This is a genomic window from Bacteroides sp. AF39-16AC (genome assembly GCF_003602735.1).
Classification (GTDB): domain Bacteria; phylum Bacteroidota; class Bacteroidia; order Bacteroidales; family Bacteroidaceae; genus Bacteroides; species Bacteroides uniformis.
Map to the genome: position 1 here is coordinate 1 of NZ_QTLN01000011.1, position 57,671 is coordinate 57,671.

Annotated in this window: 47 protein-coding genes and 2 pseudogenes (1 of these 49 running past the window's edge); 34 read left to right on the forward strand and 15 right to left on the reverse strand. The window is 48.4% G+C overall.

Going from position 1 to position 57,671, the window contains the following annotated elements; translation table 11 throughout:
- Nucleotides 1-529: 529 nt before the first annotated feature.
- The 18 genes and pseudogenes from DW039_RS10700 to DW039_RS10780 form a co-directional block, all read left to right on the forward strand.
- Nucleotides 530-625, forward strand: a pseudogene (locus tag DW039_RS10700) (sugar transferase); the annotation flags it as partial.
- Nucleotide 626: 1 nt separating this feature from the next.
- A complete protein-coding gene (locus DW039_RS10705; protein ID WP_118936621.1) occupies nt 627-1,214 on the forward strand; it encodes an MBL fold metallo-hydrolase in 588 nt (195 codons plus the stop codon).
- Nucleotides 1,215-1,320: 106 nt separating this feature from the next.
- Nucleotides 1,321-2,571: a DegT/DnrJ/EryC1/StrS aminotransferase family protein gene (locus DW039_RS10710; protein WP_120381934.1), complete on the forward strand. Its 1,251-nt coding sequence runs from the start codon at nt 1,321-1,323 to the stop codon at nt 2,569-2,571.
- A gap of 55 nt (nt 2,572-2,626) precedes the next feature.
- A pseudogene (locus DW039_RS21260) lies at nt 2,627-2,965 on the forward strand (UDP-GlcNAc--UDP-phosphate GlcNAc-1-phosphate transferase); the annotation flags it as partial.
- Between the two features lie 69 nt (nt 2,966-3,034).
- Complete coding sequence (locus DW039_RS10720) at nt 3,035-3,292, forward strand: hypothetical protein (protein WP_035448265.1); 258 nt, start codon at nt 3,035-3,037, stop codon at nt 3,290-3,292.
- The gene (locus DW039_RS10725) at nt 3,289-3,699 is read left to right on the forward strand and encodes a PIN domain-containing protein (protein ID WP_035448267.1); all 411 of its coding nucleotides are present in this window, start codon (nt 3,289-3,291) and stop codon (nt 3,697-3,699) included. Before DW039_RS10720 ends, DW039_RS10725 begins: the two co-directional genes overlap by 4 nt.
- Nucleotides 3,700-3,884: 185 nt before the next feature.
- Nucleotides 3,885-4,385 (forward strand): HU family DNA-binding protein, encoded by a 501-nt coding sequence (locus DW039_RS10730; protein ID WP_016273556.1) that lies wholly within the window; start codon nt 3,885-3,887, stop codon nt 4,383-4,385.
- A gap of 32 nt (nt 4,386-4,417) precedes the next feature.
- Nucleotides 4,418-4,513, forward strand: coding sequence for a smalltalk protein (locus DW039_RS20920; protein WP_005828262.1), 96 nt, complete (start codon nt 4,418-4,420; stop codon nt 4,511-4,513).
- A gap of 153 nt (nt 4,514-4,666) precedes the next feature.
- Nucleotides 4,667-7,129: a phenylalanine--tRNA ligase subunit beta gene (gene pheT, locus DW039_RS10735; protein WP_120381935.1), complete on the forward strand. Its 2,463-nt coding sequence runs from the start codon at nt 4,667-4,669 to the stop codon at nt 7,127-7,129.
- Nucleotides 7,130-7,174: 45 nt separating this feature from the next.
- Nucleotides 7,175-7,912: a YebC/PmpR family DNA-binding transcriptional regulator gene (locus DW039_RS10740; RefSeq protein ID WP_005828265.1), complete on the forward strand. Its 738-nt coding sequence runs from the start codon at nt 7,175-7,177 to the stop codon at nt 7,910-7,912.
- Nucleotides 7,912-8,157 carry a TIGR03905 family TSCPD domain-containing protein gene (locus tag DW039_RS10745; protein ID WP_005836420.1) on the forward strand — a complete coding sequence of 82 codons (246 nt, stop codon included), beginning with the start codon at nt 7,912-7,914 and terminating at the stop codon, nt 8,155-8,157. The genes DW039_RS10740 and DW039_RS10745 overlap by 1 nt, the downstream gene beginning before the upstream one ends.
- Before the next feature lie 126 nt (nt 8,158-8,283).
- Nucleotides 8,284-9,549: an Nramp family divalent metal transporter gene (locus tag DW039_RS10750; protein ID WP_057259189.1), complete on the forward strand. Its 1,266-nt coding sequence runs from the start codon at nt 8,284-8,286 to the stop codon at nt 9,547-9,549.
- A 29-nt stretch (nt 9,550-9,578) separates the two neighbouring features.
- Entirely contained in the window at nt 9,579-10,343 is a 765-nt protein-coding gene (locus DW039_RS10755; protein WP_120381936.1) for an exodeoxyribonuclease III, read from the forward strand.
- The gene (locus DW039_RS10760) at nt 10,343-10,813 is read left to right on the forward strand and encodes a C-GCAxxG-C-C family protein (protein ID WP_034532774.1); all 471 of its coding nucleotides are present in this window, start codon (nt 10,343-10,345) and stop codon (nt 10,811-10,813) included. The genes DW039_RS10755 and DW039_RS10760 overlap by 1 nt, the downstream gene beginning before the upstream one ends.
- 151 nt (nt 10,814-10,964) lie before the next feature.
- Nucleotides 10,965-11,165: a winged helix-turn-helix domain-containing protein gene (locus DW039_RS10765; protein WP_005828272.1), complete on the forward strand. Its 201-nt coding sequence runs from the start codon at nt 10,965-10,967 to the stop codon at nt 11,163-11,165.
- Between the two features lie 123 nt (nt 11,166-11,288).
- Entirely contained in the window at nt 11,289-13,070 is a 1,782-nt protein-coding gene (gene lepA, locus DW039_RS10770) for a translation elongation factor 4 (RefSeq protein ID WP_005828274.1), read from the forward strand.
- 39 nt (nt 13,071-13,109) lie between these two features.
- A complete protein-coding gene (gene nhaA / locus DW039_RS10775) occupies nt 13,110-14,429 on the forward strand; it encodes a Na+/H+ antiporter NhaA (protein ID WP_005828276.1) in 1,320 nt (439 codons plus the stop codon).
- Between the two features lie 192 nt (nt 14,430-14,621).
- Entirely contained in the window at nt 14,622-16,898 is a 2,277-nt protein-coding gene (locus DW039_RS10780) for a PAS domain-containing sensor histidine kinase (protein WP_120381957.1), read from the forward strand.
- 261 nt (nt 16,899-17,159) lie between these two features.
- Here DW039_RS10780 and DW039_RS10785 read toward each other — a convergent pair whose 3' ends face one another.
- The 5 genes from DW039_RS10785 to DW039_RS10805 all read right to left on the reverse strand — a co-directional run bounded on the left by DW039_RS10785 (nt 17,160) and on the right by DW039_RS10805 (nt 24,565).
- On the reverse strand, nt 17,160-18,245 hold the full coding sequence (locus DW039_RS10785) for an endonuclease/exonuclease/phosphatase family protein (RefSeq protein ID WP_119979736.1): 1,086 nt from the start codon (nt 18,243-18,245) through the stop codon (nt 17,160-17,162).
- A gap of 9 nt (nt 18,246-18,254) precedes the next feature.
- Nucleotides 18,255-19,211 (reverse strand): D-2-hydroxyacid dehydrogenase, encoded by a 957-nt coding sequence (locus DW039_RS10790; protein WP_005828282.1) that lies wholly within the window; start codon nt 19,209-19,211, stop codon nt 18,255-18,257.
- A 90-nt stretch (nt 19,212-19,301) separates the two neighbouring features.
- On the reverse strand, nt 19,302-20,573 hold the full coding sequence (locus tag DW039_RS10795; protein WP_005828284.1) for a replication-associated recombination protein A: 1,272 nt from the start codon (nt 20,571-20,573) through the stop codon (nt 19,302-19,304).
- Between the two features lie 12 nt (nt 20,574-20,585).
- A complete protein-coding gene (locus DW039_RS10800; RefSeq protein ID WP_057253355.1) occupies nt 20,586-23,171 on the reverse strand; it encodes a DUF5686 and carboxypeptidase-like regulatory domain-containing protein in 2,586 nt (861 codons plus the stop codon).
- 299 nt (nt 23,172-23,470) lie between these two features.
- Nucleotides 23,471-24,565 (reverse strand): UDP-N-acetyl glucosamine 2-epimerase, encoded by a 1,095-nt coding sequence (locus DW039_RS10805; protein ID WP_022401058.1) that lies wholly within the window; start codon nt 24,563-24,565, stop codon nt 23,471-23,473.
- Between the two features lie 152 nt (nt 24,566-24,717).
- On the opposite strand from DW039_RS10805, the gene DW039_RS10810 reads away from it, so the two are divergent.
- Nucleotides 24,718-25,344 carry a trimeric intracellular cation channel family protein gene (locus tag DW039_RS10810; RefSeq protein WP_005836440.1) on the forward strand — a complete coding sequence of 209 codons (627 nt, stop codon included), beginning with the start codon at nt 24,718-24,720 and terminating at the stop codon, nt 25,342-25,344.
- A 188-nt stretch (nt 25,345-25,532) separates the two neighbouring features.
- Here DW039_RS10810 and DW039_RS10815 read toward each other — a convergent pair whose 3' ends face one another.
- The gene (locus tag DW039_RS10815; protein ID WP_005836442.1) at nt 25,533-28,436 is read right to left on the reverse strand and encodes a pitrilysin family protein; all 2,904 of its coding nucleotides are present in this window, start codon (nt 28,434-28,436) and stop codon (nt 25,533-25,535) included.
- A gap of 272 nt (nt 28,437-28,708) precedes the next feature.
- On the opposite strand from DW039_RS10815, the gene DW039_RS10820 reads away from it, so the two are divergent.
- Both DW039_RS10820 and DW039_RS10825 read left to right on the forward strand, forming a co-directional pair.
- Nucleotides 28,709-29,212: an RNA polymerase sigma factor gene (locus DW039_RS10820; protein WP_005828302.1), complete on the forward strand. Its 504-nt coding sequence runs from the start codon at nt 28,709-28,711 to the stop codon at nt 29,210-29,212.
- 144 nt (nt 29,213-29,356) lie between these two features.
- On the forward strand, nt 29,357-31,132 hold the full coding sequence (locus tag DW039_RS10825) for a biotin/lipoyl-binding protein (protein WP_025835515.1): 1,776 nt from the start codon (nt 29,357-29,359) through the stop codon (nt 31,130-31,132).
- A gap of 23 nt (nt 31,133-31,155) precedes the next feature.
- Here the strand turns inward: DW039_RS10825 and DW039_RS10830 are convergent, their stop codons facing one another.
- The 3 genes from DW039_RS10830 to DW039_RS10840 form a co-directional block, all read right to left on the reverse strand.
- Entirely contained in the window at nt 31,156-33,846 is a 2,691-nt protein-coding gene (locus DW039_RS10830; protein ID WP_120381937.1) for an ATP-binding protein, read from the reverse strand.
- Nucleotides 33,847-33,862: 16 nt separating this feature from the next.
- Nucleotides 33,863-35,053: a glycosyltransferase family 2 protein gene (locus DW039_RS10835; RefSeq protein WP_005836447.1), complete on the reverse strand. Its 1,191-nt coding sequence runs from the start codon at nt 35,051-35,053 to the stop codon at nt 33,863-33,865.
- Between the two features lie 247 nt (nt 35,054-35,300).
- The gene (locus tag DW039_RS10840) at nt 35,301-36,503 is read right to left on the reverse strand and encodes a BamA/TamA family outer membrane protein (RefSeq protein WP_005828308.1); all 1,203 of its coding nucleotides are present in this window, start codon (nt 36,501-36,503) and stop codon (nt 35,301-35,303) included.
- A 159-nt stretch (nt 36,504-36,662) separates the two neighbouring features.
- On the opposite strand from DW039_RS10840, the gene DW039_RS10845 reads away from it, so the two are divergent.
- The 7 genes from DW039_RS10845 (at nt 36,663) to nqrF (ending at nt 44,228) form a co-directional block, all read left to right on the forward strand.
- Nucleotides 36,663-38,063: a C1 family peptidase gene (locus tag DW039_RS10845; protein WP_022401052.1), complete on the forward strand. Its 1,401-nt coding sequence runs from the start codon at nt 36,663-36,665 to the stop codon at nt 38,061-38,063.
- A gap of 213 nt (nt 38,064-38,276) precedes the next feature.
- Entirely contained in the window at nt 38,277-39,626 is a 1,350-nt protein-coding gene (locus DW039_RS10850; RefSeq protein ID WP_005828312.1) for a Na(+)-translocating NADH-quinone reductase subunit A, read from the forward strand.
- 53 nt (nt 39,627-39,679) lie between these two features.
- On the forward strand, nt 39,680-40,849 hold the full coding sequence (locus DW039_RS10855; RefSeq protein WP_005828314.1) for an NADH:ubiquinone reductase (Na(+)-transporting) subunit B: 1,170 nt from the start codon (nt 39,680-39,682) through the stop codon (nt 40,847-40,849).
- A gap of 14 nt (nt 40,850-40,863) precedes the next feature.
- Entirely contained in the window at nt 40,864-41,553 is a 690-nt protein-coding gene (locus DW039_RS10860) for a Na(+)-translocating NADH-quinone reductase subunit C (protein ID WP_005828316.1), read from the forward strand.
- Between the two features lie 4 nt (nt 41,554-41,557).
- A complete protein-coding gene (locus tag DW039_RS10865; RefSeq protein WP_120381938.1) occupies nt 41,558-42,196 on the forward strand; it encodes an NADH:ubiquinone reductase (Na(+)-transporting) subunit D in 639 nt (212 codons plus the stop codon).
- Nucleotides 42,197-42,309: 113 nt separating this feature from the next.
- Nucleotides 42,310-42,936, forward strand: a complete 627-nt coding sequence (nqrE, locus tag DW039_RS10870) for an NADH:ubiquinone reductase (Na(+)-transporting) subunit E (protein WP_005828321.1) — start codon at nt 42,310-42,312, stop codon at nt 42,934-42,936.
- 17 nt (nt 42,937-42,953) lie between these two features.
- Nucleotides 42,954-44,228, forward strand: a complete 1,275-nt coding sequence (gene nqrF, locus DW039_RS10875) for an NADH:ubiquinone reductase (Na(+)-transporting) subunit F (protein ID WP_016272690.1) — start codon at nt 42,954-42,956, stop codon at nt 44,226-44,228.
- Between the two features lie 265 nt (nt 44,229-44,493).
- Here nqrF and DW039_RS10880 read toward each other — a convergent pair whose 3' ends face one another.
- The 5 genes from DW039_RS10880 to DW039_RS10900 form a co-directional block, all read right to left on the reverse strand.
- Nucleotides 44,494-45,726, reverse strand: a complete 1,233-nt coding sequence (locus tag DW039_RS10880) for a DNA recombination protein RmuC (RefSeq protein ID WP_120381939.1) — start codon at nt 45,724-45,726, stop codon at nt 44,494-44,496.
- A gap of 21 nt (nt 45,727-45,747) precedes the next feature.
- The gene (map, locus tag DW039_RS10885; RefSeq protein WP_120381940.1) at nt 45,748-46,602 is read right to left on the reverse strand and encodes a type I methionyl aminopeptidase; all 855 of its coding nucleotides are present in this window, start codon (nt 46,600-46,602) and stop codon (nt 45,748-45,750) included.
- Between the two features lie 101 nt (nt 46,603-46,703).
- Entirely contained in the window at nt 46,704-50,126 is a 3,423-nt protein-coding gene (locus DW039_RS10890) for an AAA family ATPase (RefSeq protein WP_120381941.1), read from the reverse strand.
- A gap of 15 nt (nt 50,127-50,141) precedes the next feature.
- The gene (locus DW039_RS10895; protein WP_005836462.1) at nt 50,142-51,353 is read right to left on the reverse strand and encodes an exonuclease SbcCD subunit D C-terminal domain-containing protein; all 1,212 of its coding nucleotides are present in this window, start codon (nt 51,351-51,353) and stop codon (nt 50,142-50,144) included.
- A 27-nt stretch (nt 51,354-51,380) separates the two neighbouring features.
- Nucleotides 51,381-52,010, reverse strand: a complete 630-nt coding sequence (locus DW039_RS10900) for an HU family DNA-binding protein (RefSeq protein ID WP_120381942.1) — start codon at nt 52,008-52,010, stop codon at nt 51,381-51,383.
- Nucleotides 52,011-52,280: 270 nt separating this feature from the next.
- On the opposite strand from DW039_RS10900, the gene DW039_RS10910 reads away from it, so the two are divergent.
- The 6 genes from DW039_RS10910 to DW039_RS10935 all read left to right on the forward strand — a co-directional run bounded on the left by DW039_RS10910 (nt 52,281) and on the right by DW039_RS10935 (nt 56,806).
- Nucleotides 52,281-53,363 (forward strand): hypothetical protein, encoded by a 1,083-nt coding sequence (locus DW039_RS10910; RefSeq protein WP_120381943.1) that lies wholly within the window; start codon nt 52,281-52,283, stop codon nt 53,361-53,363.
- 93 nt (nt 53,364-53,456) lie between these two features.
- Nucleotides 53,457-53,786 (forward strand): PAS domain-containing protein, encoded by a 330-nt coding sequence (locus DW039_RS10915; protein ID WP_035448305.1) that lies wholly within the window; start codon nt 53,457-53,459, stop codon nt 53,784-53,786.
- Between the two features lie 16 nt (nt 53,787-53,802).
- The gene (locus tag DW039_RS10920; RefSeq protein WP_120381958.1) at nt 53,803-54,672 is read left to right on the forward strand and encodes an aldose 1-epimerase family protein; all 870 of its coding nucleotides are present in this window, start codon (nt 53,803-53,805) and stop codon (nt 54,670-54,672) included.
- A gap of 104 nt (nt 54,673-54,776) precedes the next feature.
- Complete coding sequence (gene araJ, locus DW039_RS10925; protein WP_120381944.1) at nt 54,777-55,919, forward strand: MFS transporter AraJ; 1,143 nt, start codon at nt 54,777-54,779, stop codon at nt 55,917-55,919.
- A gap of 57 nt (nt 55,920-55,976) precedes the next feature.
- Complete coding sequence (locus tag DW039_RS10930; RefSeq protein ID WP_117703950.1) at nt 55,977-56,396, forward strand: hypothetical protein; 420 nt, start codon at nt 55,977-55,979, stop codon at nt 56,394-56,396.
- 5 nt (nt 56,397-56,401) lie between these two features.
- On the forward strand, nt 56,402-56,806 hold the full coding sequence (locus DW039_RS10935; RefSeq protein WP_117878188.1) for a hypothetical protein: 405 nt from the start codon (nt 56,402-56,404) through the stop codon (nt 56,804-56,806).
- Between the two features lie 65 nt (nt 56,807-56,871).
- On the opposite strand, the gene DW039_RS10940 is transcribed toward DW039_RS10935, so the two are convergent.
- Nucleotides 56,872-57,671, reverse strand: the 3' portion of a protein-coding gene (locus tag DW039_RS10940) for an RluA family pseudouridine synthase (protein WP_120381945.1). 112 nt of this gene lie beyond the right edge of the window; 800 of the gene's 912 nt are visible here — the last part of the coding sequence; the start codon falls outside the window, past its right edge; it ends in the stop codon at nt 56,872-56,874.

The following is a 57,671-nucleotide window of genomic DNA, read 5'->3' on the forward strand; positions in this document are numbered from 1 at the left end:
GGGCACTGAAAAGTGCCCTTTCGAAGGGGGATGCCCTAAATTGAGTGCTTACAGTTGGAATGTAAATGTGCTGGAGAAGTAATGTCGCATGTGAAGTGCTTTGTTTGTTAATATGTAGCGAAAAGATGTGAAGGGTTATGAAGAAGCTCTTCACCTTTGACGAAAGTTCCAAATATGTTGTGGTGGCTTCGGTAGACAGGATAATTGACGATGGAATTTTAAATGGAGTGGGTATCTTTGAGAGATTGTTCCAACTTTTAGGTATATAGTGACATCTATTAGCATCATTGTTGAGAAGAATATTCTCATCAGCGATGTGCGGATAAGGATACCTTCAACTTTCATCAAGTTCTCTATGAGCAGTGCAGAGTAGCAGGCATTTACCGAAGCCTATCTATTCTTGCTACATAGATTTATCGCCTACGGTTTGAAATTAAGCGAAGTAAATATTCAATTTAGAGTTATTAAATAAAAAGAGGCTCTTTGAAAGTTCTTTACTTTAGTATCAAATGGAGGTCTTGTTTTATGGAGAATTATTTTACTGACCATAAAGAAAGTGTTCGTTAGGGAAGGGATCAATAAGGAAGGTAATGCTACCACTGAGGCTTTCAACGGTCATAACTGAAATGAACATCCATCAGATTGTCAATTCTGTTTTCACCTCCAATGCTTATATACTGTCTGTTGAGGGGAAAGATAGGCATGTATTGATAGATATTGGGGATATTGCTCCTATAAAGCAGTGTGTTCAGGAAAAGTGCGGAACGGTACAAGCCTTGTTTCTGACTCATACTCATTACGACCATATTTATGGTATAAAAGATTTATTACGATTGTATCCTGATTGCACAGTTTACACTTCCTCTTTCGGCAAGGAGGCTTTAGGTTCGGATAAACTTAATTTTTCCCGTTATCACAATGATCCTGTAATATGGATGGGAGATAATGTGACGGTTTTACATGAGAATGATAAAGTGGAAATATTTCCGGGAATTTTCGTGGAAGTGTTTGAAACTCCCGGACATGATAAAAGCTGCCTTACCTATAAAGTCGAGAACAATGTTTTCTCGGGTGATTCATATATCCCGGGTGTTAAAGTCATTGCCTCATTCCCTAATAGCGATAGGGAAGATGCACGGATCTCGAAAGAACGTATCATGGAATTAACAAAGGATTGCAGTCTGTATCCCGGTCATGGAAACATTTATGAGTAAATTATTCCGATATCTGGAAAGGATTTATAAAGCCGTTTCCTTTCTTTTTATTCCCCACTATGTGAGGAATCCGGAGTCTGATCATTAAATAATCACATATATATTTATGGATAAAACTATTTATCTCTGCCTTGCCCATATGAGCGAGGAGGGTATTGAACAGAAATATGTAAAAGAAGCCTTCGATACGAACTGGGTGGTTCCTCTTGGTCCTAATGTGAATGCTTTTGAAGAGGATTTGAAACGTTTTGTAGGCGAAGGTAAGGAAGTGGTGGCACTTTCGGCCGGTACGGCGGCAGTACATTTGGCTCTGTTGGCTTGTGGAGTGGGACAGGGTGACGAAGTGATTGTACAAAGCTTCACATTCTGTGCGTCTTCGCATCCGGTCACTTATCTGGGGGCTGTTCCGGTATTTGTGGATTCTGAGAAAGAAACTTGGAACATGTCTCCGGAACTGTTGGAAGAAGCCATCAAGGACCGCATTGCCAAGACTGGAAAAAAGCCAAAAGCTATTGTTCCTGTGGCATTGTACGGCATGCCCTATGACTGTACACGTATCATGGAGATAGCCGATAGGTATACTATTCCAGTGGTGGAAGATGCTGCCGAAGGTTTTGGCTCCCGTTTTAAGGGACAGGTACTGGGGACGTTTGGCAAGTTCGGGGTGCTGAGCTTTAACGGTAACAAGATGATTACTACCAGTGGCGGTGGTGCGTTGATTTGTAAAGATGCCGAAAGCAAGAATCAAATCATGTGGTATGCCACGCAGGCTCGTGAGGCTTATCCTTATTACCAGCACGAGGCGATAGGGTATAACTATCGCATGAGCAATATATGTGCAGGTATTGGTCGTGGTCAAATGACCGTTGCCGATAAGCATATTGCACATCACCGACATGTGCAGGCTCTCTATAAGGAACTGCTTAAGGATGTGGAGGGGGTATTGCTGCATGAAGCTCCTTCGGCTGATTATGACTCTAATTTCTGGCTTTGTACAATCACTCTGGACTCTTCACTTCGCATCAAAGGGCAGGAAAATGCTTATAAGGATGTTATCAGGACTGCCGTAGGTGGTGCTGCAGGTGTGATTCATGCCGTAGATTGTGCTACAACAGATTGCCAGCCCAACGAGAATGTGGAGGCTTTGCGTGCTTTTATGCTTGGCAAAAAAATAGAGGCACGTCCGGTTTGGAAACCGATGCACAAGCAGCCGGTCTATAAGGATGCTCCGGCTTATATCAATGGGGTATCCGAAGCTATTTTTAAAATTGGTATGTGCCTTCCTGCCGGGCCGTGGGTGACTGATGAAGATGTATATTATATCGTGGAGTGTATAAAAGAGGCCATAGTAAAATAATAGATGAAAATACAGCTTTTTAACTACGACCTTGACAACGCTGTCGGTTGCCAATACGTTTGTCAATGCGGATTTCATCTATACCGTTGTCTGTTCCGTTCTAGTCTTCTGCTTCTTCAATTTCTGCAAGCGTGCCAAATATTCACCGCCTGATGCTTCATGAGAATATCGGACTACCGCATCGCAAACATCTTATCAGATTATGGCGAATGAGCTGAAGATTCCCCATGTCATAGTATCTTTGACCTATATGGCAGTACAGGCAATCATCATCGTAGGATATATAATGTGTTTGGATTCAGGTTACTGGTATCTGCTATGTACCATCCTCTTGTTAAGTCTTATTTATGTCTGTTTCATGAAGAGGTATTTTGGATTACATCAATCAATTTGAAATAAGCTTTCCTTTTCTTGATGATTGTAGGAATTAATATTATCTTTGTCATTGAAAGGAGAAAGTAATATGGATACTTCTATTAATTTGTCAGATAATTATTTGGATAAATTATTGTCACTAAGTGATGAGATGAAATTGCGCATTATAAATAAACTGTCGGAAAGTTTATTAAATAATGGCAGTAGGCGGCATGTACATGTTGGAAAAGTGAAGACTGAGAAAAATGATTTTGTGTTGCCCAAGGATATTCAGGAATTAATAGGTATAGCTTCGGGGATAGAAGATGCAGAAGATGAACGTCTTAATTATCTATTGAACAAATGATAAAAGCTTTTATTGATACAAATGTCTTAATAGACTTGTTATTGGAAAGAGACGGATGTCAAGATGCTGCCACTATTCTGTTGTGTCAAAAAGAGCAGAAATGTTCTTTGTTTTTGTCATCATTGACTATGGCAAATATTGCATATATTCTTAGAAAGAAATTTAAAGGAATAGCACTATATAATGCTTTAAATAAACTGAAGACATTCTTTTCTGTTGTTAGTTTGACAGCTGATAATGTTGAATCGGCTCTAATGTTACAAGCTACTGACTTTGAAGATGCATTGCAATATTTTTCTGCAGCCAATATACAAGCTGATGTTATTGTGACAAGGAATGAAAAGGATTTTTATTTTTCACAAATAAGTATTACGTCTCCTAAATCTTTTCTTGAAAGCATATCTTGATTAAGTTGGCTTACTTGAACTGATAACTTGTAAATCAATACTTTATGAACTTATCTCAGAAAACAGCTTCAGCGAGGCTGTTTTCTTTGTTTACAGGCAAATATATCCTCACCTTTGCATTGTTGAACAACAAAACGAGATGAAAAACCATGTTGAATTAAAAATGTAAAAAGGAGAAAGAAAGTATGCCTTTATTTTATTATGCAAGACAGTCGTCTCTGGCGACGAAAGAGGGTGCCAAACTTTGGCATCTGAGTTTGAAGAAAGTGGGAAGAGCCGTAGATGCACAACAATTGGCTGAGGTGATTGCCGAGAAGTCTTCCCTGACTCCGGGTGACGTACATAATGTAATCCGTAACCTGATGACGGTAATGAGGAGCCAGTTGCTGAACAGCCGTACGGTGCGTCTGGATGGCCTGGGCACATTCACCATGAAGGCCCGTACGCGAGGTAAGGGAGTGGCAAAATCTGAAGACGTGAATCCCAATCAGGTGACTGCTCTACGCTGCCAGTTTACTCCGGAATACACGCGCCCGGCTGCTATCGGCACTACGCGTGCCCTGCTCCAGGGTGTGGAGTTTGAGAAATGGACGGGAGTGGTGACTGACGGTAAGGATGATGCCGGTGATGGTGGTAATTCCGGTGGCGGTTCCGACGGTGACCAGGGAGAGAACCCGTTAGGATAAGATGTATTTACTAATTTTGAAAGATTAAGACTATGAAAAAGAACGTTTGGGACAAAATTTTGAAGGTAGTGATAGCTGTTGCTTCCGCCATATTGGGAGCTTTAGGCGCCAATGCAATGAATGTATAAATTGTAGATTCATGTAGTAATATTAGGGGAAAGGCGGTGAAGGAAAAGCACTTCATCGCCTTTTTGTTATTTTCTTCATTTATAATTCCCTGCCAACCAAAAAATCTTATTACCTTTGCAGGTCACTTTTGGAAACAATAAAAATGTAATGATATGAATATCTCTTATAATTGGTTGAAAGAGTATGTCGATTTCGATTTGACACCGGATGAAGTTGCTGCGGCACTGACCTCCATCGGACTGGAAACGGGAAGTGTGGAAGAGGTGCAAACCATTAAAGGCGGACTGGAAGGACTGGTCATCGGCGAAGTGCTGACATGCGAAGCTCATCCTAACTCAGACCATATGCACGTCACTACGGTGAACCTGGGACAAGGTGAACCCGTGCAGATTGTATGCGGCGCTCCGAATGTAGCTGCCGGACAGAAAGTGGTAGTAGCCACGTTGGGTACAAAACTGTATGACGGTGACGAATGCTTTACCATCAAGAAATCAAAACTTCGTGGCGTGGAATCTGTCGGCATGATTTGTGCTGAGGATGAAATCGGTATCGGTACGGACCACGCAGGCATCATCGTACTGCCGGAGACAGCTGTTCCGGGTACGCTTGCCAAGGACTACTATAACATCAAGAGCGATTACGTACTGGAAGTGGACATCACTCCCAACCGTGCCGATGCTTGCTCACATTATGGGGTGGCACGCGACTTGTATGCCTACTTGATACAGAACGGTAAACCGGCTACTTTAAAGAAACCTTTGATAGACGCTTTTGCGGTAGAAAATCACGACTTGGATATTAAAGTAACTGTAGAGAACAGCGAGGCATGTCCCCGATATGCCGGCGTTACGGTGAAAGGGGTTACAGTGAAAGAAAGCCCCGAATGGTTGCAGAACAAGTTGCGTATTATCGGCCTGCGTCCTATCAATAATGTGGTGGATATTACCAACTATATCGTCCATGCTTTCGGCCAGCCGTTGCACTGCTTCGATGCAGATAAGATTAAAGGCAGTGAGGTGATTGTAAAGACCATGCCGGAAGGTACTCCGTTTGTAACTCTTGATGGCGTGGAGCGTAAATTGAACGAACGCGACTTGATGATTTGCAACAAGGAAGAGGCGATGTGTATTGCCGGTGTATTCGGCGGTCTGGATTCCGGTTCTACGGAAACCACCAAGGATGTGTTCCTTGAAAGTGCTTACTTCCATCCCACATGGGTGCGCAAGACAGCCCGTCGTCATGGATTGAACACAGATGCTTCTTTCCGTTTTGAAAGAGGTATTGACCCGAATGCCACTATTTACTGCCTGAAGCTGGCTGCTTTGATGGTAAAGGAACTTGCCGGAGGTACCATTTCTTCTGAAATAAAAGATGTGTGCGCCGCTCCTGCCAAGGATTTCCGTGTGGAACTTGCCTATGAGAAGGTGAACTCACTGATTGGTAAAGTTATTCCGGTGGATACCATCAAGAGCATCGTGACAAGTCTGGAAATGAAGATTGTAGACGAGACAGCCGAAGGGCTTACACTGGATGTTCCTCCTTACCGTGTGGACGTGCAGCGCGATTGCGATGTAATAGAGGATATTCTGCGTATCTACGGATATAATAATGTGGAGATTCCGACTACCTTGAAGTCTTGTCTGACTACCAAGGGTGAATATGATAAATCCAACAAACTGCAAAACCTGGTTGCCGAGCAGCTGGTGGGCTGTGGTTTCAATGAGATTCTGAACAACTCGTTGACGCGTGCCGCTTACTATGACAACTTGGAGTCTTATCCGTCGAAGAATCTGGTAATGTTGCTGAATCCGTTGAGTGCAGACTTGAATGCCATGCGTCAGACACTGCTTTTCGGTGGATTGGAAAGCATCTCGCACAACGCCAACCGTAAGAATGCAGACCTGAAATTCTTTGAATTCGGTAATTGTTATCACTTCAACGAAGAAAAGAAGAATCCGGAGAAAGTGCTTGCCGCTTATTCCGAAGACTATCATCTTGGTTTGTGGGTGACTGGCAAGAGGGTGACCAACTCATGGGCTCATCCGGATGAGAACAGCTCGGTATATGAGCTGAAGGCATACGTTGAGAATGTCTTTGCCAGATTGGGGCTGCACATGCATGATTTGGTTGTCGGCAATCTGACTGATGACATCTATGCTGCCGGTTTATCCGTACAGACAAGGGGGGGAAAGCGGTTGGCTACTTTCGGTATTGTAACAAAGAAGCTGCTGAAGGCATTCGATATTGACAACGAGGTTTACTATGCCGATTTCAACTGGAAAGAATTGTTGAAGGCCATCCGCAATGTGAAGGTGAGCTATACGGAAATCTCCAAGTTCCCTGCCGTGAAACGCGACTTGGCATTACTGCTCGACAAGAAAGTGCAGTTTGCGGAAATTGAGAAGATTGCCTACGAGACGGAGAAAAAGCTGCTGAAGGAGGTTTCTCTCTTCGACGTTTACGAGGGTAAGAATCTGGAAGCCGGTAAGAAGAGTTACGCGGTGAGCTTCCTGCTGCAGGATGAGAATGCCACGTTGAACGATAAGCAGATTGACAAGATTATGTCCAAACTAGTGAAGAACCTGGAGGACAAATTGAATGCCAAGCTGCGTTGATTCATTATTCAGAATTTATAATTCATAATTTAAAATACAGTTCCAATGGGAAGAGCGTTTGAATATAGAAAAGCTGCCAAATTGAAAAGATGGGGTCACATGGCAAAGACCTTTACAAGACTGGGTAAACAAATTGCTATTGCGGTGAAGGCCGGCGGTCCGGAGCCGGAAAACAACCCGACACTGCGTTCGGTTATCGCTACTTGTAAGCGTGAAAACATGCCGAAGGATAATATTGAACGTGCTATCAAGAATGCGATGGGTAAGGACCAGAGCGACTATAAGGGTATGACTTATGAAGGATACGGTCCTCACGGTGTAGCTGTTTTTGTGGATACACTGACCGATAACACTACCCGTACAGTAGCCGATGTGCGTTCCGTGTTCAACAAGTTCGGCGGTAACTTGGGAACAATGGGTTCACTGGCTTTCTTGTTTGACCACAAGTGTGTGTTCACTTTCAAGAAGAAAGACGGTATCGATATGGAGGAACTCATTCTTGACTTGATAGACTATGACGTAGAGGAAGACTACGAAGAGGATGAAGAAGAAGGTACTATCACTATTTATGGTGATCCGAAAAGCTATGCAGCTATCCAGAAACATTTGGAAGAGTGCGGTTTTGAAGATGTCGGCGGTGAGTTTACCTATATCCCGAACGATATGAAGGATGTGACTCCCGAGCAACGCGAAACCATCGACAAAATGATAGAGCGTCTCGAAGAGTTTGATGATGTACAGACGGTTTATACTAACATGAAACCGGAAGAAGGCGGAGAATAATGACATATACATACAAGACGCAAGGTACGTGTAGCAGTAACATCGAACTGAATGTGGAAGATGGTATTGTGAAAGAAGTGGCATTTTGGGGTGGATGTAATGGAAACCTGCAAGGACTTTCACGTTTGGTGAAAGGCATGCCGGTAGATGCGGTGATTGCCCGTTTGGAAGGAATTCGCTGCGGAAGACGTTCCACTTCCTGCCCCGACCAATTGTGCAAGGCATTGCACGAGATGGGGTATTGAGCCTACTGCCTGAAAGAATGGATGAGAGCCCCTGACATTGAAAGATGCCAGGGGCTTTTTTTGAACCTAACATGGAGGTATTTGTTATTATTTGAGTATTTTTACGCTCTTAATTGAACAGACACAATGAAGAATATTTTTAAAGACTTGAAACGGAGAGACCACAAACGCTATCTGGGCGGTCTGGACGTTTTTAAATATATAGGTCCCGGACTGCTGGTGACTGTGGGCTTTATTGACCCGGGGAACTGGGCATCTAATTTTGCGGCAGGGTCTGAATTTGGCTATTCATTGCTGTGGGTCGTGACTTTATCCACTATCATGCTGATTGTATTGCAGCATAATGTGGCGCATCTTGGCATTGTAACCGGCTTGTGCTTGTCCGAAGCCGCTACCAAATATACTCCTTCCTGGGTGTCGCGTCCCATATTGGGTACAGCAGTGCTGGCTTCCATCTCGACTTCGCTGGCAGAGATATTGGGAGGTGCCATCGCTTTGCAGATGCTGTTTGACATTCCCATCATATGGGGCTCTGTCTTGACTACCGTATTTGTAGTCGTCATGCTTTTCACTAATTCCTACAAGAAGATAGAACGTTCCATCATTGCTTTTGTTTCGGTCATCGGGCTCTCCTTTATCTATGAGCTGTTTCTGGTGAAGATAGATTGGCCGCTGGCCGCACAAGGGTGGGTGACACCTTCGTTCCCGCATGGGAGCATGCTGATTATCATGAGTGTGCTCGGTGCGGTGGTGATGCCGCATAATCTGTTTCTGCACTCGGAAGTGATACAGAGCCATGAATATAATAAGAAAGATGATGCGTCCATCCGCAAGGTGTTGAAATATGAATTGTTCGACACGCTGTTCTCTATGATTGTGGGATGGGCTATCAACAGTGCCATGATACTGCTGGCTGCGGCAACTTTCTTTAAAAGCGGTATTCAGGTGGAAGAGTTGCAGCAGGCCAAATCCTTGCTGGAGCCGTTGCTGGGGAACAGTGCTGCCGTGGTTTTTGCATTGGCATTACTGATGGCGGGTATATCTTCCACGATAACCAGCGGTATGGCGGCAGGTTCTATCTTTGCCGGTATTTTCGGAGAATCCTATCATATCAAAGACAGTCACTCGCAGGTGGGTGTGATTCTGTCATTGGGTATTGCACTGCTGCTGATTTTCTTTATCGGAGACCCGTTCAAAGGACTGCTGATTTCACAGATGATACTGAGCATCCAGCTGCCGTTTACGGTTTTCCTGCAAGTGGGACTGACTTCTTCACGCAAAGTGATGGGGCAGTATGTAAACAGCAAATGGAGTACATTTGTACTTTATGCCATTGCTGCGGTGGTCACTGTGCTGAATATCATGCTGCTGGTATCCGAGTTGACATCTTGAATAATTCATTTCTAAGAAATCAAATAAGTATGAAGATTATTACATATAACGTAAATGGGCTACGGGCTGCCGTGACAAAAGGTTTTCCCGAGTGGCTGGCACAAGAGCAGCCGGATGTGCTTTGTTTGCAGGAAACAAAGCTGCAACTGGAACAGTATCCGGCAGAGGCGCTGGATGCTTTGGGGTATAAGCATTACCTATATTCTGCACAGAAGAAGGGGTATAGCGGAGTCGCTATTTTGAGCAAGCAAGAACCGGACCATGTGGAGTACGGCATGGGCATTGAAGAATATGATAACGAAGGGCGCTTTATCCGTGCCGACTTCGGTGATGTGTCCGTTGTGAGTGTTTATCATCCTTCCGGTACCAGCGGTGACGAACGCCAGGCCTTCAAGATGGTCTGGTTGGAGAAATTCCAGGAATATGTATTGGAGCTGGAACGTACGCGTCCTAAACTCATTCTTTGCGGCGATTATAATATCTGCCATGAGGCAATAGACATTCACGACCCTATCAGGAATGCCACCAACAGTGGCTTCCTGCCTGAAGAGCGGGAGTGGATGACGCGCTTTCTCAATGCGGGATTCATAGATTCCTTCCGTTGGCTTCATCCCGACAAGCAGGAATATACGTGGTGGAGCTATCGCTTTAATTCACGTGCCAAGAACAAAGGGTGGCGCATTGATTATTGCATGGTGAGTGAACCGGTGCGCCCGATGTTGAAGGAGGCGAGAATATTGGGTGACGTTGTTCATTCGGACCATTGTCCGATGTTGTTGGAAATTACAGAATAATGATGATGGAAACAAAAGACAGAATCGAAAAAGCTGTGGAGCTTTTCAAGAGTGGCTATAACTGTTCGCAATCGGTAGTGGGAGCTTTTGCAGATATGTATGGCTTTACAGAAGAGCAGGCTTTCCGGATGTCCGCCTCTTTTGGTGGTGGCATAGGTCGTATGAGGCAGACATGCGGTGCTGCATGCGGCATGTTCCTATTGGCCGGATTGGAAAAAGGAGCTGTGGAAGGCAAGGACCGTGAAGGTAAGGCGGCAAACTATGCGTTGGTGCAGGAGCTGGCTGCTGAATTCAAGAAACGAAATGGCTCTTTGATATGTGCTGAATTGTTGGGGTTGAGAAAACCGGAAGGTTCGTCCGTTCCGGAAGCCCGTACCGAGCAGTATTATGCTAAACGCCCGTGTGCCAGGATGGTAGAGGTAGCTGCCCAAATTTGGACCGAATACCTGGAAAAAACGTCCTCAAAGTAAGAAAAAAGAACTTTTTTACTCCTTAGTAAGAAAAAAAAGTGCCTAATAACGTGTTGTATAACATAAATATACCTATCTTTGCAGCGATATAAAAACACCGACATCTCTATCTTTGGAGATGAGGATAACGTTTAACTAAAAGCAAATAGAAATGTTAAAAGAAAAAGCTGGTAATGTTGCAGGACAGATTTGGACTGCACTGAATGGCACAGATGGCTTGACTCACAAGCAAATCAAGAAAGCAACTAAACTGATCGACAAGGACTTCTTCCTGGGATTGGGCTGGTTGTTAAGAGAAGACAAGGTTTCTACTTCTGAAGTGGAAGGCGAATTGTTTGTAAAGCTGAACTAAGCGAGGAATTGATTGGAATGTTATAAAAAGATGCGTTGGTACATGAATATGTTATCAACGCATTTTTTTTATTTGCTCTGTTTTCACTATCTTTGCGCACCCATTAATAGATAGTTATTGACAATGAAGAATATACGAAATTTTTGCATTATTGCCCATATCGACCACGGTAAATCAACCTTGGCAGACCGTCTGCTGGAATTTACCAATACTATACAAGTAACTAACGGACAGATGCTGGATGACATGGACCTTGAGAAGGAAAGAGGTATCACCATCAAGAGCCATGCCATACAAATGGAGTATACCTATAAAGGTGAAAAGTATATTCTGAACTTGATAGACACTCCGGGACACGTGGACTTCTCGTACGAGGTGTCACGTTCCATCGCCGCTTGTGAAGGAGCCTTGCTTATTGTAGATGCTTCGCAAGGAGTGCAGGCGCAGACCATTTCAAACCTCTATATGGCGATTGAGCATGATTTGGAGATTATCCCCGTCATCAACAAATGTGACATGGCAAGCGCCATGCCCGAGGAAGTGGAGGACGAAATCGTTGAACTGTTGGGCTGCAAGCGTGATGAGATTATCCGTGCTTCCGGCAAAACAGGCATGGGAGTGGAAGAGATTCTGGCTGCGGTCATTGAGCGTATCCCTCATCCGGAGGGTGACGAGGAAGCTCCGTTGCAGGCGTTGATTTTCGATTCTGTCTTCAATTCTTTCCGTGGTATCATTGCATATTTCAAGATAGTGAACGGTGTGATTCGTAAAGGGGATAAAGTGAAATTCTTCAATACAGGCAAGGAATATGATGCGGATGAAATCGGAGTGCTCAAAATGGAAATGATGCCACGTCCGGAGTTGCGTACGGGGGATGTGGGCTATATCATCTCGGGTATCAAAACCTCTAAGGAAGTGAAAGTAGGTGATACGATTACGCATATTGCCCGTCCTTGCGAAGAGGCCATCGCCGGTTTTGAGGAGGTGAAGCCGATGGTTTTTGCCGGTGTGTACCCCATCGAGGCAGAAGATTTCGAGGACTTGCGTTCTTCTTTGGAGAAGTTGCAGTTGAATGATGCTTCGCTGACTTTCCAGCCTGAGTCTTCATTAGCTTTGGGCTTTGGTTTCCGTTGCGGTTTCCTTGGGCTGCTCCATATGGAGATTGTGCAGGAACGCCTTGACCGTGAATTTGACATGAACGTTATCACCACCGTGCCCAACGTTTCCTACAATATCTATGACAAGCAGGGAAATATGACTGAAGTGCATAACCCCGGCAGCATGCCCGACCCTACTATGATAGACCGTATTGAGGAGCCCTATATCCGTGCCTCGGTGATTACCACCACTGATTACATCGGCCCTATCATGACTCTTTGTCTGGGCAAGCGTGGCGAGCTGGTGAAGCAGGAATATATTTCAGGTAACCGTGTAGAAATATACTATGATATGCCTCTTGGCGAAATAGTTATCGATTTCTATGATAAATTGAAGAGTATCTCTAAGGGATATGCCTCTTTTGACTATCATCCCAACGGTTTTCGTCCTTCCAAACTGGTGAAGCTGGATATTTTGCTGAACGGTGAGCCGGTGGATGCTCTTTCTACCTTGACACACTTTGACAATGCCTACGAATTGGGACGCCGGATGTGCGAGAAGTTGAAAGACCTGATTCCGAGACAGCAGTTCGATATCGCCATTCAGGCTGCTATCGGTGCCAAGATTATTTCCCGGGAAACGATTAAGGCTGTGCGTAAGGACGTAACGGCCAAATGTTATGGAGGTGACGTGAGCCGTAAACGAAAATTGCTTGAGAAACAGAAGAGAGGTAAGAAGCGTATGAAACAGATTGGTAATGTGGAGGTACCTCAGAAAGCGTTCCTGGCAGTCTTGAAGCTGGATTGATGTCAAAAGGATGAAATCTTAAATCAAATATACTTCTTTATGATTATTTTACGTACTGTGAAAAACTTCTCGTCGCTGAATATAGCGGCGAGCATCTTGCTGTTTTTGATGGCTATTTTGGCGGCCGTTATTGCTAATTCGCCGATGGCTCCGTTGTATCAGGGCTTTCTTTTGCAGGAACTGCATCTGCGCATCGGAGACTTTAATTTGTTCTCCCATGGCGGTCATCCGTTGAAAATGATTGAGTTTATAAACGACTGCTTGATGACTGTTTTCTTTCTGGCTGTGGGGTTGGAGATAAAGCGGGAACTGCTGGTGGGTGAACTTTCTTCCTTTCGTAAGGCCTCTTTACCCTTTGTAGCGGCATGTGGCGGTATGCTGGTGCCGGTCATTGTCTATTCACTTTTGGTCGTTCAGGGTACTCCGGAAACGCGCGGTATGGCTATACCGATGGCTACGGATATTGCTTTTTCATTGGGTGTACTCAGTCTGCTGGGTAAACGGGTGCCTTTGAGTCTGAAAATTTTCCTGACGGCATTTGCAGTGGTCGATGATATTGGCGGCATTCTGGTTATTGCCATTTTCTATAGTTCCGAAGTGGCATACGGATATCTTATTGTAGCTGCTGTCCTTTATTTCTTCCTTTACTATATGGGGAAATTCGGTATGACACAGAAGATATTCTTCCTGCTTATCGGGGTAATTATTTGGTATTTGTTCCTTCAGTCGGGCATTCACAGCACTATTTCCGGAGTGATACTGGCCTTTGTAATACCGGCCCGTCCCCGTTTGGATGCCGGGAAATACATTAAACGCATCCGCGACATTATCGGTGATTTTCCGGTTACCAAATCAGATAATATTATATTGACCAATGAGCAGATTGCCACTCTAAAACAAGTGGAGCGCGCTTCTGATCATGTAATTAGTCCTTTGCAATCCCTGGAAGACAATTTGCATGGTGCGGTAAACTTTGTGATACTGCCGCTCTTTGCCTTTGCCAATGCCGGTGTGGTGTTCAGTGGAGGCGGTGGCGTTGTTGGAGCTGTTAGTATAGCGGTGGCTGCAGGATTGCTTCTTGGCAAGTTTATCGGTATTTTTCTGTTTACCTGGCTGGCGGTCAAGAGTGGTTTGTCCTCAATGCCTCCGGGAATGAATTGGAGAAGTGTTGCCGGAGTATCCTTGTTGGGGGGTATTGGCTTTACGGTATCTTTATTTATTGCCAACCTTTCTTTTGCAGGAGAATATCCGGATCTGCTGAACCAGGCGAAGTTTGGTGTATTGCTGGGAACGATTGTTGCCGGTATGTTGGGATATATGGTACTGAATGCGGTGTTGCCGAAGGTTAAGAACAAATAGATCTCCACTTTGGAATACTGGACGAAGAATCGGTTCTTTAGGGATATTCGGTAAATCCTCTGAAAGATAAGTTGGGATGTGTCAATGATTTAAGAAAACGTATTCTTTGTTACAGAAACAGAAGAAATAGTCCATTATTCTTAAAAAACATTCGTATCTTTGCTGATACAAGTCGAAAAGGACCTTCCGGATATGAAGCACATAAAGGCAGTTGCCGGATACATATTGATTCTTTCTCTCTGCCTCGTGTGTGCACACCCTGCCCATGCGGAGACACGGCGTATTGCGCTGATACACTCTTTCGAGCCGGGCTATCCGCCTGCTGCGAAGGCTCTGGAACTGTTGCAAAAAGAGTTCAGCCTTCTCGGCTTGGACTGCGATGTACGCGAATACTATCTGGACTGCGACCGCTACATGGAGGAGGCAGAAAACCTCCGTATGGCCGGTTTCGTGGACGACCTCTCTGCCTGGGGAGCCGAGTTGATAGCCGTGCTCGACGACCAGGCTGCCTATGCGCTGATGGCATGCAGACACCCGTTGGCGCATGAAATACCCGTTGTGTTCAGCGGTGTGAACTATCCCAACATATCTCTGCTCCTGCAATACCCCAACATCACGGGCTATGCCGACACGCCCGATTACTTGCGTACCATACGCATGATAGAGAGTATCATGGGAAAGTCGCGCATCTGCCTGATGAACGGACAAGTGTTTCTGGACCGCAAGATATGGCATGCGTTGAATGAGCAGTGTCGTGGGCAGGGGTTCGCCATCGTGACCTCTACCGAGGGTGCTTACTTTGCCGGTTCCTCCTATCACCGTGTGCGCGAGAGGGAGACTATCAGCCCTATACTGAAACGGCAGAACATAGACGTGTTGCTGGACACCACGAAGATTGTGCGCATGACGAGCGACTCCATAGCGATACGCCATCTGATGTGGCTGGGACGCGGCGACAATACGTTGCTGCTCTACACCAAGCGAGACTATACCACCAAGCGTGTGGGCATGCTCTTCGACAATCCCACGTTTCAGACCATCAACGAGGGCTTCGGCTTTGCCGACTACTTGCTGGGAGGATATTTCACTCCACTGGAAAGCCAGATAAGATACATGGCGACCGGTATCAAGGAACGCCTCGAAGGGCGGATGCCCCGGCAGCAGGTGACGGAATGCGCCAAGCAGTACGTGCTGAACTGGCATGTGCTGCAGAAGTATGGCATCCCGCTCGAGAGCATTCCGGCAGAGTACACTGTGATGTATATCCCTTTTTCGGAGCGCTACCGCTATCCTATACTTATCGGTTCCATCTTGGGCGCAGTCTTCGTGCTGACGGTGATAGTCTTGCTCTCCTTCAGCCTGCTGCGCGAACGCAGGCGCAAGCGTGAGGCATTGCGAAACCTCCTCTACGAGCATGAGACCCTCTGCCTGGCCATCGAAGGAAATTCTACCTACGCCTGGCGACTGGAGGGAGATTCCGTGTCCTGCGACTCGCAGTTTTGCGAGCTTATTCATCATCGCCCCGGCAGTCTTCTGCTCGATGAAATCACTCCCTACATCCATCCCGACGACTTACCCGCCTTCCGCAAGAACATAGCGGCAAGGCATGAACGCACGCACCACAAGGGGCAGTATCGCTGTAACTTCACCGGTGAGTTCCAGTGGTGGGAGTTCAGCTACAATACCATCCACACCCCCGGACACGCACCCATCATAGCCGGATTGCTGCAGAATATCCAGGAACTGAAAGACCACGAGCAGGAGCTGATAGAATCCCGCGAGCTGGCGGAGCAGGCCGAGCTGAAACAGTCGTTCCTCAACAACATGAGCCATGAAATCCGCACTCCGCTTAATGCCATTGTCGGCTTCTCGGACATGCTGGCTAACGAGCCGGAGTTCTCCGACGAAGAGCGGCAGGAGTTTGTGGACATTATCAACACCAATACCAAACTGCTGCTGAAACTGGTGGGCGATGTGCTGGAACTGTCGCGCATCGAGTCGGGTAATCTCTCGTTCACCTTTCAGCGGGAGAGTGTGCGCCGGCTGCTCGATGACGTCTATCAGACGCATAGCCTGCTTATCCGGCCGCCGTTGCAGTTCCTCAAGGATTTCCCTCCCGAAGATGTGCAGGTGAATGTAGATCCCATGCGACTGACACAGGTACTCACCAACTTCCTGAACAATGCCAACAAGTTTACGAAAGGAGGCAGCATCCGGCTGGGGTATTGCTGTCCGTCCGGCATGAGCGAGGTACATCTTTATGTGGAAGACACCGGCATAGGCATTCCGCACAGCGAGCAGAAGATGATTTTCGAGCGTTTCTACAAGCGCAGCGAGTTTTCCCAAGGCGTCGGGCTGGGCTTGTCCATCTGTGTGCTCATTGTCGAAAAGATGGGAGGACGCATCGAACTCCAGTCCGAGGAAGGCCGTGGAAGCCGTTTCACAGTGGTACTGCCTTGTATTGAATAAATCCTGATAACTCCCTCTGCCTCCCTTCATCTTCCTTCTCCCTCCTTTCAATGAAAAAGACCATGCAAGTTCTTAAAATTTGTAATCGTAATGTAATGGCTTTATATATAATTTTGCGTACTATTGCCTTTATTTTGAGACATATAACGTTTTAAGGAGCTAATTTAAAAGAGATTATGTTAAAGAAAGTGGGGGCATACTGACGGTGCTGCTGGTACGGGATTTCCGGGACAACCCTTATTGTTTTTGGCTTTCTTTACTTTATTGTATTTCAACCTCCATAATCACTGGATTGTGGTCGCTGCACAAATCCAGGTCCGGAGAGTAGTATGCAATACCCTTCAGGCTGGGGGAGTGGAAGATGTAGTCAATACGCAACATGCGTTTGGCATAGCGGTAGGTGTACATGTATCCGTTTCCGGCAGTGCGGAATCCGTCTTTGAGGGTTTTCCTCAAATGATGGTAGGTGTAGGAGGAAGGTATTGAGTTGAAGTCGCCGCATAGCAGCACGGGATAGGGGCTGGTCTTGGCGTAGTGGCTGATGACGTAAGTCTGCGTGGCCCGCTTCATGAAGTTTTCGTGCAGGGTGCCTGCGGCATCTTTGGCTGCCTGGACTTCGCGGCGGGTGTCGTCGGTGGCCAGCTCGCGTTCCCACTTCCTGCGCTTCTGGCTAACGCTGGTGGTCTGCAGGTGGTTGTTTATCAGACGTATGGTATCCGTACCCATCACTACATCGCACATCATGCTACAGTTGGAGCTGTGCTGGTAAGTGATGAAACGGTGGTTCGCCAATGGATAGCGGCTGAATACGGCGATAGGCAGTACGCCCTTGACGGAGTCTTCAGAAGGGATGAGCGCGTGTGACCAATGCGAGAGTACGCGCCGTATGCTGTCTGTGGGGAAGTCACTGTTGTCTCCGAACTCCTGGAAGCACAGCACATCCACGCCCTCCTGCTGCATGTACCGGGCTATCTCCTTGCAGGAATAACCGGTAATCTCACCTCCAAAGTTGTGTATGTTGTAGGTGGCTATCTTCAGATACTTGCCTGCCGGGGTCTTGTCTTTCGGCAGGTGGAGCTGGAAGACAGACGTCAGATATCCCCAGTTGCAGAAGAATGCCACCAGCGGAACCAGTGCCCAGCGCTTACGGGCCAATGCCCAGCAGAGTGCCGTTATCAGATTGACAATCAGGAGTACGGGCACTGCCAGCCCCAGTAATGGCATGATGACGGAATCGACCGGAGCTACATTTCCTGAGAAGGCTGCCATTATGGTGATGGTGGCCAAGACGAATGTCGCTGCTATCAGACAGATGTAGAACAGACCTTTTACGGCGGATTTTCCCATGTTGTTTGCTTATTTATTCACTACGTTCACCGGCTTGCCGTCTTGGTAGGCCTTGATGTTCTCGAGCATAATCTGCATGAGGCGTTCGCGCGCGGCGGTGCTTGCCCAGGCAATGTGCGGAGTGATGTAGCAGTTGCGGGCGGAGAGCAACGGATTGTCGGCACGGGGAGGTTCTTGCGAGAGTACGTCTACGCCGGCGGCATAGATGGTACCGTTGTTAAGTGCATTGGCAAGGTCTTGTTCGTTGATGAGAGGGCCGCGTCCGGTATTGATGAGAATGGCGGTGGGCTTCATCAACCGAAGCCGTTCTGCATTCACCATCTCGCGGGTGGAGTCGGTGAGGGGACAGTGCAGACTGATGATGTCACATTCGCGGAACAACTCGTCCAGCTCCATCTTGCGGATTTCGGGAGGAAGCTGGAAGTTGGTCTTGGAGGTGTAGGCACATACCTTCATACCGAAGCCGATGGCGATGCGGGCGGTGGTGAAGCCGGTGTGGCCCAGGCCTACGATTCCAAGCTTCTTTTCGCGCAGTTCGATGAGAGGCGTGTCCCAGAAGCAGAAGTCCTTGCTTGCTGTCCAGCGGCCCCGGTGCACCTCTTCAGAGTGGTGTTGCACTTGCTGGGTGATGTTCAGAATATGGGCAAAGACCATCTGGGCAACGGAGTCGGTGCTGTAGGCGGGAATATTGGTGACAATGATGCCGCGTTCTTTGGCAGCGGCGGTGTCTACGATGTTGTATCCGGTAGCCAGCACACCGATGTATTTCAGTTCGGGCAGTGCCGCCATGTGCTCGGCGGTGAGCACGGTTTTGTTGGTCAGCAGGATTTCTGCACCAGCGGCGCGTTCCAATACTTCCGCAGGGGCGGTGCGGTCGTAGATGGTGCACTCGCCCAAGGCTTGCAATTCGTCCCAGCAAAGGTCACCGGGGTTGGCGGCATAGCCGTCTAATACTACTATATTCATGGAGTTATGAGTTATAAGTTATTTGTTGTGGGGATTTTCTGTATCCGACTTTTAATCTCTAACTTTTAATTTTTAATTTTAATTGATAGTTTACCATTTCTTTTCCTCTCCCCAGAGTTGCTGCATCCGTTCCTTGTGCTTCTGCTCGGCAGGGTTGAGTTGTGGCTCCCAGATACGGCGGTCTTTCAATTCGTCGGGCAGGAATTGCTGCTTGACGAAGTTGCCGGGGTAGTCGTGGGCGTACTTGTACTTCTCGCCGTAGCCCAACTGCTTCATCAGCTTGGTGGGCGCATTGCGCAGGTGCAGGGGGACGGGGAGGTTGCCCGTTTCGCGTACCAGTTCCAGGGCATTGTTGATGGCCATATAGGCTGAATTACTCTTGGGGCTGGTGGCAAGGTATATGGTGGCTTCTGCCAGGGGGATACGTCCTTCGGGCCATCCCACTTTCATCAACGTGTCGAAGCAGGCGTTGGCAAGTAGCAGCGCGTTGGGGTTGGCCAGTCCGATGTCTTCGGAAGCGGAGATGACGAGGCGGCGAGCTATGAAGGCAGGGTCCTCACCGCCTTCTACCATGCGTGCCAGCCAGTAGATGGCGCCATCCGGGTCGCTGCCGCGAATGGATTTGATGAAAGCGGAGATGATGTCGTAGTGCATCTCGCCGTCCTTGTCGTAGGCAAGAGGGTTCTGTTGAAGGCGTTCGGTCACCATGTCATCCGTGATGAGGACAGGGTCGGTGGCTTCGGAATCTATCACCAGTTCGAGGATGTTGAGCAGCTTGCGGGCGTCTCCTCCGCTGAAGCGGAGCATGGCAGTGGTTTCTTTCAGTTCTATTTTCCGTTCCTTCAGCACGGTGTCCGTGGTGATGGCGCGTTGCAGCAGTTCCAGCAGGTCGTCCTTCTCCAGTGACTTCAGGGTATAGAGCTGGCAGCGGGATAGTAGCGGGCGGATGACCTCGAACGAAGGGTTCTCCGTGGTGGCGCCTATCAGCGTCACGGTGCCTTGCTCCACGGCTCCCAACAGCGAGTCTTGCTGCGACTTGCTGAAACGGTGTATCTCGTCGATGAAGAGGATGGGACTGGCTTGCGAGAAGAAGCGGTTGCTCTTGGCACGCTCTATCACGTCGCGTACATCCTTCACACCGCTGGTCACGGCACTAAGTGTATAGAAAGGGGTTTCCAGCTTGTTGGCGATAATCTGTGCCAGGGTTGTCTTTCCCACTCCCGGAGGGCCCCATAAGATAAACGAAGAGATACGTCCTGCATCAATCATCTTACGCAGCACTGCACCCGGTCCCACTAAATGTTTCTGACCGATATATTCATCTAATGTTCTTGGTCTAAGCCGTTCTGCTAATGGTTGCATAGTATGTAACTCTTAAAAAATCATTAATATCATGAAGCGTATACCGCCCTTCTTCACTCCCGGTATATCCGTATAGGTCAGTCGGCGTACATATTCTATGTGGAGCAGCTTGAAGATATTGTAGATACCTACACTGGCTTCCACATAGGGAGTCTTGCCCATGACGTGGCTGGTGGGTACACCGTCGCGCATGGGGAAGAGGAACAAGTCGGGATTGTTGCTCTTGTATGGGTTGTTCTTGTCCGTCAGCGTGCCCCACAGACCACGGATGCGGAACATCTCGCGCCACTTCAGCTTCTTGATGAGCGGGATGCGGTTGAAGAGTTTTCCGTTCATGTCGTAGCTTAGGTTGAGGGAGGCGTAACGGTCGTTCAGGAACTCCATGTTGTTGATGAGGTTGAAGGACTCGTTGTTCTGCGTGATGTACGAGAGGTTTGCCATCGGTAGGTTCAGCAGGGGGAAGGGAACGGTGTTCCATTGCGCACCGGCACGTGCCGTTACGTCCAGCTTGCCCCACGAGCCGAGCCAGAAGCGCTTCCGGATGCTGGCTTCCGTCAGGTTGAAGTTGTACTCTCCACCCAGCACACCCTTGAATCCGGCGGTGTGGGAGAGGGTGAAGGTGGGCGCATCCAACGATACGGGCACGCGGCGCTGTTTGGTGTTGACGAAGGTTTCGCCGGGAGCGTAACGCAGGGTCACACCCAGCTCGGTAGTGGTGATGTCGTGCACCAGCGTATTCTTTTCATCCCACTGTCCGGGTGTTTCTCCGTTGTTCTTCCAGTATTGCAGTTGCCCCGCAGGCTGGTCGTTGCGGTGGCGTGCCATGGCCTGTACGGAGAAGCCGGTATTGGTTTCCAGCTCGTAGGTCAGCGTGGCATCGCGCATGTAGGACATCTGGTCTACCGTGGTCCATTTCCAGCCGACAAATAAGTTGTCCTTGTCCGTGGCGAGGTACTTGTCCATGGGAGACATCACGTCGTAGGTGTACTTGAAGGCGATGTAGTGCTTCGGGAACTCCCACAATACGTATTCGCGTTTGTTGAAGGAGTAGGCCACCTGCCCGGAGTAGAACCATTTCTTGTCCTTGGTTCCGTAGGCGCCGTAACCGCTCAGGCTCCAATGCGGGTCGAGGTTACCGGTTGTCATACCGCTCAGACGGAAACGGGTGCCGTTGACGTAGTTGCTGGTTATCATTGTATTGATAGGACCGAAGTCGAACTTACTGGGATGCTTCTTGCTGCCCGTTTCCACGAAGTTCTCAATCAAGGCTTTCGCTCCGAAGATGACGTACTTGAAGCCGGGAATCTGTTCGATGCGGTTCATGAATACGTCCATCGTGCTCTCCTTCTTGGTGAGAGGCACTTGGCGCACTTTCGCCCAATACTCGTCGCTCTTGGCAAGCATGTTCGCCTCCTTGATGACATTTCCTTTCAGGCGGAAGAGGCGGGGTTCTATCTCTGTGAACTGATAGTCGCTGTACTTGGTGGTCCGCTGTACTTCCAGGCCTTGGATGCCTTTCACAAAGTGCAGTTCCACGGTCATGTCGTCATCGGTCAGCACCCAGTTTCCGTCGGGCAGTTGTTCGAACTGCTGCACGATGTCGAGGTTTTCCACGAAGTTGACACCCGTCTTCTTGGGCAGGTTCATGGTACATTTCTTCACGGCATAGGTGGAGTCCTTCACCACGTAGAGGTGCCCCGTGAAACCGAAGTCCTGCGGGTTCTGGGGAACGAAAGTCAGATGCACGCACTCCTGCCTATCCACCATGAGCGTGTCCATCAAGTAGTATTTGTAGAAGCTGATAGCTCCGCGGCCGATGGGGCTGACGAAGCGGCGTTGCAGCAGGCGGATGTCGTCGTCGTAGATGTTGATGTCGGAGAATACGTCCGTAAGGATGGTCCCCAGCATGTCTCCGGTGTTGAAGAACTCTTCGATACCGGTGGAGTTCATACCTTCGATGATGGTCTTTTCGCTCTTGGGGTTTTTACGGAAAATGGTCTTGCTGGCCGTCTCCTTGATGGAGATGGGTAGAATCATTTTGTTGGTCTTGGGTGATACCTCCACCTGGTCTTTGAAGAAGGAGAATTTCTTGTAGATGCCTTTCTCCATTTTGTCAGGGGTGACGTCGTTGAGCGACATCTTCATCTTTTCGTACTTCTGGTACTGGTAGTAGTCGTTCTCTTCCAGTTTCAGCGCCTTCTTGTTCTCGATGACCTTCTTCATGAACTCCACGGCGGGGTTGTTCTTGCGGGAATATTTCTCCTTTTTGGGCTTCACCACGACCTCGGAGAGCATGATGTCATCCGATTGCAGTTTGACGTTCAGCACCCGGGTGCCGGGTTTCAGTTTTACTTTCTTGGTGATATAGCCTACGGCGGAGAACGTCAGCTCATCCCAGCCTTTGCGGGTTTCCACCTGGTATTCACCGTTTGCGTTGGAGATGCCGCCTACACCTTTCCCTTCATACTGTACGGTGATGTACATCAGCGGTTCGTTCGTGAGGGAGTCTGTGATGACACCCTTTATCTGGGCGGATGCGCTGATGGAGACGAACAGTGACAGCAGGAAAAGGGCGTAAATTGTATATCTTTGCTTCATAAGTTACAGATAATTCGGGCGCAAAGTTAACAAATTAAGGTTAATCAAGAAGCAAATATAGACTAAAGAAACGGGAGATATGGTTAAATGAACGTGAAAGTCGTATGTCTTGTTTGCCGGATACAGATAAAAAACGTACAGAATCCTTATAGAAAAGTTGCCGGATATAAAGGATAAAGTTGCACAACGTATGGAGAAAGTTCTATCCCAAGCCTTGGGATAGAAAGACCCAAGCTTGGGATAAGCGTCCGTAGGTTTGGGATAGACGTTTGCAAGCTTGGGATAGAATTTATGGAGGATTATGAATTGTTGCCGTTCAGTAGTGTCTGTACGATGCGTTCCGCCGTTCGTCCGTCCCAGCGGTCGGGCAGGGTGGTGTGCTTCCATTCTCCGTGCAGCAGCTTGTCGAGCGAGGCGGAGAGAGCGAAGGAATTTTCGCCTACCAGCTCGTTGGTACCGATGCGCCAGGTTTCGGGATGCTCGGCATAGGTATTGAGGGTGATGCAGGGGACGTCGAGGAAGGTAGCTTCTTCGGCGATGTTTCCCGAGTCGGTGACGATGCCCCGTGCCTGGTTGATGAGGAATCCGAAGTGCAGGTAACTCTGCGGAGGCAGGATGTGCAGGTTGGGAGCATTCACTTCCAGCGACTTCACCGCCTTTTGCACGTAGGGGTGTAGCGGGGCGACGATAGGCATGCCGCCGGCCTTCTCGATGACGGTCTGGAGCAGGGAGTGCAGTACGGCTTTCTTCTCCAGCAGGTCGCGGCGGTTGAGGGTGAGCAGCAGGTAGTTCCCTTTCCGCAGGCCGAGGCTGGAGAACCACATGGGCTGCACCAGGCGGTGGCGGTTGAAACGGATGGTGTCAATCAGTATGTTGCCCACGTAGTGGATATATTCGGGTATCATGCCCTCCTGGTTGAGGTTGCGGTTGGCCACCATGCCGGCGGTGAAGAGATAGTCGGAAATGGCGTCCACGATGGTGCGGTTCACCTCGCGGGGCATGTTCATGTCGAAAGAGCGTGTGCCGGCTATGACGTGCGCCACCTTCAGTCCGCGCTTCTTGGCGACGATGGAGCAGCTCATGGTGGCGGTCATGTCATCTACCACCAGTACGACTTGTGCCGGATGCCCGTCCAACTCCCGCTCGAAGGCGAGCATGATGGAGGCTGCCACCTGCGAGTGGTTGTGTCCGGTGACACCGAGGTAGGCATCCGGTTTCCTCATGGAAAGGTCGGAGAAGAGCGAGGCATCCAGGCTGGTGTCATCCTGCGGACCGGTGTAGACGATGCGGTAGGAGATGTTCTTTCCTGCCTCTCTGGCGGCGTCGATGGCGCGGCAGATGGGGGCTATTTTCATGAAGTTGGGGCGTGCGCCCGATACGATTGTTATTCTCATTGTCGTAGTTGGTGAAAAATGATACGACAAAAATACGTTTTCTTAGGGAAATTATTTGTTACTTTGCCTATTATTTTCAGAGTGTCTGTTGAAAATACACACTTATTCAATGTTTAATTTATAATTTTTAATTTTTAATTCTCAAAGTGATAATGCCAACATTTGTTCAGATACTCGATTTCATTGGCACATTTGCCTTTGCCATCAGTGGCATACGCCTGGCCTCGGCCAAGCGGTTCGACTGGTTTGGAGCGTATGTGGTGGGTTTTGTGACGGCCATTGGCGGCGGTACGATACGCGACCTGTTGCTGGACGTCACCCCGGGCTGGATGACGGATCCCATTTACTTGATTTGTACCGGACTGGCCTTGTTGTGGGTCATCCTCTTCGGTAAACATCTCATCCATCTGCACAATACGTTCTTCATATTCGACAGTATCGGCCTGGCACTGTTCACGGTGGTCGGCGTGGGCAAGAGCATCGCGCTGGGCTATCCCTTCTGGGTGGCCATCATTATGGGCAGCATCACCGGGGCTGCGGGAGGTGTGATACGTGACGTATTCATTAACGAAATTCCGCTGATATTCCGGAAGGAGATTTATGCGATGGCTTGTGTGGTGGGAGGAACCTTCTACTGGATGTGCCATCTTCTGGGGATGGAGTCTTTCGTGTGTCAGATTGTGGGCGGTGTGACGGTGTTCGTTACCCGCATACTGGCGGTGAAGTATAGGATTTGCCTGCCTATCCTTTCGGGCAATGAAGAGGAGCAGGAAGGGTAGTCCGTTATCTGCTGTCTGAGAATCTCAGGGATTTTCCGGTGAAATTCCGGGCAATGTGCAAAAGAACTTCAGGTGTTAAAAATAAGATTCCCCGGCATTTGGAACCGAAATGTCGGGGAATCTTTCATATTCCTCGTTCCCCTGATAAGGGGGAAGGAGGATGGGATTGCTAAAGGGATAAAACAAGGTTAGAACAATGCATCCTTCGTGTTGAAAAGTTTGCGTTCGTTCAGTTTCACTACCTTGCCGAATTTTTCCAGTCGCTTCAGGTCAATGTTCTTTGGGTTGCCCATGATGGAAATGCAGTAAGGTTTGTCTTTGATGTTCTCTTCGTAGAATTTCACGATGTCGTCAAAGGTCAGTGCATCTACTTTCGGCAGGTTTTCCTTTGCTGGGTCGTCTGTGTAGCCTCTGTAGCCCAAGTCTACCAGTTCCATGGCTTTGTTGCGGAAGCTGGGGTGACTGGTCAGCATGGCTTGGCGGAGGTAGCTCTTGATGTTGTCGATACGTTCCGGATTTTTCGGCATGTCGTTGACGAGACCCATCAGTACGTCCAATGCATCGTTTGCCTTGTCGTTCTGGGTACCGATGTAGCCGCGCAGATAACTTGCTTTTCCGGCTATGCCTTGCGTGCCGACGAATGCGTAGGCTGTATAGGCCATGGAGCGTTTTTCGCGGATTTCGTTCAGAACGATGCCGGTGAAGTCAAGACCGAAGTATTGGTTGAATGCGCTACGCAGCACGTCGTCCTTTTTGTCTGCCTTCTGCATCGGGATGTAGAGGTGGATTTGGGCTTGTTCTGCATCGTTGTTAGGCAGGAAGTAGACGGTGTTTTCGGTCACCGGCATCATGTCCTTTGCCTGTGGGGAGTTGGACGGGCGTTCGTTGGCCACCAATGGGAGGTTCTTGCTCAGGATATCGTATACTTGGTCGAAGGGGAGTGTTCCGGTGAAGAACACCTTTGCCTCGTAGTTGGAGGCGCGGTTGATGTCGCCCGTCAGTTCTGAAATCTGTAATTCGTAAATCTCCTTGTCGGTCAGTTCCTTGATGTAGTCTGATTTCTCTCCGTAGAGCATGTACTGCCGCAGTGCTTCGTTCAGGATGCTGACGTTGTCTTTGCGCTGCTGGCGCATACCCATTGCCGAACCTTTCAGACGTGCCAGTTGCTTTTCGTCCAGTTTTGGCATCAAAATCTGGCGTGAAAGTAGCTGGCAGGCTTGCGGCAGGGTGGCTTCGTAGCCCTCCATGATGATGTAGAGGTTGTCATCATCGGCTGTCACGTGGCAGGTTGCGTTCAGCTTGCTGAGTTCTTCTTTCAACTCTTGCGGTTCGTAGGCCCCCATGATGCCTGCGTTGTTCATCAACTGGGCGGCATAGCCAAGTTTTGGGAATTCGCGTTCACCGGCTCCGTATTGTACAACCAACTGGAATACGTTATTCTCCTTGTTGGGTGTGTAGTACATCTTTGAACGGTCGTTCAGTTGCTTGATTTGCACTTCGCCGTAGTCTGCGAATTTCTCCTCCATCTGTCCGATGGGCAGGTTTTTGAATTGTGTTGCATAGAGCGATTCTTTTCCTATCGGAGGTTCTACGGGTTTGTAACCCGGCTTCTCAATCTTGGCGTTCTTGTCAGGCTTTCCTTTTTCGATATATAGGGCCAGGTAATTGTCTGACAGATATTTCTTGGCTACTCGCTTGATGTCGTCAGTGGTGATGGCCATAATCTTGTCCTTGTAATTGAGTATGTCGCCCAAGTCCTGCTCGTTGTAGAAGGCGTTCATCAGTATCATGGCCTTGTCCTCGTTCGACTCCATTTCCAGGTCGAACTGGCGGCATTTCTCGGCTTTGATGGCATCAATTTTCCAGTCCTCGAATTCTCCGTTGGCGATTTGCTGGATGGCTTTCAAGGCTTTCTTTTCGGCGCTCTTGGTCGACTCGAAACGGCGCTGGTTTTCGTCGTAGAGGGGAATGGCCGCTACGATGGCGCGTCCTTGTTCGCGGAAAGTACGGGTGTAGGCTCCGGCGCTGGTCAGTTCACCGTCCAGTACCAGCTTGTCCATAGTTCCGGTCTGACTGTTGTTGTTCAGCAGTGCCAGGGCGATGTCCAGAGCGTCTTCGTCGGGATGTCCGGCAGGTACTCCATTGAATACCATTGCCACTTGCGGGTAGAATCCTACTTTAGCCGAATACTGTTTGCGGCCCTTTATTTCGAGGTTCTGGTAGACCTTGCGCTCGGGTGAGGGTTTAGCAGCCAGACGTCCAAAGGCGGCATTGATGCGTCCGCTGATTTGTTGGGCTTTGATGTTTCCTACGAGTACCAGTACCATGTTTTCGGGGACATACCATTGTTCGTAAAATTCAATCAGCTTGCTCAGGCGGGGATTCTTCAGATGTTCGGGCAGGCCGATGATGGAACGGGAGTAAGGATGTCCCTCAAAAGCTTTCTCCATCACGAACTGGTTCTGTGCACGTCCCTGGTCATCTTGTGAACGGTTATATTCTTCGTACACGTTTTCCAGCTCCGACTGGAAGGAACGGAATACGGGATGCAGGAAACGTTGTGAGGAGATTTCCAGCCATTTGTTTATCTGATAGGCAGGGAAGGAGCTGTGATAGAAGGTCCAGTCATAGTAGGTGCCTGCATTCACCCCTTTGGCACCCATGCTTTCCATCAGGTTGGAGTATTCGTTGGGAAGTCCCAATTTTCCAGCTTTGACGGTCAGCTCATTGATTTCCTTGCTGATGGCTTCTTTTTTTGCCGGGTCGGCTTCTTCGGCCATCTGGTCGTACTTGGCGATGATTTCCTTGTAGATCGGTTCTTCTTCCGTCCAGTTCAGCGCGCCTATCTTGTCTGTTCCTTTAAACATGACGTGCTCCAGGTAGTGTGCAAGTCCCGTGTACTCTTCGGGGTCGTTGATGGAACCGGCACGTACGCCTACCAGTCCGAACACGTCCGATTTGGATTCATCTTCCCATATATATACGGAAAGACCGTTCTTCAGCTTGAACGCCTTCAGTCCTTGTCCGAAGGAGGGCAGGGAAATGATAAGGGTAGTCAGCAGAAGAAGTGACTTAAATTGAAATGATTTCATAAAATAAAGTGTTTTTATGTAATAAAAGTGTTTTCCTATATGTAGGCAAAGCTATAAAAAAATCACGTAACATTTACGAAATCTTCGGAAAAATGATGGTTTTCAGTATATAATATCACCCGTAAACTATCAGAGAGGGGGGTGTAAACTGTCAAATGATAGTTTTCACCCCTAATAAAAACCGTATTCCGTCCCCCGGGGCTTCAAATCTTCCTTATACTTGCAATCGTAAAACCTAAACCATTATTAACTATTTAAAAATTGAGCAAAGTATGAATACTTACAGTTTTAGAAAAGATTTGCTTGCAGTGCAAGAAGAACTGCTTCGCTTTGCATACAAGTTGACAGCCGACCGGGAAGAAGCGAATGATTTGTTGCAAGAGACATCTCTCAAGGCTTTGGATAACGAAGACAAATTTGAACCCGACACCAATTTCAGAGGTTGGATGTATACCATTATGCGCAACATCTTTATCAATAATTACCGGAAAATAGTTCGCGAACAGACTTTTGTGGACCAGACGGACAATCAGTATCACCTCAGCATGCCCCAGGACTCTGGTTTTGCCAGTACCGAGGGTGCCTACGACCTGAAAGAAATGCATCGCATCGTCAATGCCCTTCCACGCGACTATAAAGTCCCTTTCTCCATGCATGTGTCCGGTTTCAAGTACCGCGAGATTGCCGAACGCCTCGGCCTTCCGCTCGGAACGGTGAAAAGCCGCATCTTCTTTACGCGCCAGAAGTTGCAGGATGAATTGAAAGATTTCATCTGATAATAATTTGATAGTAGCAATATGATATATAACATATTGCTTATGATGAATTTTTAAGGGTTATTCATGACTATATGTCAGAATAATCCTTTATATTTGTATATGTTAAGTTAACCGAAGGAAAATCTCTTATTATTGACTATGATGAAAAAGGAAATTAAATTCAGTCTTGTTTACCGGGACATGTGGCAGTCGTCCGGTAAGTATCAACCCCGGGTAGACCAGTTGGTACGTATTGCTCCGTTGATAGTTGAAATGGGTTGTTTTGCACGCGTTGAAACAAACGGAGGAGCTTTTGAGCAGGTAAACCTTCTGTATGGTGAAAATCCCAACAAGGCTGTACGCGCCTTTACCGCACCTTTTAGGGAAGCAGGCATACAGACGCATATGCTCGACCGCGGGCTAAATGCACTGCGCATGTATCCCGTTCCGGCAGATGTGCGCCGGCTGATGTACAAGGTGAAGCATGCCCAGGGTGTGGACATTACCCGTATCTTCTGCGGATTGAACGAGACGCGGAATATAATTCCTTCTATCAAATATGCTCTGGAAGCGGGCATGATACCGCAGGCTACGCTCTGCATCACGTATTCTCCCGTCCATACGGTGGAATACTATGCCAGTATTGCCGACCGGTTGATTGAAGCCGGGGCACCTGAAATCTGCTTGAAGGATATGGCGGGCATCGGACGTCCGGGTATGCTAGGACAGCTTGTCAGAACCATTAAGGAGAAGCACCCCGATGTGCTGATACAATACCACGGGCATAGCGGTCCCGGACTTTCCATGGCTTCCATTCTCGAAGTCTGTGAGAACGGTGCCGACATCATCGATGTGGCGATGGAACCCATGTCGTGGGGCAAGGTTCATCCGGACATCATCTCCGTGCAGGCCATGCTGAAAGACCTGGGTTTCCAAGTGCCCGACATAAACATGAAAGCCTACATGAAAGCCCGTGCCATGACGCAGGAGTTCATTGACGAGTTCTTGGGTTATTTCATGGACCCCACCAATAAACATATGTCCTCACTCTTGCTGAAGTGCGGTTTGCCGGGTGGCATGATGGGCTCCATGATGGCCGACTTGAAGGGAGTGCATTCCGGCATCAACATGATACTGCGCGGTAAGAACGAGCCGGAACTCAGTCTGGACGACCTGCTCGTCATGCTGTTCGACGAAGTGGAATATGTATGGCCCAAGCTGGGTTATCCTCCTTTGGTGACTCCTTTTAGCCAGTATGTGAAGAATGTGGCTTTGATGAACCTCATGCAGCAGGTAAAGGGAGAGGAGCGTTGGACGATGATAGACAACCATACGTGGGACATGATTCTGGGCAAGAGCGGACGCCTCCCCGGTACTTTAGCGCCCGAGATAGTGGAACTGGCTAAGTCCAAAGGCTTTGAGTTCGTGGATACGGACCCACAGCTGAACTACCCGGATGCTCTGGATACATACCGGAAAGAGATGGACGAAAACGGTTGGGAATATGGCGATGATGACGAGGAACTCTTCGAGCTTGCCATGCACGACCGGCAGTATCGCGACTATAAATCCGGCGTTGCCAAGAAACGTTTTGAGGATGACCTGCAGCGTGCCAAGGATGCGGCGATGGCCAAAAACGGATACTCGGAAGAAGAAATCAAGAAGCTGAAGCGTGCCAAGGCAGACCCGATAATCGCGCCTTCCAAGGGGCAAGTGCTTTGGGAGGTTTCCGTCGAAGGTCCTTCTTCTGCTCCTTTCATCGGACGCAAGTACCAGCATGATGAGGTGTTCTGCTACATCTCTACGCCGTGGGGCGAATACGAGAAGATATGGACCGGATTTACCGGACGTGTGGTGGAAGTCTGTGCCAAGCAAGGGGATGTGGTCAATAAAGGGGATGTGATTGCTTATATCCAGCGAAGTGATATTTTTGCATAAAGTGGAGGATGACTGTTTTTCAGTCATCCTTTATCATCCAGCCATTTCTTGATGGTTTCCTTCAGCACTTCTTGAGTGAAGGGTTTGGTAAGGAAGTCGTTGCAACCTGCTTCCAGGGCAGCTTGCTTGTCGTGCTCGTAGGCATAGGCCGTAAGGGCGATGATGGGGACGTCCGGTACCAGTTCACGGATGATGCGAGTGGCGTCGATTCCGCCAAGGTTGGGCATTTTCATGTCCATCAAGATGAGGTCGGGGTGGACTTCCTCGAACATCGTTACGGCTTCCATGCCGTCTTTGGCATGTTTCAGCCGATAGAGTCGGCCTAAAATGGCGTTAATTAGGATGAAGTTGCTTTCTGTATCTTCGGCAATCAGGATGGTCTTGGAAGGAGGGGTAGGGAGTGCTCCGACCTCTTCATTCTTCGGGGAATCTCCGGGGGCTGCATTTTTGCCCCTCTGCTCTGTGGAGTGTGTCTCTGCTGTCGTTTCCTGGTTGTCCTCTTCTTTCTTTTCCGCCTCTGTTTTGCTGGTGGATTCCAGCGGGAGAACAAAAGTAAATGTGGTGCCTTTACCCACCTCTGAAGTGACGGATATGTTGCCACCCAGACGTTCGATGATGGTTTTGCAGATAGAAAGTCCCAATCCGGTGCCCTGGGCAAAGTTGTTCACCTTGACGAAACGTTCGAATACCCGATCCACCTTGTCCGGTGCAATGCCCATACCCGTATCGGTGACGTGGAATGCTACATACTTGCCTTCCCGGCGATACCCGTAACTGATGTGCCCGGTGGTGGTGAACTTGAAGGCATTGCCTATCAGATTGGAAATGACCTGGAAAATCCGGTTCTTGTCTCCGTCAATCACGATATTCTCGTCAGAGGGTTCGTATATCAGTTCCACTCCTTCGGGACAGCGGAAAATATGTGCGTCATGTATCTCCTTGCAGAGTGGATGGAGGCGTACGGGCGTGATGGTGAACTCCACGATGCCCGATTCTATTTTTGATAAGTCGAGGATTTCGTTAATGAGCTGGAGCAGGCGTTCGTTGTTCGATTCCACTATTTCGTAATAGCCTAGCCGTTCTTCCTCGTCGGTACTTTCGGCAATAATTCGTGAGAAGCCTACAATGGCATTGAGCGGTGTGCGTATCTCGTGGCTCATGTTGGCGAGAAAGGCAGATTTGAGCCGGTCGGAGGTCTCGGCTTTCTCCTTGGCTACGAGCAGTTCCCGTTTCATCTGTTCCATTTCCGTGATGTCCCATTCGATGTTCAGCAGGATGGGGGAGAAGTCGTTGCTTTCAATCTTCATCTTCCGTTTGTCCAGATAGATGGGATTTCCGTTTCCGTCGCGTTCTTCCGCAATCCAGTGCATCTCTTTGCCGGTTCTGGCTATTTCGATGTCTTGCGCCCTCTTTTCCTGAGCAGTCTCCAGAGGATAAAAATCGAAGTCGTCCTTTCCCAATGCCTCTTGTATGGGGATTTCGCGGTTATACGATTCGCGGTTGCGGTAGAGGTACTTGAAGTTGTTGTTGATGTCCTTCACAACAATGCCTGCCGGGAGGTTTTCGATGATTTTGTCCAAAATCTGGTTGAACTGTTTGATTTGCTGCTCATGCCGGATGCGTGTCGATACGTCTCTTCCGAATGTCCAGATGGTTCCTTCCCCTTTGTCGCTTGTCACCCAATAAGCGTTTCCTTCAATGGCGAGTACTTCCGGACGCTTGGGCAGCGGATGGTAGACGATGTATCCGTGGTTCGTCTCTCCACGTTTGACACGGTTGGCAAACTCTTTCCAGGATGTTTCATCCCTGCCGTATGAGGGCAGGTCGTATATCTTCATCCGGGTGATGTCTTGGCCATTACCGATGCCATGCCGTTCCTTGAAGCAACGGTTGCAGAATATCAGCGTGCCGTCTTCGTGTGCCGAATAAATGTCCTCGGTGGAGTTGTTGATGGCATGTGTCAGCAGATTGATGTCGTTGCGCCGTTTCTGTATGTCGGTAATGTTCTGTATGTATCCTTCTATAGTGACATTCCCGTCTTTCTGCCGTTCGCGGGCAAACGCCTTGAGGCGGATATAGAAAATGTTTCCTTGGAGGAAGATGCGGTAGTCCACGCTGTTTCCCATCTTGCCTTTCAGATTCTCTTTCATCCAGCCGGTAAAGCTTTTCCGGTCTTCAGGAAGGATAAGTTCCAGATAATTGTCCATATTGATGTGCTGCACCTCTTCCGAACACATGATGCCCGTATGGCCTGCATAACAGAATATGCGGGTCTGGGTATCGTATTGCCAGTTTCCGATGAGGGCGGCCTTTTGTATTTCGTTGAGCTCGTGGTTTTTCTTTTCGAGTTCCAGTTTGCGCTGGCTGCGTTCTGTGATGTCGCGGTACTGGCAGAGGACCATGCCGTCGTACGGGTACATGATGCATTTAAAGTAATAGGTAGTGTGACCCAGTGTCATTTCGTAATTATGGACTGAACGTACCTTTTGCGTCAGTACCTTCTTGAACTCCGGATATACTTGGTAGTAAGTGGACGGTGGTATCAGTTGGAACAGATTCTTGCCCAGCAGCTTTTCTTCCTTCATGAACCAAAGGTTTACATTGTGCACTGCGATGTCCATGCAAATGCCGTCCCGGTTCAGAAGGAGCATGGTATCTGACGTCAGCTTCAATAGTCTCTCGGCGTTTTCAGCTTGTTTCAAAATGTTTTTCATTCTTACAGTATTAGTTTCATGCCCTTCTGGCCTTCTCCCATGCGCCGCTTGCATTGCCTTTGCGCTTGTGCAGGTAGTTGAATCCTCGTATGACGTTGACGTTCATGAAGAGGAAATAGTAGGGGATGAAAAGTATCTTGTTTTTTATATGCTTCATTGAAAGGTAGTACCCCCAACTTCCCATGAGGTAGAAAAGAGCTTGTAACAGCCAGATGATGGCATACAGTAATGGCGTGCTTGTCGTAAAGATGAGAATTGTGTTGAGGGGAAGCAATAGGAACAATAGGATAGGAGTGAGCGACCAGCGCAGCACCCGGTGGGAAATATATTGGAAACAGAATGTGCCGTAACGGAATGGGTTGAGCAACGGACGCAGCCGCCAGATGGACTGCAAGCCCCCGGCAGCGATGCGCACCTTGCGCTTTTCTTCCTCGCGCATGTCTGCCGAGCCGCTTTCTACGGCATAGGCATTGGCACAATAGGCAATGGTGTGTCCCTGCATGACGATGCGCAGGGAGAGTATGAAGTCGTCGAGCAGCGTATCTGTCTGCATTTCCTCGAACAGCTCGCGGCGCACGGCAAACAGTTCACCCGCTGCGCCTACTGCCGAATAGAGGCGTGCGTCGAGCGCTTTGAGGGTGGATTCGTATTTCCAGTATAGCCCTTCTCCCCCCGAGGCAGCATTGTCCTTGCTTTGCACGGCGATACGTTTTTCGCCTGCCACGCATCCCACTTTAGGGTCGGTGAAGGCGTGCACTATCTCCCGCAGGGCTTCGCGGTTGAGGTGAGTATTGGCATCGGTGAACACGACAAGGGGCGTTTCTACGAAATGTATACCGCGGTTCAGGGCGGCTGTCTTGCCTTGGCGTTGGGGTTGGTGGAGGACGATGGCTTGCGGCCAGTGGGAGAGGCGTTCGTTGGTATGGTCGTTGCTGCCGTCGGTCACCCAGAGGATGCGTAGCTTGTCGGCGGGATAATCCAGCTCCAGGCAGTTGTGCATTTTTTCATCCACTACATCTTCTTCGTTGTAGGCGGCGATAAATAGCGTCAATGGGGGTAAAGCATCGTCGGCAGGCATCGGACGGGGCGCAGGCTTACGGAAACATTCTTTTATCTTGACCAGGATATATAATAGTATACCATATCCTATATAAGTATAGAACACTATGAATAAACTTATCCAGAAGAGTACTTCAAGGGCTTTCATGTATCCGCTCGTTTGCTTTCTTTTTTGATAAAAAGAAATGTGATTGCCAAAAGTATGGATAATCTTTTACCGATGCAAGAAAAAGAAAAGAAAAATAAAATGTTTGTTTCTCAAGGTGTTCCGATGTTATAAGGAAGTGAGCTTCCTATAGAGGTGAGCTTGAATAACCTTGTGAGTGAGAGGCGATTAAAGGCTTTCAATCATCATTCTCCATAGGAAAGGGATGGGCAGGTAGGCAGGGCGTTACTCAAAACGCTTCTGTCATATTGAAGTAAAACAACATCTGGTTGTTTACCGTGTTTTTGCCTAAATCCAGGCGGACGTTCATGCGTGGCTGTACCTCAATGCGTAGACCTACACCATAGTTGGGCAGTACACCCTCTATCTTGCCGGGAGTGGGGCCCATGAAGCCGCAGCCGGTCCAGGCTACAAAACCTATGTGGTTGAGCATCCGCTTCACCCAAGTGCTGCGGTCGGTATTGAGCATCTGTCTGTACTCTGCCATGACCACATGCGAGGACTTGTCGCGATATTGCCCCATGTAGTAGCCGCGCAGGTCGAAAGGCGTTCCGGTGAGGGCATATTGCGTCAGAGGGACGTCACCGAACACGTTCTTGGTCTGTGCCGTCCACGCGAGCACCCTGCGCTTGCCCAGTGACTTGTATTGGCGGTAGTCTATCTCTAGGCGGTAGAAGGTCTGGTCGCTGCCGATGAACTTGGCGTACATCATGCCGCGGAAATCCAGATACATACCACGGTAGGCGTTGGCAGGGACGTCACGGCTGTCGTATGTCAGCAGGAAACCGAGGCCGGAGTTGAAGTTGTTATAGCCATTAGCCGTACCGCCTGCCTCTTTGTACGAGGGTTCGTCCACCAAGAACTTGCCGGGCTCCGTCAAGTGGTCGTAATTGATGTCGATTTGAGGTCCGGCAAAGATATTGCTGTTGCCCAGTCGGAAAAGGAACCAGGGGTTGATTTGCACGCCGCTGTACCGGTATTTGCTGGTACTGTCGCTTCGTACATAATCTTTATTGGTATTATAGCCGATGCCGTAAAAGTTTTCTTCCGTATTTTTATAGCTGAACTTTCCGAAGATACGGAAACGGTCGCCCTTAAAGAAGAGTTGCGGTTTGGAGAAGAGATTGATGCCACCGTTGAACATGAAGGCGATGGCCATGGGCACTACGGAGCGCAGCTGCGTGGTGTCGCTGGGGTTCATACGGAAGGTCATTAGGGCGCTTCCTCCCAGCACGGCACCGAAGTCGGGGGTGTAGCTGGGTCCGCCCAGAATATTGTAATGCAGATTCCGACGCGCTACCTTTTGCTTGCGTAGTTCTTTTTTGGTCAGTGCAGGAACGCTGTCGTTTGTGGCGGCCGCAGTCTGTTCCTGGGCATAAAAGGTGGTGGCGAACAGCACCAGTGCGATAATGCTTAGTATATATCTTTTCATGTCGTACGAAATGTGGGTGCAAAGGAAACTATTTTATCCCGAATAGTTTTCACTGTAATAGATAATAAATCTAAAGATGTCACTAAAATTATCAAAAAAGACATTACTTTTGTCTGCTTCACGAAGCAAGACATCAATAACTAAAAACACATAATCTGAATGAAGAAACGATTTTTATCTGTAATTGTTCTGAGTGCCGCACTGCTCTCCGTGCAGGCACAAGAGGGAAAAGGGGGTATCAGCCCCGAAATGCTTGGACAAATCAAGCAAAGTTATCAAGGCACGGCTGCCGACAAGGCGCTCCGCAATGCCATAGGCAATAATGACATCCGTAAACTGGCACTCAACCAGGAGAATATGCAGGGCATGGATACCCACTTCTCCATCAAGGTAGAATCCAAAGGTATCACCGACCAGAAGTCGTCTGGCCGTTGCTGGCTGTTTACGGGGCTGAATGTGATGCGTGCCAAGACCCTTGCCGAATACGGTTTCCAGTCTTTCGAGTTCTCCGAAGTCTATCCCTTCTTCTGGGACCAGTTGGAGAAGGCAAACCTCTTCTTGCAAGGCATCATCGACACCTCCAAGAGTCCCCTGACTGATAAGACCGTAGAATGGCTCTTCCAGCATCCGCTGAGCGATGGGGGTACCTTTACTGGTGTGGCCGACATTGTTTCCAAATACGGCCTTGTTCCCAAAGATGCCATGCCCGAAACAAACAGCAGTGAAAATACCTCCCGCATGGCCAACCTCATCTCTCTGAAGCTGAAAGAGTATGGTCTGCAACTGCGTGACATGGCTGCCGCCGGTGCCAAGCCCGAAGCTCTGGAGAAGGAGAAAACTACGATGCTCGGAACCATCTACCGCATGCTGGTGCTGAACCTCGGTGTACCTCCCACGGAGTTCGACTATGTCCGCCACGATGCCAAGGGTAATCCTGTGGAGACAGAGCATCACACTCCCATGTCTTTCCTTGAGAAATATGGAGACAAACAACTGCTGACCAACTACGTAATGCTGATGAACGACCCCAGTCGCGAGTATTACAAGTGCTATGAAATAGACTATGACCGCCACCGTTACGACGGCAAGAACTGGACTTATGTCAACCTGCCCGTAGAGGACATCAAAGAGATGGCCATTGCCTCCTTGAAGGACAGCACCATGATGTACTTCTCTTGCGATGTGGGCAAGTTCCTGAACTCCGAACGCGGTCTGCTCGATGTGAAAAACTATGACTACGAATCACTGATGGGCACCACCTTCGGGATGGACAAGAAGCAACGTATCCAGACTTTCTCCAGTGGCTCTTCCCACGCCATGACCTTGATGGCCGTTGACTTGAACAAAGACGGAAAGCCCGTAAAGTGGATGGTAGAGAACAGTTGGGGAGCCGCTTCCGGTTATCAGGGACATCTCATCATGACCGACGAGTGGTTCAATGAATACATGTTCCGTCTGGTAGTGGAGACAAAGTATGTTCCCGCCAAAGTGATGGAACTGTTTAAACAAAAGCCCGTCCGCCTGCCGGCATGGGACCCGATGTTCGCTGAAGAAAAGTGATGATAAGGATTAGGGGTTAGGGATTAAGGATTAGTGGGCTGCACTATGATTCCGCAGGGTATTAATCCTTAACCCCTAATCCTTGTTCTCGTGTTCGTTAACGAAAGGGATTACGGAAATTTCTCCGTAATTCCTTTCTTTTTTACTCTTTATTCACGTTCTTTTTTGCTACTTTTGCGGCAAATTAATGAAACCATTATTTTAAATAAACGCATGGCAAATGTAATTAAGTTACGTAAAGGCCTTGACATCAACCTGAAAGGCGCTGCTGCCCAGGAACTTGTGTCTGTTAAGGAACCGGGATTCTATTCGCTGGTTCCCGATGACTATACAGGCATCACTCCGAAAGTGGTGGTCAAAGAGCAGGAATATGTGATGGCCGGGGGACCCTTGTTTATCGACAAGAATCATCCTGAATTGAAATTTGTTTCGCCCGTTAGCGGCGTAGTGACAAGCGTGGAGCGTGGTGCACGCCGCAAGGTGCTGAACATCGTCGTAGAGGCTGCCACTGAGCAAGACTATGAGGAATTCGGCAAGATGGACCCGTCCAAGATGAGCGGCCAGCAAGTAAAAGAAGCTCTTTTGCAAGCAGGTATGTTCGCTTTCATCCGCCAACGTCCGTACGACGTTATCGCTGATCCGACGGTAACTCCGAAAGCTATCTTCATTTCGGCTTTCGACAGCAATCCGCTGGCTCCCGATTTTGAATTCGCGCTGAAGGGAGAAGAAGCAAACTTCCAGACGGGACTCGACGCTTTGTCAAAGATGGCAAAGACGTATCTGGGTATTAGTGTAAAACAAAAGTCTGCTGCTCTTGTGCAGGCAAAGAACGTTACCGTAACAGCTTTCGACGGACCACATCCGGCAGGCAACGTGGGTGTACAGATTAACCACATCTCTCCGGTAGTGAAGGGTGAAACGGTCTGGACCATCAGTGCCGAAGCCGTACTCTTCATCGGACGTCTGATGAATACCGGTCGTGTGGACATGACCCGTACGGTGGCTGTAACGGGTTCCGAAGTGTTGAAACCCGCTTATTGCAAGCTGAAAGTCGGCGCTCTGTTGACGAACGTTTTCAAAGGTAACGTGACTACCGACAAAGACCTCCGCTACATCAGCGGCAACGTGCTGACCGGTAAGAAAGTTTCTCCGAACGGCTTCCTCGGCTCTTTCGACAGCCAGCTGACCGTTATTCCCGAAGGAGATGAAATCCATGAAATGTTGGGTTGGATTATGCCGCGTTTCAATCAGTTCAGCGTCAACCGCTCTTACTTCAGCTGGTTGATGGGCAAGAAGGAATATGTGATAGATGCCCGTATCAAGGGTGGCGAACGTCACATGATTATGTCCAACGAATACGACCGCGTATTCCCAATGGACATCTTCCCCGAATACTTGGTGAAAGCAATCATTGCAGGTGACATCGACCGTATGGAGGCTCTGGGTATCTACGAAGTAGCTCCCGAAGACTTCGCTCTCTGCGAATTCGTATGTTCTTCCAAAGTGGAAGTGCAGCGCATCGTACGTGCAGGGCTCGATATGCTTCGTGCCGAAATGGCATAATCGGGGCGTATGGCAAATCGTAAATTGTAAATCGTAAAATCGTAAATATATTAATGAAAGCGTTAAGAAATTATCTCGACAAGATAAAGCCGAACTTTGAGGAAGGCGGCAAATTCCACGCATTTCGTTCGGTGTTTGATGGCTTCGAAACATTCCTGTTCGTGCCCAATGCCACTTCGAAATCGGGAACGCATATTCACGACTCCATTGACAGCAAACGCATCATGTCGATGGTGGTCATTGCGTTAGTACCGGCGCTGCTGTTCGGTATGTATAACGTAGGTTACCAGCATTTCCACGCTACCGGTGCTGCCGGAGGCTTCTGGGAAATGTTCATCTACGGTTTTCTGGCTGTATTGCCAAAAATCATTGTATCTTATGTAGTAGGTCTCGGCATTGAGTTCGTAGTGGCTCAGTGGAAGAAGGAGGAGATTCAGGAAGGTTTCCTGGTTTCCGGTATCTTGATTCCGATGATTGTTCCGGTAGACTGCCCGTTGTGGATTCTGGCGGTGGCTACTGCATTCTCTGTAATTTTTGCTAAGGAAGTATTCGGTGGTACGGGTATGAACGTGTTCAACGTAGCTTTGATTACCCGTGCATTCTTATTCTTTGCTTATCCTACGAAGATGTCCGGTGATGCCGTTTGGGTATCGGGCGACAGTATCTTCGGTCTGGGACAGTCGGTAGATGGTCTGACGGTAGCTACTCCGCTGGGTGCAGCCGCTACCTCGGGAGCCGTTCCGGAGTTCTCCTGGGACATGGTGACCGGCCTTATTCCGGGTTCTATCGGTGAGACAAGCGTTATCGCCATCGCTCTGGGTGCCATTCTGCTGTTGTGGACGGGCATTGCAAGCTGGAAGACGATGTTCTCCGTATTCGTAGGCGGTGCCTTCATGGCATGGGTGTTCAATGCAATCGGTCCCGACACTCCGATGGCACAGATGCCTTGGTACGAACACCTCGTGCTGGGCGGTTTCTGCTTCGGTGCCGTGTTCATGGCTACCGACCCCGTTACATCGGCACGTACAGAGACCGGTAAGTATATCTTCGGATTCCTGATTGGTGCCATGGCTATCATTATCCGTGTGCTCAACCCCGGTTACCCCGAAGGTATGATGCTTGCCATCCTGCTGATGAATATCTTCGCTCCGCTGATTGACTACTGTGTGGTACAGGGTAACATCAGCCGTCGCGAAAAACGTGCAATCAAGTCTAACAATTAAATACCGGAAAAGAAATGAATACCAATAGTAATAGTTATACTATCATTTATGCTTCGGTAATGGTTGTTATCGTTGCATTCCTGCTGGCATTCGTAAGTTCTTCCTTGCGCGAGACGCAGAACAAGAATGTGGAACTTGACACGAAGAAGCAGATTCTTGCTGCACTCAACATCAAGGACGTGAAGGATGCCGAAGCTGAATATAATAAATATGTAAAGGGCGATATGCTGATGAACGTTGACGGTACTCTGACAGAGAATACCGGTGCATTTGCTACCGCTTACGAGAAGGAAGCCAAAGAAAATAACCGTCTGCACGTATTCGTGGCAGAGGTTGACGGTGAGAAGAAATATGTATTTCCCGTTTACGGTGCCGGTCTTTGGGGCGCTATCTGGGGATATGTTGCGCTGAACAGCGACAAGGATACCGTTTATGGTGTTTACTTCTCTCATGCCAGTGAGACTCCGGGGCTGGGTGCCGAAATCGCCAGCACGCATTTCCAGGGAGAGTTCCCCGGAAAGAAAACGTTGGAGAACGGCGAGGTAGTCCTCGGTGTTGTGAAAAACGGTAAGGTAGAGAAACCTGACTATCAGGTGGACGGCATTTCCGGTGGTACCATCACTTCTGTAGGTGTGGATGCCATGTTGAAGGCTTGTCTGAGCAGCTACAAGAACTTTTTAACTAATAATAATGAGGAGGAATAAGAATATGGGACAATTGTTTTCAAAGAAGAATAAAGAAGTATTCTCTACTCCGCTGGGACTGAACAACCCCGTTACCGTGCAGGTATTGGGTATCTGTTCTGCTTTGGCTGTTACTGCCAAACTGGAGCCTGCCATTGTGATGGGGCTTTCAGTGACGGTGATTACAGCATTCTCCAATGTAGTGATTTCACTGCTGCGCAAGACGATACCCAACCGTATCCGTATCATTGTTCAGCTGGTGGTGGTTGCCGCATTGGTAACTATTGTAAGTGAGATTCTGAAAGCTTTTGCTTACGATGTAAGTGTGCAGCTTTCTGTATATGTAGGTCTGATTATTACCAACTGTATCCTGATGGGACGCTTGGAAGCATTTGCCATGCAGAACGGTCCCTGGGAATCTTTCCTTGACGGTGTGGGTAATGGTTTGGGATATGCCAAGATTCTGGTAATCGTAGCTTTCTTCCGCGAGCTTCTGGGTTCGGGAACGTTGCTTGGTCTCAACATCTTGAACTATGAACCTCTGCAGAAGTTGGGCTATGTGAACAACGGCTTGATGCTGATGCCGCCGATGGCACTGATTATCTGTGCCTGCATCATCTGGTACCAGCGTGCACGCCACAAAGAATTGCAGGAAAAGCAGTAATAAATAAATGAAGAATGAAAAATGAAAGAATGAAAAATGGGCTGCTCTGCTGCAGTACAAGTTCTCATTGCTTTAATTCTTTAATTCTTTAATTCTTAATTTATCGAAGAGATATGGAACATTTAATAAGTTTATTCGTCCGCTCTATCTTTGTGGACAACATGATATTCGCGTTCTTCCTCGGTATGTGTTCTTACCTTGCCGTATCGAAGAATGTGAAGACTGCCGTAGGACTGGGTATCGCCGTAACTTTCGTGTTGGTGGTTACGCTTCCGGTCAACTATTTATTGCAGACAAAGGTGCTGGCTGCCAACGCAATCATTGAAGGCGTTGACCTTAGCTTCCTGAGCTTTATTCTTTTCATTGCTGTAATCGCAGCTATCGTTCAGTTGGTGGAAATGATTGTAGAGCGTTTTAGCCCTTCGCTGTATGCTTCACTGGGTATCTTCCTGCCGCTGATTGCTGTAAACTGTGCCATCATGGGTGCTTCTCTTTTCATGCAGCAGCGCATCACGCTGGGTGAGAGCGACCCGAAATTCATCGGTGGCATTGCTGATGCTGTCTCTTATGCGTTGGGCTCCGGTATCGGTTGGTTGCTGGCTATCGTAGGCTTGGCTGCCATCCGTGAGAAAATGGCCTATTCTGACGTTCCGGCTCCACTGAAAGGACTGGGCATCACGTTTATCACTGTAGGTCTGATGGCAATGGCATTTATGTGTTTCTCTGGTTTGAACATCTAAAAGAAAGGAATAAAACAATGGATATGAATATGATATTAGCAAGCATTGGAGTATTCCTCGTGGTTGTCATCCTGCTTGTTGTTATCCTGCTGGTTGCCAAGAATTTCTTGGTGCCTTCGGGTAATGTAAAACTGACTATCAATGGCGACAAGGAACTGGACGTAGCTTCCGGTTCTACATTGCTGAATACGCTGTCTGTAAACGGTGTGTTCCTTTCCTCCGCTTGCGGTGGTAAAGGTTCCTGCGGACAGTGCAAATGCCAGGTAATGGAAGGTGGGGGTGAAATCTTGCCTTCTGAGACTCCGCACTTCAGCCGTAAGCAAATACAAGATCACTGGCGTCTGGGTTGCCAGGTGAAAGTGAAAGGCGATATGGCCATCAAGGTTCCCGAAAGCGTACTGGGCGTAAAAGAGTGGGAGTGCGAGGTTATCTCCAACAAGAATGTGGCTACGTTCATCAAAGAGTTCATCGTTGCATTGCCCAAAGGCGAGCACATGGATTTCGTTCCGGGTTCTTATGCGCAGATTAAGATTCCTAAATATTCGATGGATTATGATAAGGACATCGACAAGAGCCTTATCGGTGATGAGTATCTGCCTGCATGGGAGAAATTCGGTCTGCTGGGCTTGAAGTGCCGCAATGACGAAGAAACCATCCGTGCCTATTCTATGGCCAACTATCCTGCCGAAGGCGACCGCATTATGCTGACGGTACGTATCGCCACGCCTCCGTTCAAGCCGAAAGACCAGGGCCCGGGCTTCATGGATGTAATGCCGGGTATCGCTTCTTCTTATATCTTTACCCTGAAACCGGGTGATAAGGTAACCATGAGTGGCCCTTACGGAGACTTCCATCCGATATTCGACTCCAAGAAGGAGATGATGTGGGTCGGCGGTGGTGCCGGTATGGCTCCGTTGCGTGCACAGATTATGCACATGACGAAGACGCTGCACACTACAGACCGCGTGATGAATTACTTCTACGGTGCACGTGCATTGAATGAAGTGTTCTATCTGGAAGACTTCCTGCAGATTGAAAAGGATTTCCCCAACTTCAAGTTCCATCTTGCACTGGACCGTCCCGATCCGGCAGCCGATGCAGCGGGCGTGAAGTATACTCCGGGCTTCGTACACAATGTAATTTACGAGACTTATTTGAAAGACCACGAAGCTCCCGAAGACATCGAATACTACATGTGCGGTCCCGGCCCGATGTCGAAGGCTGTTGAGAAGATGCTCGACGACCTCGGTGTTCCGGCTCAGAACCTGATGTTCGATAACTTTGGCGGATAACCTTCCTTGTCCGTCTTGAGATAAAAAACTCCGGCTTGGCCTTCAGGGTCTTGCCGGAGTTTTTTTGTTCGAGGTATTTTCCTCTCTAATGAAAGAAAGTGGAGTGGATTCTTTGCAGCTTTTTCTTTTATTCCTTGATATGAATCAGTGCATTTGCCAGAATGGCTGTTACTTCTCCGGTGGTAATTCCTGTTGACACAGACCTCGTATGAATGGTTCTTGGTGAAGGAGAATGCGGTCTTTCAGAGTTTTCATGTTGGATGTTTTATTGAATGTTATCGTTTTCCTCTTCTGTTTCTTCTTGAATGGTATCTTTGGGCAGCAATCTTGGAGAAATGCGTTTCTTGGGAGTGAGGCTCATGCCTTTCAGCATTTCGGCCTGGCGTACTACACTGCCGTTACCGTCCGAGAGCTGGTTGAAGGCTTTGTCGTAATCCCTTTGCAGGCTGGCCAGCCGGTCGCCGATACCGAGGAAGGTGTCGGTAAAGCCTGCGATTTTTTCATATAAGATGGTGCCGCGCTTGATGATGGCCTGCACATTCTTTACCTGGTTCTCCTTCTTCCAAAGGTCGAGCGAGAGGCGCAGGGCGCTAATCAGGTTGGTGGGGCTCATTAGTACCACCTTTTTGTTGTAGGCATATTCCCAAAGGTGGGCATCGCTTTGGATGGCGAGGAGGTAGGCACCTTCGGTGGGGATGAACATCATAACGAAATCCGGTGATTGGGCGTCGTAATGCGAGTAGTCTTTATGGCTGAGCTCGTCGATGTGGGCGCGGACAGATTGCAGGTGTGCTTTCAAGAAGTGTACCTGCTCCTCCTTGCTTTCGGCAGAGGTGTAGGCAGCATAGGCAGTCAGCGACACTTTGGAGTCGATAATCATTTCCCGTTCGTCGGGGTATTTCACAATGATGTCGGGCTGCATCTTCTGCCCGCTTTCCTCGTTGATGATGGCTTCGCCCCGTTCGTCTTTTAGAAACTCCTGGCGGAAGTAGTGTTCGCCTTCAATCAGTCCGGAGGCTTGCAACAGACGTTCCAGAATCATTTCGCCCCAGTTGCCTTGCATTTTGGAGTCTCCTTTCAGGGCACGGGTCAGGTTGTTGGCATCTTCGCTGAGGCGGTTGTTCAGCTCCACCAGTTCCTTGATGCGTTCTCCCAGCGAGAAGCGTTCTTTGGCTTCGGTGCTGTATACTTGTTCCACCTTTTGGCGGAAGTCCTTCAGGTTATCGCCCAGCGGACGGAGCAGATTGCCCAGGTGTTCGGCATTCAGCCTGGTAAAGTCTTCGGCTTTGCTCTGGAAGATACGGTTGGAGAGATTCTCGAACTCGGTGTTCATGCGCTTGTGCAATGCTTCGGCTTCTTCCTTCTGCAACTTCAATAATTCTATTTCCTTCTTTGTCCCGCTGATTTCGGCCTTCAATGCGGCAGACTTGCGGTCTGCCGCCAGATAGCCGACTACGGTTCCGATGATTATCCCTATAATCAGTAATACTATCTCCATAGGTGTTTTGAAGTGTCCGCCTTATTGTGTCAATATTTCGTTTCCGTCTTCAGTAATCAGGATTTGGCTTTCCCATTGGGCAGAAGGCAGTCCGTCGTCTGTGCAGACGGTCCATCCGTCGGCTTCGTCGATAAAGACTTCGTAGCTTCCCATGTTAATCATCGGTTCGATGGTGAACGTCATGCCCGGCACTATCAGCATGCCCGTACCACGTTTGCCGAAGTGTTCCACATCCGGTTCTTCGTGGAACTTGACGCCGCAGCCATGTCCGCAGAGGTCGCGTACCACGCTGTATCCGTTCTTTTCCGCATGCTCCTGGATGGCGGCGCCTACGTCACCGAGGCGTGCCCAGGGCTGTGCGGTCTGTATGCCTATGTCACGGCATTCTTTGGTGACCTGTACCAGTCTCTGCATGTCGGGGCTGACTTCGCCAATCATGAACATGCGTGATGCGTCGGCATAGTAACCTTTGTAAATGGTGGATACATCGACATTTACAATGTCACCGCTTTTCAGGAATTCCCTGGTGCTGGGAATGCCGTGGCACACTACATCGTTGATGCTGGTGCACACACTTTTGGGGAAGCCTTCGTACATGAAGGGGGCGGGGATGGCGTCGTGGTCTGTGGTGAAGCAATACACCATATGGTCAATTTCAGCTGTGGACATGCCTTCGCGAATGTTCTCGGAGAGATAATCCAGCAGGGCCGTGTTGATTTTGGCGCTTGCGCGGATACCGGCCAACTGCTCCTCGGTGCGGAGTGCGCTTCGCATCGGCAGTTTATATCCTTCTTTCTTATAATGTTGAATTTTGGCTTCTACTTCGTCGGAATAGTTTTTAGGAGTAAACCGGACTCCTTTCATGAACTTTTTCATTGTCTTTTCTTTTTTATGAGACTGCAAAAATACACAATAATGCAGGTGCTTGTACTATCAAGAGCCGAAAAAACATTCATTTTCTTTATCCCGATACCAGCTTAGAGGGTATTCACCACTTCTATTTCGCTTCTTGAACTGTCTATCCTCCGTACTTGTATCTGGGTTTTTATGCGCTCTTTCAGTCCTTCCACGTGACTGATGATGCCTACCTTCTTGCCGCCCATCTGGTGCAGTTTTTCCAATGTGTCCATAACGGTGTTCAGGTAGTCGCTGCTCAGTGTGCCGAAACCTTCGTCGATGAACAGTGTGTCTACCGAGAGGCTCTGGCGGCTGAGGGAAGAAAGTCCGAGGGCAAGTGACAGAGATACCAGGAAGCTTTCGCCGCCCGATAAGGTGCATGCCGGACGTGCCGCACCTCCTTGATGGAAGTCGCGCAGCAGGATGGTGAGCGAACCGGCCTGGCATTCCAGTTCGTAGCGGTCGGTCAAGCGTTGCAGATAGAAATTGGCGCCTGCCAGCAGTTCTTTCAAGACGAAGCTCTGGGCTATGTTGCGGAAGTTCTTTCCCCGTTCGTCACCGAAGTGACGGCAGAGGCGGTCCCACTTCAGATACTCTTCGCGTAGCCGGTCGGCACGTTCCTTTTCTTCCTTTATCCGGTCGATGTTACGGGTGTTTTCTTCCAGGCGTAACTTCTGCTGGCCGATGGATTGGTTGCCGGCGGTTATCTTTTCTTCGAGATTTGCGATGAGTGCATCCAGGGTTTCGAAGTTCTCGTTTTCTTCTATTTCGGGCTTCCGGCCGATGTGCTCTTCCATTTGTCCGGTGGCCAGATGAAAGGCGGTCGATGCAGCTACTTCTTCCTCTTTAAGTGTCTGCAATGAGGCACGTAATGCTTCTATCCGGGAGCCGGACCAAGCGGATAGGACGGTGATACGATTCTCGTCGAGAGTGGGGTTGGCGGCATAGAACCCGGTTAAATCCTTTTGCAGCCTTGCCATTTGGTCTGCGGTGGAGGATATGCTTTGTTTCAGTCCGCTTGCTTGTGTATTCAGATTATTCCAGGCAATCCCCAGGTCCTTGATTTCCATTTCCTGTGTTGCTGCAGGTGCGTTGCGCCAGTCGGGGAATGCGGCATCGATGCTTTCCTTGTTGATGTTTATCCCTTCCAGCTCTTTGTGGATAAGGGCAATGGCAGATTTCAGTTCTCTTTGTTTTTCCTGCGCCAGCCGGTAGTTGCGCGTAGCTTGCGTCAGGCGGTCAATAAAGGAGAGGGGGGAGTTCTCCCATTCCGTGTTCCATCCTTCCCAGAGGATGTGGGGAGTGACGCGGTCCATGGTGGCACGTATGTTCTCCTTTTCGTTGGCAGTGAGCGACTCGTAATTGACGATGTTGTTTTTCAGCTCATTCAGCACTCTGTCGGCAGAGTTGAAGGCTTGGCGTGCAGCGTCCACATGTTTTTGGCATTCGTCCTTTTGCCGTTGCAGAGTTATGATTTGTGCGCTGAGCTTTTGAACTTCAGTGAGCTTTTCGTTCAGTTTGTCTGCTTCCAGCTTGTTCTCTTCCAGTAGCTTCTTCAGGGTTTCGCCGGTGGTTGTGGAGAGGCCGACGCCGTTGCATTGGGCGCATTTGGCCTGTGCGTCAGTGTGGGCAAGGTTGTAGCTCCGGAGCGCTCTTGCTGTGGACTGACGGGCATTCTCTGCCAGCGTTCCGTAGGTATTGGATTCTGTCCGGTTGTTGTTCAATGCCTGCTCGGTTTCCTTGTATTCTTTCTCTTTTGTTTCCAGGGAGGTGCGTATGGGAGCAAGGACAGACTGGAAATCTTCATCTTTGCAAAGCGATTTTATTTCTTGTCCGCACACGGGGCAAGTATCCCCGACGACAAGCCGGGAGCGTGTTTCCTTTGCCCACTCTTCTACGGCTTCCTTTTGCTTGTCGTAGAGGGTGCGGATGTCATCATAACTTGTTTTCCTGCTGTCGAATGCCGTTTGCAGGAGGACGTATTGCTTTTGGCACGCCTCCACTTTGGCGTTCAAAGCCTTTTCGTTTTCCTTTGCCTCGTTCAGTGTCCTTTCCGTTTCAGCCAGTAAAGACAAGGCGCTCAATGCTTGCAGCAGGTTCTCCCGTTCGGCATCGAGTTTGTTTTTCTTGTCTTGCAGGGCAGGGCGGTCCATGGTTTCAAGCTGCTTGTTCCGGAGGTTTATTTCGTTTTGCAATGTATGGTTCTCTTGTTCTTTCCGGGTGAGGGCAGCTTCCTTGTCGGTACGCTCCTTGACTTTTACGGGTTGTTGCGCGGCAAGTCTTTCAAGGTGCGCGTTGTAGGTGCCGATGCGTGTTTGGGCATCGAGTGCGGATTTTAGGCCGGTAATGATGGATTGGCTTTGCTCGAACATGGGCAGTAAGGGCGAATGCTCTTGCAAATACTTCTCGGCACGATGCAGCTTGTCTTCTTGCTCTTTCAGGAAACCGCATAGCCACTTGCTTCCTCCGTCCAGCCGGGCAAAGGATGCTCTCAGTATCCCGGCTTGTGCATGGTTCTGTTGTTGCTGCTGTTGCTGCTGTTTCAAGGTAGAGAGCCAGTTGCGGGCGTCGGCGGTGGCATTCCATTCTTTAATCAGGAGTTCTTTCTGTTTGAATTCGTCCGATTGCAGTTGCGCTTGCTTCCCTTCCCACATCTTCTTTTGCTGTTCACGGGTGAGGAGGAGTTCGGAGTATTTCTTCAGCCAGTCCCGTTTTGCGAGGGCGGTAGTTTTCTGCTCATTGGCTTCCTTGACTCCGGCATTTTGCGTGGCTATGGCTTCCTTGATTGCAGTGACTTCTTCTTCTGCCAGGATGTGGATGCCTTCCAGCTTCCGGTTCTGGTTTTCGTATTCCGTCCGTCTTTCCTTGGTGGCGGCATATATTTCGGCACCTATTTCGGAGTAGATACTTGTACCGGTCAGCTTTTCCAGAATATCCGATTTTTCGCTTTCCTTGCTTTGCAGGAACTTGGTGAAGTCGCCTTGCGCCAGCATGGTGGTGCGGCAGAATTGTTCGAAGGTCAACCCCACTGCAGCTTGTATTTCCGCCTTTATCTCATTCTTTTTGTTGAGCTGTGCGCCGCTTTTCTTGTTTTCAAGTGTCCAGCGCACATCCTGCACGGCTCCTGAAATCTTGCGGTGTGCCCGCGCCACGTACCATCGGGCGGTGTAGGGCGTTTCGTTCGAGCCGGTAAACTCCAGCTCCGTCCATGCTTCACTGGTGTTACGGCGCATCAGTTGCCTGCTGTCGTTGATGGCAACATCTTCCTTTTTGGCAGAGAAAGTCTGGCTCAGGTCTTTGTATTTTTCGTTCTCGGCATGGTCCATGCGGGGCGTTTCGTTGTAGAGTGCCAGGCAGATGGCGTCGAGAATGGTTGTCTTCCCTGCACCCGTCTCACCGCAGATAAGGAAAAGGGATTCCTCGCTTAGCGGTCCGTTCTCAAAGTCGATGACGGCATCTTCTATGGAGGCAAGGTTCTTTATGGTGAGTTTCTGGAGTTTCATGTTCCGGACAAATGATTAGGAGTTGTTCTTGCTTTTCACTTTTTGCATGACAGTCTCCATCAGCTGGCAAAGTTCTGGGTCCATCTCTTCTCCTTCGGTTTCGCGGTAGTAGAGTCTGGCTATTTCCAGGGGAGACATTTCCTGCATCTCTTGGATGGAGATAGGCTTGCTCTCGTCAGTGTCGGCCTGCCGCTCTCGGGTAGTCTTGATGTAGCAATATTTGCATGCCTTGCCTTTGGCGGCGTTCGAGGCTTTTTCGTTGCAGTCGGGGGGCAGGTAGCCTTTTGTCAGCACATTCAGACGGAGGTATGCAGGTTTCTCTTCCGGATATTCTTCCAGCAGTTTCAAGGCGTCTTCGAAAGGTGTCGGGTCATGGGGAAGCGTGACGAGGGGAATCGGATTTTCAATTTCCCTTGTACTGATTTGTGGCTCTGCCCCTTTCTCCAACTCGATGATGGAGACGGAGTGAGGATAGGTTTCGTCGAAGCTGACGGGGAGGGGAGTGCCGCAATAGCGTGCGTGGTGATGACTGCCTTTGATGTCCTGAGGGCAATGGATGTGTCCGAGTGCCAGGTAGTCGTATCCTTCTCCCATAGCGCTGAGGGGAACATACTCTATTCCGCCAATACTCTCATCGTGCCCGCTACGGTCGCTGCCTTCAATGGAGAGATGGGCCATGAGGACGACGGGAAGCTGTGCCGTATTCCGTTTCTTCACTTCGTCCAGCAGTGCCTGGAAGAAGCGTGCCTGTCGTTGGTCGCGCGGTGTTTCAGTGTCCAGCAGGGGGAAGTTTTGCGGATAGACGTGGGGCACGGCAATGACGTAGCCTATTGTCTTTTTTTCATTGTTTATCTCGATGATGTGCTTGTCCAGATTCACTTCCTCGGCTGTACGTTCGATGTTTCCCACAACGTTCAAGCCGAAGTGCTGCCAGAGGCTGCTGTCTATCTCCAATTTGGAGCTGCTGTCGTGGTTTCCGGCGGTGACTACGATGGCCATTCCGGGGCAGGCTTGGTGAATGTTCAGCATGGCGTCGGTGTACATCTTCTGCGTGGCGGCAGCGGGAGAGGAGTAGTGGTAGATATCTCCGCTTACCACCATGGCGTCGGGCTGCTCTTCGGTTACTATGCGGGTGAGTTGCCGTAGGAAGGATTGCTGCTCGGCGGTGCGGTCGTAGTTGTAGAGGGTGTGTCCCAGGTGCCAGTCGCTGGTATGTAGTATTTTCATTGTTTTTGTTACTTCAATGGATGTGGGTTATGGTTTCCTTAGAATATAAATCTTGTGTGTTCCTCGTCCTTTGTAGTCGATGCCCGATTCGGGATTGGCTATCCATTCGCGCAACTCGCGGGAGGCGGCGGACTTCAATAAGCCGGTCAGTTGGCAATAGTCGGCTTGGGTCATGAAGCTGTTCTTTTCCAGGTATTTTTTTGCCCGTTCCAGCCGTTCCTGCGGAGAAAACACTTGTGAGGAGCGTTGGAATTTGTCGGTGGAACGTTTCAGGTGGCAATGGCGAGCGGTACGGTACAGTAGTTCTTTGTCCACCTTGAAATGTATGTCCTTCAGGCAGATACTGACGGCGTTTCGCTTGGTGTCTCCTTCTTCGCCCGTCTCCCGTTCACGGTCTTGCCGCAGACCGAGGGCAGGGGTGAATACTCCTAAGTTGTCAATCTTCACGGAGTAACCTTGCCCCATTTGGTAGGCTATTTCGTCGGTGATGGCTTGCATCAGTCCGATGATGTCTCCTCGTGTGAAGGATGAGCCGTATGCTATCTTTTCGGTGATGGTTTCCAAGTTCACCTGCCCGTATAGTTTCATTCGTGGGTAGAGGATGCGTTTGCCGTCTTCTCCCGGCAGGTTCAGTTCCTGCATGTTGTATTCTGCCATGATGGTAGCGTTGTTATGAGGTTCGTTTGTTTATTGGGGCTTACAGAGTTTGTCCCAAGGTTGCGGATGTGTATGCCAAGGTTGGGGATTTCTATCCCAAGGCTTGGGATAGACAAACCAAGGGCGAAGGTAATTCTTTATCTCTATACTTGCAAACTTTACTATTAGTAGTTAGGAAGTTTTTTATTGGTAGTCGGGAAGTTTTTTGTTATAGGTTTGAGAGAGGAATTGAAAAAAACGTTATCTTTGTTACATAAGAGAAGTGCATGAATGATGAACAAAACTAAAATTAAGCGATATATGAAATATTATCCGGACTTATTATTGTTGTTTACCTTATTGTCCGTTACCACAATGATTAAAGCACAAATATCGATAAGACCTTATAGCGAATGGGAAGCAACCCAGTTTGTTGCAGTGAACGGACATCAGCCCGAAGACTATGTAACGCCAGATAATAATTGGGAAATACTATACAATTTACGGACTCCACGTACTCAAGCCGAACTTCGTGAAATGGGTATTAAATGCTCTGATAGCCAATTATTGTTATTGGAAGTAGGTGGACTTGTCAGTAAAACAAAAGGAAAATGGAAAGCTACTATACCCATTCTCGACAAAGAACAGACCAATTCTCTAAGAAGCTTAAGTAAGGAGATTGCTGAATCCATGTATGTCAAAACAAAGGCAGACTTTATATCATTGGCACAAACTATCAGTGAAATGGGATTCAAGAACAATGTACTCTCACTTGTTTTTTCATACCTTCTGGATGGAAAAATGTGGACAAAGTTAGTCTTGTTTGAGGATGTTGACAATTATACAAGCTGGAGTGGCTGTTACTGGGTATTATACGAATCAAGAAATGGCTTTGCATGCGGTACGAATGGTTTCGGAGAACAGAATTTGATTTTGACTTACATCAATAGCGGCATTGCTCCTGACAACGACATTATGGACCATTGTGCTGATGAAATAGCACAGTTCGGAAAAGTAACAGATGCCAAACTCGTTTCTCAGTTAAAACCTTATGGGCTGGTAGATGATAATGGAGATGTATTATTTCCTATTATAAAGAAACGGCAAGACCGCTTTCATCAAATAACTGAAAAATTGGTAAACTCTATCAGTGCGGAACTAAAGAATAATTGTGGCTCCTTAGCAAGCCAATATGGTATTGACAATGAAAAAGTGGCAATGGTGATGCTGTACCATGAAGTCATGTGGGATTTGGTAGATAATCTGATTCAAGATAGGATAATCTTCACTCCAGCTATTTTCAAAGGTGAGGAATCGAATAGAGAACGATTGAATGAAGTCGTTTTCTTCATAGAAGGAGGATTAATGCAATAATAATTCGATAGAGAAAAGGACATTTGACTTTGAAGAGTTTTCTGTAAATGTATTTCAAGTGCATAGAAAATAGCCAATTAAAAATAAAGAATTATGTACGAATGGGCCAATGAAATGAACTGTGCCGTAACTGTATGCGACACAAAGGGAATCATCCTATATATGAACGAGAAAGCATGCCGTACGTTTGCCAAACACGGTGACCTGATAGGCAAGAATCTCTTTGATTGCCACAACCCGCAATCGCAAGCCAAGATACGCGAACTGCTGGAGACGGGGGGAGTGAATGCCTACACCATTGAGAAGAACGGTGTCAGGAAAATGATTTATCAGACGGCATGGAAGCAGGACGGAGTGGTCGGTGGCCTGGTGGAGATTTCGATGGAAATACCCGGAGAGATGCCACACTATATGAGAAAATAACAAAATGATATATGATATGAAAACACTTTCTAATTCAGAACTGACAATTAAAGTTTCACCGCATGGAGCCGAGTTATGCAGTATCTTGCATGATGGAAAAGAATATCTTTGGCAGGCAGACCCCGCTTTTTGGAAACGGCATTCTCCGGTGCTTTTTCCCATTGTAGGTAGCGTTTGGGAGAATGAATACCGCCACGAAGGCGTTTCCTACGCATTGACGCAACACGGTTTTGCCCGCGATATGGATTTTGAATTGATGCTTGAACTGGAAGATGAAGTGCGTTATCGACTGGTTGACAGTGAGGAAACACGCAAGAAATATCCTTTCCCGTTTTGCCTTGAGATAGGCTATCGGATAGAGGGAAAGAAGATTGAAGTGCTTTGGAAAGTCATCAATACCGGAACACGCGAAATGCACTTCCAGATAGGGGCCCATCCGGCTTTCTATTACCCGGACTATGATGCGGAGACAACGGACCGTGGATATTTCGGCTTTGATAAGACGGAAGGTTTGCACTATATCCTTATCTCCGAGAAAGGATGTGCCGCTCCGGATAAGGAATATTTGCTTGAGTTGACAGATGGCCTGCTGCCTTTGGACATCCACTCCTTTGATAAAGATGCCCTGATTCTGGAAAACAGTCAAGTGAAAGAAGTTACATTATATAATAAGGAGAAGAAGCCCTATCTCAGTCTGTATTTCGACACTTCGGTGGTGGGGTTGTGGTCGCCTCCGGCCAAGAATGCTCCGTTTGTCTGCATCGAGCCGTGGTACGGGCGTTGTGACCGTGCCCATTATAAGGGCGAATATAAGGATAAGGACTGGATGCAGCACTTGGCGCCGGGAGGAGTCTTTAAAGGTGGGTATACAATTGATATAAGATAAAAAATGAAGAAGGATACTGAAAATAATTCGGTATCCTTTTTATTTGGAGAATGCAATGTCATTATCTTTGCGCCCGGTAAAAAATATAGGTTGTTTTTTAAGGTATGAAGAAGAGTCTTATTGCATTGGCGTTCGGCACATTGGGGCTGGGGATTGCCGAATTTACGATGATGGGTATTTTGCCCTATGTGGCTACTGATTTGGGAATCAGCATTCCCGTGGCCGGTCATTTCATTTCTGCGTATGCGTTGGGTGTTTGTTTTGGTGCGCCCATGCTGCTCCTGGCCCGTAAACGCCCGTTGAAGCAGATTCTGCTGGTCTTGATGGCATTAATGATTGTGGGTAATATTTGTGCGTCTATGGCACCCGATTATTGGGTCTTGCTGTTGGGACGTTTTGTTTCCGGACTTCCTCATGGCGCTTATTTTGGGGTGGCTTCCATTGTTGCGGGAAAATTGGCTGATAAGGGGAAAAGCTCGGAGGCGGTTTCAATTATGATAGCGGGAATGACTGTGGCCAATCTGTTTGGGGTGCCGTTGGGTACTTCGTTGAGCCATACACTGTCTTGGCGTGCCACGTTTCTGCTGGTAGGTGCCTGGGGATTGATAACATTGTACTACATTTGGCGTTGGGTACCGCAGGTCGAAGGACTGAAAGACACGGGATTTAAAGGACAGTTCCGTTTTTTGAAGAAGCCGGCGCCGTGGCTCATATTGGGAGCTACGGCTTTGGGCAACGGTGGCGTATTCTGCTGGTATAGCTACATCACCCCGTTGCTGACCGAGGTTTCCGGTTTTAGTGCGGAAAGCATTACAGCGCTGATGGTACTGGCAGGATTCGGAATGGTTGCCGGCAATCTGGTCAGTGGGCGCATGTCCGACCGGTACACTCCGGGGAAGGTAGGTACGGTGGTGCAAGGGATGATATGTGTTATTTTATTATTGATATTTTTACTCTCGCCCCATCCGTGGTGTTCGGCAATATTGATGACACTCTGTACGGCAGGTTTGTTTGCCGTCTCCAGTCCGGAGCAGGTGTTGATGATTCGTGTGGCCCCTGGAGGAGAAATGTTGGGAGGCGCTTGTGTGCAGATGGCCTTCAATTTGGGGAATGCTATCGGAGCCTATATCGGAGGTCTTGCCTTGAGTGGAGGATACCGTTATCCCGCATTGGCAGGCGTACCGTTTGCACTGATGGGATTTATTTTATTCCTTGTCTTCTACAAGAAATTCCAGGATAAGTATTAAGTGTTTCATTTTTTTTGTGTATGTTTGTCCGCAAGTATTAACTAAACTCGATAACTTATGAAGACTTTGAATTATGTGAAGATATTGCTGTTGTGTGTATTTACGATTGGGCTGGCGTCTTGTGGGGATGATGTGTATTATACTATGCAGAATAGTGACGACAAATTGTGTGAAAGAACATGGGTTGAAGATTACGAAAGTGATGGTGTTGTGACTGGTGCGTATCAACTAAGATTTTATAAGAAAGATAACAAGGGGCAGGAAGTATCCACAACTTACACTACGGACGGTAAAGTGACTTATGATCGGGAGTTTAATTGGCGTTGGACAGATGATAGCAAAGAGACTTTGAAGTTGACTTTTGCAGATGGTAAAGTGAAATACTTTGAGAATGTATGGGTGCGTGACCATTATCTTTCCGGTAAGATAGAAGGAAAAGTTGTGATGTTGACAGATGCAAATTATATAAATAAATAAAGGTTATGAAGTTTTTGGTGCAGTTGTTCTTACTGTCTGTCCTATGTATAGGCTTGTCTTCTTGTGAAGACGATCAAGATGTAGTGGATTCTACTATTATCGGTCGTTCATGGACAGGCGATGTAGGCATGTTGGATGACTTTGGTATGTCGGTGATTAGTACATTTTCTTTCGGGGCAGATGGTTTCGGAGAAGAAGTTCAACGTTATCGCAATGGGGAATATTATGATTCATTCCGTTTTCAATGGTGGTGGGAAGATAGTTATAGTAGAAATCTTGTATTAGATTATGGCAGATATGGTGGCATTTCTTATATGGATGATGTCAGAGTCAGTGGTAATCAGCTATGGGGTACATTCTTCTTTTCGGATGATTCTCCGGGTTTTAATTTCACATTATACATGGAATAAAAAATAGGATTATTTGTATGTTCCCTATACTCATTGTATAGGGAACATTTTTTATAAGAAATCTTCTATTTATTCTTCAAAACCAATTTCTTGAACTCTCCCGGATAAGGTGTTTCAAACCGCATCAGCTCTCCCGTGACGGGATGATAGAAACAGAGTTTGAAAGCATGCAGGGCCAAGCGTCCGATAGGATTTACGTCTTCCAGTCCATAGCGTCCGTCGCCGATAATGGGATGCCCCAAATCCTGCATGTGTACACGTATCTGGTTTTTTCGTCCCGTTTCCAGGTTCAGTTCAACGAGAGAGTATCCATTGGCTCGTTTGATGGTACGGTAATGCGTAATGGATTCTTGCCCTCCATCATCTGTCGGGCTGGAGTATACATACAGCTTACGGTCTGTCAACCAAGAAACCACGGTTCCTGCATCTTTTTCCATCTCGCTGACCACTACGGCTACGTATCGCCGGTCTGTTACAATGTCATGCCAGTTATCGCGTAGTGTACGTTGGGTCTTCTCGTCTTTGGCAAACATCATCAAGCCGGAGGTGTCACGGTCTAGGCGGTGCACGATGTGTACACGGTGCTGCTTGCCCGAGCGTTGCACGTATTCATTCAAGATGGTATAGGCGGTACGTTCCTTTTGCCGGTCAGTGTTGACGGACAGCAAACCCTGCATCTTCTCTATCACGATGATATAGGCATCCTCGTATACAATCTTCATCAGTTTATGGTTGAACTCTTTACGTCCCTTCTCACGGCTGATTTGTACTTTCATACCCGGTTTCAGGGGAAAATTGTATTGTGTAGTGATAACGCTGTCCACATATATAATGCGTTTGCTCAGCAATGATTTCAACTTGGTGC

What these genes read in the sequence shown, in the direction of transcription:
- DW039_RS10705 (WP_118936621.1), top strand. Translation starts at nt 627, where the DNA reads ATGAACATCCATCAGATTGTCAATTCTGTTTTCACCTCCAATGCTTAT.
- DW039_RS10710 (WP_120381934.1), top strand. Translation starts at nt 1,321, where the DNA reads ATGGATAAAACTATTTATCTCTGCCTTGCCCATATGAGCGAGGAGGGT.
- DW039_RS10720 (WP_035448265.1), top strand. Translation starts at nt 3,035, where the DNA reads ATGGATACTTCTATTAATTTGTCAGATAATTATTTGGATAAATTATTG.
- DW039_RS10725 (WP_035448267.1), top strand. Translation starts at nt 3,289, where the DNA reads ATGATAAAAGCTTTTATTGATACAAATGTCTTAATAGACTTGTTATTG.
- DW039_RS10730 (WP_016273556.1), top strand. Translation starts at nt 3,885, where the DNA reads ATGCCTTTATTTTATTATGCAAGACAGTCGTCTCTGGCGACGAAAGAG.
- DW039_RS20920 (WP_005828262.1), top strand. Translation starts at nt 4,418, where the DNA reads ATGAAAAAGAACGTTTGGGACAAAATTTTGAAGGTAGTGATAGCTGTT.
- pheT (WP_120381935.1), top strand. Translation starts at nt 4,667, where the DNA reads ATGAATATCTCTTATAATTGGTTGAAAGAGTATGTCGATTTCGATTTG.
- DW039_RS10740 (WP_005828265.1), top strand. Translation starts at nt 7,175, where the DNA reads ATGGGAAGAGCGTTTGAATATAGAAAAGCTGCCAAATTGAAAAGATGG.
- DW039_RS10745 (WP_005836420.1), top strand. Translation starts at nt 7,912, where the DNA reads ATGACATATACATACAAGACGCAAGGTACGTGTAGCAGTAACATCGAA.
- DW039_RS10750 (WP_057259189.1), top strand. Translation starts at nt 8,284, where the DNA reads ATGAAGAATATTTTTAAAGACTTGAAACGGAGAGACCACAAACGCTAT.
- DW039_RS10755 (WP_120381936.1), top strand. Translation starts at nt 9,579, where the DNA reads ATGAAGATTATTACATATAACGTAAATGGGCTACGGGCTGCCGTGACA.
- DW039_RS10760 (WP_034532774.1), top strand. Translation starts at nt 10,343, where the DNA reads ATGATGATGGAAACAAAAGACAGAATCGAAAAAGCTGTGGAGCTTTTC.
- DW039_RS10765 (WP_005828272.1), top strand. Translation starts at nt 10,965, where the DNA reads ATGTTAAAAGAAAAAGCTGGTAATGTTGCAGGACAGATTTGGACTGCA.
- lepA (WP_005828274.1), top strand. Translation starts at nt 11,289, where the DNA reads ATGAAGAATATACGAAATTTTTGCATTATTGCCCATATCGACCACGGT.
- nhaA (WP_005828276.1), top strand. Translation starts at nt 13,110, where the DNA reads ATGATTATTTTACGTACTGTGAAAAACTTCTCGTCGCTGAATATAGCG.
- DW039_RS10780 (WP_120381957.1), top strand. Translation starts at nt 14,622, where the DNA reads ATGAAGCACATAAAGGCAGTTGCCGGATACATATTGATTCTTTCTCTC.
- DW039_RS10785 (WP_119979736.1), bottom strand. Translation starts at nt 18,245, where the DNA reads ATGGGAAAATCCGCCGTAAAAGGTCTGTTCTACATCTGTCTGATAGCA.
- DW039_RS10790 (WP_005828282.1), bottom strand. Translation starts at nt 19,211, where the DNA reads ATGAATATAGTAGTATTAGACGGCTATGCCGCCAACCCCGGTGACCTT.
- DW039_RS10795 (WP_005828284.1), bottom strand. Translation starts at nt 20,573, where the DNA reads ATGCAACCATTAGCAGAACGGCTTAGACCAAGAACATTAGATGAATAT.
- DW039_RS10800 (WP_057253355.1), bottom strand. Translation starts at nt 23,171, where the DNA reads ATGAAGCAAAGATATACAATTTACGCCCTTTTCCTGCTGTCACTGTTC.
- DW039_RS10805 (WP_022401058.1), bottom strand. Translation starts at nt 24,565, where the DNA reads ATGAGAATAACAATCGTATCGGGCGCACGCCCCAACTTCATGAAAATA.
- DW039_RS10810 (WP_005836440.1), top strand. Translation starts at nt 24,718, where the DNA reads ATGCCAACATTTGTTCAGATACTCGATTTCATTGGCACATTTGCCTTT.
- DW039_RS10815 (WP_005836442.1), bottom strand. Translation starts at nt 28,436, where the DNA reads ATGAAATCATTTCAATTTAAGTCACTTCTTCTGCTGACTACCCTTATC.
- DW039_RS10820 (WP_005828302.1), top strand. Translation starts at nt 28,709, where the DNA reads ATGAATACTTACAGTTTTAGAAAAGATTTGCTTGCAGTGCAAGAAGAA.
- DW039_RS10825 (WP_025835515.1), top strand. Translation starts at nt 29,357, where the DNA reads ATGAAAAAGGAAATTAAATTCAGTCTTGTTTACCGGGACATGTGGCAG.
- DW039_RS10830 (WP_120381937.1), bottom strand. Translation starts at nt 33,846, where the DNA reads ATGAAAAACATTTTGAAACAAGCTGAAAACGCCGAGAGACTATTGAAG.
- DW039_RS10835 (WP_005836447.1), bottom strand. Translation starts at nt 35,053, where the DNA reads ATGAAAGCCCTTGAAGTACTCTTCTGGATAAGTTTATTCATAGTGTTC.
- DW039_RS10840 (WP_005828308.1), bottom strand. Translation starts at nt 36,503, where the DNA reads ATGAAAAGATATATACTAAGCATTATCGCACTGGTGCTGTTCGCCACC.
- DW039_RS10845 (WP_022401052.1), top strand. Translation starts at nt 36,663, where the DNA reads ATGAAGAAACGATTTTTATCTGTAATTGTTCTGAGTGCCGCACTGCTC.
- DW039_RS10850 (WP_005828312.1), top strand. Translation starts at nt 38,277, where the DNA reads ATGGCAAATGTAATTAAGTTACGTAAAGGCCTTGACATCAACCTGAAA.
- DW039_RS10855 (WP_005828314.1), top strand. Translation starts at nt 39,680, where the DNA reads ATGAAAGCGTTAAGAAATTATCTCGACAAGATAAAGCCGAACTTTGAG.
- DW039_RS10860 (WP_005828316.1), top strand. Translation starts at nt 40,864, where the DNA reads ATGAATACCAATAGTAATAGTTATACTATCATTTATGCTTCGGTAATG.
- DW039_RS10865 (WP_120381938.1), top strand. Translation starts at nt 41,558, where the DNA reads ATGGGACAATTGTTTTCAAAGAAGAATAAAGAAGTATTCTCTACTCCG.
- nqrE (WP_005828321.1), top strand. Translation starts at nt 42,310, where the DNA reads ATGGAACATTTAATAAGTTTATTCGTCCGCTCTATCTTTGTGGACAAC.
- nqrF (WP_016272690.1), top strand. Translation starts at nt 42,954, where the DNA reads ATGGATATGAATATGATATTAGCAAGCATTGGAGTATTCCTCGTGGTT.
- DW039_RS10880 (WP_120381939.1), bottom strand. Translation starts at nt 45,726, where the DNA reads ATGGAGATAGTATTACTGATTATAGGGATAATCATCGGAACCGTAGTC.
- map (WP_120381940.1), bottom strand. Translation starts at nt 46,602, where the DNA reads ATGAAAAAGTTCATGAAAGGAGTCCGGTTTACTCCTAAAAACTATTCC.
- DW039_RS10890 (WP_120381941.1), bottom strand. Translation starts at nt 50,126, where the DNA reads ATGAAACTCCAGAAACTCACCATAAAGAACCTTGCCTCCATAGAAGAT.
- DW039_RS10895 (WP_005836462.1), bottom strand. Translation starts at nt 51,353, where the DNA reads ATGAAAATACTACATACCAGCGACTGGCACCTGGGACACACCCTCTAC.
- DW039_RS10900 (WP_120381942.1), bottom strand. Translation starts at nt 52,010, where the DNA reads ATGGCAGAATACAACATGCAGGAACTGAACCTGCCGGGAGAAGACGGC.
- DW039_RS10910 (WP_120381943.1), top strand. Translation starts at nt 52,281, where the DNA reads ATGATGAACAAAACTAAAATTAAGCGATATATGAAATATTATCCGGAC.
- DW039_RS10915 (WP_035448305.1), top strand. Translation starts at nt 53,457, where the DNA reads ATGTACGAATGGGCCAATGAAATGAACTGTGCCGTAACTGTATGCGAC.
- DW039_RS10920 (WP_120381958.1), top strand. Translation starts at nt 53,803, where the DNA reads ATGAAAACACTTTCTAATTCAGAACTGACAATTAAAGTTTCACCGCAT.
- araJ (WP_120381944.1), top strand. Translation starts at nt 54,777, where the DNA reads ATGAAGAAGAGTCTTATTGCATTGGCGTTCGGCACATTGGGGCTGGGG.
- DW039_RS10930 (WP_117703950.1), top strand. Translation starts at nt 55,977, where the DNA reads ATGAAGACTTTGAATTATGTGAAGATATTGCTGTTGTGTGTATTTACG.
- DW039_RS10935 (WP_117878188.1), top strand. Translation starts at nt 56,402, where the DNA reads ATGAAGTTTTTGGTGCAGTTGTTCTTACTGTCTGTCCTATGTATAGGC.